Annotated in this window: 56 protein-coding genes (1 of these 56 running past the window's edge); 38 read left to right on the top strand and 18 right to left on the bottom strand. The window is 68.3% G+C overall.

Annotation, left to right across the window (positions count from 1 at the left end; genetic code table 11):
• Positions 1-480, bottom strand: a 480-nt coding sequence (locus tag ON40_RS11390) for a DEAD/DEAH box helicase (protein WP_040821573.1), incomplete at its 3' end; no start/stop codon positions are given.
• 119 nt (positions 481-599) lie between these two features.
• Positions 600-761: a hypothetical protein gene (locus ON40_RS51785; protein ID WP_157186268.1), complete on the bottom strand. Its 162-nt coding sequence runs from the start codon at positions 759-761 to the stop codon at positions 600-602.
• A 154-nt stretch (positions 762-915) separates the two neighbouring features.
• Between ON40_RS51785 and pheS the strand changes: the two genes are divergently transcribed.
• From pheS to ON40_RS11420, 6 genes are all read left to right on the top strand, one after another.
• Positions 916-2,064, top strand: a complete 1,149-nt coding sequence (gene pheS, locus ON40_RS11395; protein ID WP_040821575.1) for a phenylalanine--tRNA ligase subunit alpha — start codon at positions 916-918, stop codon at positions 2,062-2,064.
• 75 nt (positions 2,065-2,139) lie between these two features.
• Positions 2,140-4,641, top strand: coding sequence for a phenylalanine--tRNA ligase subunit beta (gene pheT, locus ON40_RS11400; protein WP_040821577.1), 2,502 nt, complete (start codon positions 2,140-2,142; stop codon positions 4,639-4,641).
• Positions 4,642-4,748: 107 nt separating this feature from the next.
• On the top strand, positions 4,749-5,537 hold the full coding sequence (locus ON40_RS11405; protein ID WP_218008772.1) for a L,D-transpeptidase family protein: 789 nt from the start codon (positions 4,749-4,751) through the stop codon (positions 5,535-5,537).
• Between the two features lie 211 nt (positions 5,538-5,748).
• Positions 5,749-6,537, top strand: coding sequence for an alpha/beta hydrolase (locus ON40_RS11410; protein ID WP_051192987.1), 789 nt, complete (start codon positions 5,749-5,751; stop codon positions 6,535-6,537).
• A gap of 80 nt (positions 6,538-6,617) precedes the next feature.
• Positions 6,618-7,112 carry a PspA/IM30 family protein gene (locus ON40_RS11415; protein WP_040821580.1) on the top strand — a complete coding sequence of 165 codons (495 nt, stop codon included), beginning with the start codon at positions 6,618-6,620 and terminating at the stop codon, positions 7,110-7,112.
• Positions 7,113-7,145: 33 nt separating this feature from the next.
• Positions 7,146-8,186, top strand: coding sequence for a hypothetical protein (locus ON40_RS11420; RefSeq protein ID WP_040821583.1), 1,041 nt, complete (start codon positions 7,146-7,148; stop codon positions 8,184-8,186).
• Positions 8,187-8,217: 31 nt separating this feature from the next.
• On the opposite strand, the gene ON40_RS11425 is transcribed toward ON40_RS11420, so the two are convergent.
• From ON40_RS11425 to ON40_RS11435, 3 genes are read right to left on the bottom strand one after another with little or no spacing between them, the layout of a single operon-like run.
• The gene (locus tag ON40_RS11425) at positions 8,218-8,622 is read right to left on the bottom strand and encodes a RidA family protein (RefSeq protein WP_040821585.1); all 405 of its coding nucleotides are present in this window, start codon (positions 8,620-8,622) and stop codon (positions 8,218-8,220) included.
• Positions 8,619-9,404: an IclR family transcriptional regulator gene (locus ON40_RS11430; protein WP_051192997.1), complete on the bottom strand. Its 786-nt coding sequence runs from the start codon at positions 9,402-9,404 to the stop codon at positions 8,619-8,621. The genes ON40_RS11425 and ON40_RS11430 overlap by 4 nt, the downstream gene beginning before the upstream one ends.
• Complete coding sequence (locus ON40_RS11435) at positions 9,401-10,468, bottom strand: sugar kinase (protein ID WP_245567761.1); 1,068 nt, start codon at positions 10,466-10,468, stop codon at positions 9,401-9,403. The genes ON40_RS11430 and ON40_RS11435 overlap by 4 nt, the downstream gene beginning before the upstream one ends.
• Positions 10,469-10,596: 128 nt before the next feature.
• On the opposite strand from ON40_RS11435, the gene ON40_RS11440 reads away from it, so the two are divergent.
• The 4 genes from ON40_RS11440 to ON40_RS11455 all read left to right on the top strand — a co-directional run bounded on the left by ON40_RS11440 (position 10,597) and on the right by ON40_RS11455 (position 15,666).
• Positions 10,597-11,874: a type III PLP-dependent enzyme domain-containing protein gene (locus tag ON40_RS11440; RefSeq protein WP_040821674.1), complete on the top strand. Its 1,278-nt coding sequence runs from the start codon at positions 10,597-10,599 to the stop codon at positions 11,872-11,874.
• A gap of 14 nt (positions 11,875-11,888) precedes the next feature.
• The gene (locus tag ON40_RS11445) at positions 11,889-13,508 is read left to right on the top strand and encodes an N-acyl-D-amino-acid deacylase family protein (RefSeq protein WP_040821676.1); all 1,620 of its coding nucleotides are present in this window, start codon (positions 11,889-11,891) and stop codon (positions 13,506-13,508) included.
• A 63-nt stretch (positions 13,509-13,571) separates the two neighbouring features.
• Positions 13,572-14,198, top strand: a complete 627-nt coding sequence (locus ON40_RS11450) for a bifunctional 4-hydroxy-2-oxoglutarate aldolase/2-dehydro-3-deoxy-phosphogluconate aldolase (protein ID WP_040821588.1) — start codon at positions 13,572-13,574, stop codon at positions 14,196-14,198.
• 7 nt (positions 14,199-14,205) lie between these two features.
• Positions 14,206-15,666, top strand: coding sequence for a GntP family permease (locus ON40_RS11455; protein WP_040821590.1), 1,461 nt, complete (start codon positions 14,206-14,208; stop codon positions 15,664-15,666).
• 12 nt (positions 15,667-15,678) lie between these two features.
• Here ON40_RS11455 and ON40_RS11460 read toward each other — a convergent pair whose 3' ends face one another.
• Entirely contained in the window at positions 15,679-17,022 is a 1,344-nt protein-coding gene (locus tag ON40_RS11460) for an FAD-dependent oxidoreductase (protein ID WP_051192988.1), read from the bottom strand.
• A gap of 56 nt (positions 17,023-17,078) precedes the next feature.
• Positions 17,079-17,561, bottom strand: a complete 483-nt coding sequence (locus tag ON40_RS48070) for a MarR family winged helix-turn-helix transcriptional regulator (protein WP_051192989.1) — start codon at positions 17,559-17,561, stop codon at positions 17,079-17,081.
• Between the two features lie 93 nt (positions 17,562-17,654).
• On the opposite strand from ON40_RS48070, the gene argC reads away from it, so the two are divergent.
• Genes argC through ON40_RS11495 form a run of 6 tightly spaced genes read left to right on the top strand, consistent with a single transcriptional unit; the run spans position 17,655 to position 23,600 of the window.
• Positions 17,655-18,749, top strand: coding sequence for an N-acetyl-gamma-glutamyl-phosphate reductase (gene argC / locus ON40_RS11470; RefSeq protein WP_040821683.1), 1,095 nt, complete (start codon positions 17,655-17,657; stop codon positions 18,747-18,749).
• Positions 18,746-19,951, top strand: coding sequence for a bifunctional glutamate N-acetyltransferase/amino-acid acetyltransferase ArgJ (gene argJ, locus ON40_RS11475; protein ID WP_040821593.1), 1,206 nt, complete (start codon positions 18,746-18,748; stop codon positions 19,949-19,951). The genes argC and argJ overlap by 4 nt, the downstream gene beginning before the upstream one ends.
• A complete protein-coding gene (argB, locus tag ON40_RS11480) occupies positions 19,948-20,913 on the top strand; it encodes an acetylglutamate kinase (RefSeq protein ID WP_040821596.1) in 966 nt (321 codons plus the stop codon). The genes argJ and argB overlap by 4 nt, the downstream gene beginning before the upstream one ends.
• Positions 20,910-22,118: an acetylornithine transaminase gene (locus ON40_RS11485; protein WP_040821604.1), complete on the top strand. Its 1,209-nt coding sequence runs from the start codon at positions 20,910-20,912 to the stop codon at positions 22,116-22,118. The genes argB and ON40_RS11485 overlap by 4 nt, the downstream gene beginning before the upstream one ends.
• Positions 22,115-23,062 carry an ornithine carbamoyltransferase gene (gene argF / locus ON40_RS11490; RefSeq protein WP_040821606.1) on the top strand — a complete coding sequence of 316 codons (948 nt, stop codon included), beginning with the start codon at positions 22,115-22,117 and terminating at the stop codon, positions 23,060-23,062. Before ON40_RS11485 ends, argF begins: the two co-directional genes overlap by 4 nt.
• Before the next feature lie 13 nt (positions 23,063-23,075).
• Positions 23,076-23,600 carry an arginine repressor gene (locus tag ON40_RS11495; RefSeq protein ID WP_040821608.1) on the top strand — a complete coding sequence of 175 codons (525 nt, stop codon included), beginning with the start codon at positions 23,076-23,078 and terminating at the stop codon, positions 23,598-23,600.
• 31 nt (positions 23,601-23,631) lie between these two features.
• Here the strand turns inward: ON40_RS11495 and ON40_RS11500 are convergent, their stop codons facing one another.
• Positions 23,632-24,945 carry an MFS transporter gene (locus ON40_RS11500; RefSeq protein ID WP_040821611.1) on the bottom strand — a complete coding sequence of 438 codons (1,314 nt, stop codon included), beginning with the start codon at positions 24,943-24,945 and terminating at the stop codon, positions 23,632-23,634.
• A gap of 266 nt (positions 24,946-25,211) precedes the next feature.
• On the opposite strand from ON40_RS11500, the gene ON40_RS11505 reads away from it, so the two are divergent.
• Both ON40_RS11505 and ON40_RS11510 read left to right on the top strand, forming a co-directional pair.
• A complete protein-coding gene (locus ON40_RS11505; protein WP_040821686.1) occupies positions 25,212-26,135 on the top strand; it encodes a ketopantoate reductase family protein in 924 nt (307 codons plus the stop codon).
• Between the two features lie 71 nt (positions 26,136-26,206).
• Complete coding sequence (locus tag ON40_RS11510) at positions 26,207-26,401, top strand: hypothetical protein (protein WP_040821688.1); 195 nt, start codon at positions 26,207-26,209, stop codon at positions 26,399-26,401.
• 57 nt (positions 26,402-26,458) lie between these two features.
• Here the strand turns inward: ON40_RS11510 and ON40_RS51790 are convergent, their stop codons facing one another.
• Positions 26,459-26,614, bottom strand: a complete 156-nt coding sequence (locus ON40_RS51790; protein WP_157186269.1) for a hypothetical protein — start codon at positions 26,612-26,614, stop codon at positions 26,459-26,461.
• Between the two features lie 296 nt (positions 26,615-26,910).
• Between ON40_RS51790 and ON40_RS11515 the strand changes: the two genes are divergently transcribed.
• The 9 genes from ON40_RS11515 to ON40_RS11555 all read left to right on the top strand — a co-directional run bounded on the left by ON40_RS11515 (position 26,911) and on the right by ON40_RS11555 (position 35,333).
• A complete protein-coding gene (locus ON40_RS11515) occupies positions 26,911-28,113 on the top strand; it encodes an argininosuccinate synthase (RefSeq protein ID WP_040821614.1) in 1,203 nt (400 codons plus the stop codon).
• Positions 28,114-28,303: 190 nt separating this feature from the next.
• Positions 28,304-29,194 (top strand): class I SAM-dependent methyltransferase, encoded by an 891-nt coding sequence (locus ON40_RS11520; RefSeq protein ID WP_040821616.1) that lies wholly within the window; start codon positions 28,304-28,306, stop codon positions 29,192-29,194.
• A 49-nt stretch (positions 29,195-29,243) separates the two neighbouring features.
• Positions 29,244-30,665, top strand: a complete 1,422-nt coding sequence (gene argH / locus ON40_RS11525; protein WP_040821619.1) for an argininosuccinate lyase — start codon at positions 29,244-29,246, stop codon at positions 30,663-30,665.
• Positions 30,666-30,823: 158 nt separating this feature from the next.
• Positions 30,824-31,426 (top strand): NUDIX hydrolase, encoded by a 603-nt coding sequence (locus ON40_RS11530; RefSeq protein ID WP_040821621.1) that lies wholly within the window; start codon positions 30,824-30,826, stop codon positions 31,424-31,426.
• A gap of 9 nt (positions 31,427-31,435) precedes the next feature.
• Complete coding sequence (locus tag ON40_RS11535; protein ID WP_040821624.1) at positions 31,436-31,966, top strand: hypothetical protein; 531 nt, start codon at positions 31,436-31,438, stop codon at positions 31,964-31,966.
• A gap of 58 nt (positions 31,967-32,024) precedes the next feature.
• On the top strand, positions 32,025-32,348 hold the full coding sequence (locus ON40_RS11540; protein WP_040821627.1) for a DMT family transporter: 324 nt from the start codon (positions 32,025-32,027) through the stop codon (positions 32,346-32,348).
• Between the two features lie 201 nt (positions 32,349-32,549).
• The gene (locus ON40_RS11545) at positions 32,550-33,311 is read left to right on the top strand and encodes an ATP-binding cassette domain-containing protein (RefSeq protein WP_040821691.1); all 762 of its coding nucleotides are present in this window, start codon (positions 32,550-32,552) and stop codon (positions 33,309-33,311) included.
• The gene (locus ON40_RS11550; protein WP_040821629.1) at positions 33,308-34,330 is read left to right on the top strand and encodes an ABC transporter permease; all 1,023 of its coding nucleotides are present in this window, start codon (positions 33,308-33,310) and stop codon (positions 34,328-34,330) included. The genes ON40_RS11545 and ON40_RS11550 overlap by 4 nt, the downstream gene beginning before the upstream one ends.
• A gap of 28 nt (positions 34,331-34,358) precedes the next feature.
• Complete coding sequence (locus ON40_RS11555) at positions 34,359-35,333, top strand: ABC transporter substrate-binding protein (RefSeq protein ID WP_051192998.1); 975 nt, start codon at positions 34,359-34,361, stop codon at positions 35,331-35,333.
• Positions 35,334-35,345: 12 nt separating this feature from the next.
• Here the strand turns inward: ON40_RS11555 and ilvA are convergent, their stop codons facing one another.
• The 5 genes from ilvA to ON40_RS11580 form a co-directional block, all read right to left on the bottom strand.
• Positions 35,346-36,575 (bottom strand): threonine ammonia-lyase, encoded by a 1,230-nt coding sequence (ilvA, locus tag ON40_RS11560; protein WP_051192991.1) that lies wholly within the window; start codon positions 36,573-36,575, stop codon positions 35,346-35,348.
• Positions 36,576-36,688: 113 nt separating this feature from the next.
• Positions 36,689-37,270 carry an isopentenyl-diphosphate Delta-isomerase gene (gene idi / locus ON40_RS11565; protein WP_245567763.1) on the bottom strand — a complete coding sequence of 194 codons (582 nt, stop codon included), beginning with the start codon at positions 37,268-37,270 and terminating at the stop codon, positions 36,689-36,691.
• Entirely contained in the window at positions 37,267-38,139 is an 873-nt protein-coding gene (locus ON40_RS11570) for a geranyl diphosphate 2-C-methyltransferase (protein WP_040821631.1), read from the bottom strand. Before ON40_RS11570 ends, idi begins: the two co-directional genes overlap by 4 nt.
• A 73-nt stretch (positions 38,140-38,212) precedes the next feature.
• On the bottom strand, positions 38,213-39,814 hold the full coding sequence (locus tag ON40_RS54490) for a family 2 encapsulin nanocompartment cargo protein terpene cyclase (protein ID WP_051192992.1): 1,602 nt from the start codon (positions 39,812-39,814) through the stop codon (positions 38,213-38,215).
• Positions 39,815-39,828: 14 nt separating this feature from the next.
• Complete coding sequence (locus ON40_RS11580; protein WP_040821634.1) at positions 39,829-41,235, bottom strand: family 2B encapsulin nanocompartment shell protein; 1,407 nt, start codon at positions 41,233-41,235, stop codon at positions 39,829-39,831.
• A gap of 291 nt (positions 41,236-41,526) precedes the next feature.
• On the opposite strand from ON40_RS11580, the gene ON40_RS48080 reads away from it, so the two are divergent.
• From ON40_RS48080 to ON40_RS11595, 3 genes are all read left to right on the top strand, one after another.
• Positions 41,527-42,180, top strand: coding sequence for a hypothetical protein (locus ON40_RS48080; protein ID WP_157186270.1), 654 nt, complete (start codon positions 41,527-41,529; stop codon positions 42,178-42,180).
• A 2-nt stretch (positions 42,181-42,182) separates the two neighbouring features.
• On the top strand, positions 42,183-45,140 hold the full coding sequence (locus ON40_RS11590; protein ID WP_040821636.1) for an AMP-binding protein: 2,958 nt from the start codon (positions 42,183-42,185) through the stop codon (positions 45,138-45,140).
• 81 nt (positions 45,141-45,221) lie between these two features.
• A complete protein-coding gene (locus ON40_RS11595; RefSeq protein WP_040821639.1) occupies positions 45,222-45,443 on the top strand; it encodes a Trm112 family protein in 222 nt (73 codons plus the stop codon).
• A gap of 9 nt (positions 45,444-45,452) precedes the next feature.
• Here the strand turns inward: ON40_RS11595 and ON40_RS11600 are convergent, their stop codons facing one another.
• From ON40_RS11600 to ON40_RS11610, 3 genes are read right to left on the bottom strand one after another with little or no spacing between them, the layout of a single operon-like run.
• The gene (locus ON40_RS11600) at positions 45,453-46,097 is read right to left on the bottom strand and encodes a TetR/AcrR family transcriptional regulator (RefSeq protein ID WP_040821641.1); all 645 of its coding nucleotides are present in this window, start codon (positions 46,095-46,097) and stop codon (positions 45,453-45,455) included.
• Between the two features lie 43 nt (positions 46,098-46,140).
• Entirely contained in the window at positions 46,141-46,902 is a 762-nt protein-coding gene (locus tag ON40_RS11605) for an ABC transporter permease (protein WP_040821644.1), read from the bottom strand.
• Complete coding sequence (locus ON40_RS11610) at positions 46,899-47,630, bottom strand: ABC transporter ATP-binding protein (RefSeq protein WP_040821646.1); 732 nt, start codon at positions 47,628-47,630, stop codon at positions 46,899-46,901. The genes ON40_RS11605 and ON40_RS11610 overlap by 4 nt, the downstream gene beginning before the upstream one ends.
• A gap of 121 nt (positions 47,631-47,751) precedes the next feature.
• On the opposite strand from ON40_RS11610, the gene ON40_RS11615 reads away from it, so the two are divergent.
• The 6 genes from ON40_RS11615 to ON40_RS11640 all read left to right on the top strand — a co-directional run bounded on the left by ON40_RS11615 (position 47,752) and on the right by ON40_RS11640 (position 54,620).
• The gene (locus tag ON40_RS11615; protein ID WP_040821649.1) at positions 47,752-48,954 is read left to right on the top strand and encodes a low temperature requirement protein A; all 1,203 of its coding nucleotides are present in this window, start codon (positions 47,752-47,754) and stop codon (positions 48,952-48,954) included.
• Between the two features lie 134 nt (positions 48,955-49,088).
• The gene (locus tag ON40_RS11620) at positions 49,089-51,023 is read left to right on the top strand and encodes an alkyl/aryl-sulfatase (protein ID WP_051192994.1); all 1,935 of its coding nucleotides are present in this window, start codon (positions 49,089-49,091) and stop codon (positions 51,021-51,023) included.
• 116 nt (positions 51,024-51,139) lie between these two features.
• Positions 51,140-52,357: an NAD(P)/FAD-dependent oxidoreductase gene (locus ON40_RS11625; protein WP_051192999.1), complete on the top strand. Its 1,218-nt coding sequence runs from the start codon at positions 51,140-51,142 to the stop codon at positions 52,355-52,357.
• 47 nt (positions 52,358-52,404) lie between these two features.
• Positions 52,405-53,307, top strand: a complete 903-nt coding sequence (locus tag ON40_RS11630; RefSeq protein ID WP_051193000.1) for an RNA polymerase sigma-70 factor — start codon at positions 52,405-52,407, stop codon at positions 53,305-53,307.
• A gap of 163 nt (positions 53,308-53,470) precedes the next feature.
• Complete coding sequence (locus ON40_RS11635) at positions 53,471-53,800, top strand: DUF3761 domain-containing protein (RefSeq protein WP_218008773.1); 330 nt, start codon at positions 53,471-53,473, stop codon at positions 53,798-53,800.
• Between the two features lie 196 nt (positions 53,801-53,996).
• Complete coding sequence (locus tag ON40_RS11640) at positions 53,997-54,620, top strand: DNA-3-methyladenine glycosylase (protein WP_040821652.1); 624 nt, start codon at positions 53,997-53,999, stop codon at positions 54,618-54,620.
• A 20-nt stretch (positions 54,621-54,640) separates the two neighbouring features.
• On the opposite strand, the gene ON40_RS11645 is transcribed toward ON40_RS11640, so the two are convergent.
• Positions 54,641-56,335: a 2-isopropylmalate synthase gene (locus tag ON40_RS11645; protein ID WP_040821654.1), complete on the bottom strand. Its 1,695-nt coding sequence runs from the start codon at positions 56,333-56,335 to the stop codon at positions 54,641-54,643.
• 205 nt (positions 56,336-56,540) lie between these two features.
• Here ON40_RS11645 and ON40_RS11650 point away from each other — a divergent pair, with 205 nt between their 5' ends.
• Together ON40_RS11650 and ON40_RS11655 are read left to right on the top strand one after the other, a co-directional pair.
• On the top strand, positions 56,541-57,212 hold the full coding sequence (locus ON40_RS11650) for a FadR/GntR family transcriptional regulator (RefSeq protein WP_040821657.1): 672 nt from the start codon (positions 56,541-56,543) through the stop codon (positions 57,210-57,212).
• 92 nt (positions 57,213-57,304) lie between these two features.
• Positions 57,305-57,353: the 5' portion of a DoxX family protein gene (locus tag ON40_RS11655; protein ID WP_040821659.1), read on the top strand. It continues 338 nt past the right edge of the window; the window shows 49 of its 387 coding nt (coding positions 1-49); its start codon is at positions 57,305-57,307; the stop codon falls past the right edge of the window.

A 57,353-nucleotide genomic window follows, 5' to 3' on the forward strand; every position in this document is an offset into this window, starting at 1 on the left:
GGCCGAGGTGGCCAGCACCCGCAGGTCCGGCAGCAGCCCGGCCCGCGCGTCGAGCAGCAGGGCCAGCAGCAGATCCGCGTCCAGATGACGTTCGTGACATTCGTCCATGACGACCACGTCCACCCCGGCGAGTTCGGGATCGCTCTGCAACCGTCGCACCAGCAACCCGGAGGTGACCACCTCGATGCGAGTGCCCGCACTCACTCGCCGATCACCACGCACCGAATATCCCACCGTCCGGCCTACCGGTTCGCCGAGCAGTTCGGCCATCCGAGCGGCCGCGGCCCGTGCGGCCAGACGCCGCGGCTCGGCCACCAGCACCCGCCCGGTGGTCCCGGCGGCCAGCGCGAGCGGGACCAGCGTCGTCTTTCCGGTGCCCGGTGGGGCGACCAGGACGGCGGTCTCGCGCTGCGCCAGCGTCTCGACGATGCGATCGAGGACCGCGCGGACCGGCAGATCGGGAAGTTCGGGCAATTCCATCGCCGACCAGTGTGCCGGGCCGACGGCAGCGCACGCCAACGCGGGATCACCCGGTGCCGGGGCCCGTCAGTACCGCGCTCGCCGCGAAACTGTGGGCGGTTACCAGGGGCGGCGATCGGTCAATAGAGCGCGGCTTCCCAGGACTCGATGTCCGGTTCACCGGGGGTAGTTCGCCGGTGCAGAAGCGGTACGGCCAGCGGGTGGCCGACCGAGCCGCGCGCCACCCATCCGGCGAACCGCCTGATCGCGCCGGACGCACCGTCGCCGATTCGGGAATTCATGGGCGGACCGTATCGCGGGTCGGCTGCGCACCTGATCGTCGCGGGAAAAGTCGGGTGAACCGGGCCGATCGCATCGCTTACGATTCGACCAGCAACAATGTCAGTGCAGACCCATGTGAGTACAGACCCGAACCAAGGGGAGAGACGAACCATCGTGGCCGAGGACAACGCACGAGCCGACCAGGATCCGGCACCGCAGGCGGGACTGAGCGAGGAATCGCTGAGCGCCGCGGCCGAGGCGGCGGAGAAGGCATTCGCCGCGGCCGCGGATCTGGACGCGCTCGCGGCCGCGAAGACCGAGCACATGAGCGGTAAGTCGCCGATCTCGCTGGCACAGCGATCGCTGGGTACGCTGCCCAAACAGGACAAGGCCGACGCCGGTAAGCGCGTCAACGTCGCGCGTACCCGGGTGAGCCAGGCGTTCGAGGCGCGCCGGGCCGAACTGCTCGCCGAGCGCGACGCCGCGGTCCTGGTCGCCGAGGCCATCGACGTGACGCTCCCGGCTCGTCGCGACCCGGTCGGCGCGCGCCATCCGATCACCGTCATCTCCGAGCAGGTCGCCGATGTCTTCGTCGGCATGGGCTGGGAGGTGGCCGAGGGGCCCGAGGTCGAGACCGAGCACTTCAATTTCGACGCGCTGAACTTCCTGCCCGACCACCCCGCCCGCACCATGCAGGACACCTTCCATGTCGCGCGCTTCACATGGGCGCCCGAGGCTGAGCCTGCGGGGTCACGCTCCGCTACCGCCTCCGGCCCTGACGCCTCGGACGCAGAGGGCTCGCGTCAGGTCCTGCGCACCCACACCTCGCCGGTGCAGGTGCGGTCGCTGCTCTCGCGTGAGCTGCCGATCTACGTGGTGTGTCCGGGCCGGACCTTCCGCACCGATGAGCTCGATGCCACGCATACTCCGGTCTTCTCCCAGGTCGAGGGCCTGGCCGTGGACAAGGGCCTGACCATGGCTCATCTGCGCGGCACGCTGGACGCGTTCGCGCGGGCCCTGTTCGGCCCCGAGACGCGAACTCGTATGCGGCCCAACTACTTCCCGTTCACCGAACCCTCGGCGGAGGTGGACGTGTGGTTCCCGGACAAGAAGGGCGGGGCCGGCTGGGTCGAGTGGGGCGGCTGCGGCATGGTCAATCCGAAGGTGCTGATCGCCAGCGGAATCGACCCCGAGGTGTACAGCGGCTTCGCCTTCGGCATGGGGCTCGAGCGAACCCTGCAGTTCCGCAACGGAATTCCCGATATGCGCGACATCGTCGAGGGTGATGTGCGGTTCACGCTGCCCTTCGGCATTCAGTCCTGACCGTCGAGGTCCGCAACACCCCGCACACCATACGAACCCGCGAGAGGGCGGGCACACGAGAAAGCGAAAAGTCCAGTGCGAGTAGCGCAGTCCTGGCTGACGGAAATCCTGCAGCGCACCACCCCCGACTGGTCGGTGACGCCGGAGGAGCTCGATGCGGGCTTCGTCCGGGTCGGTCTGGAGGTCGAGGAGCTCGACGAACTCGAGCCGGTCACCGGTGATATCGACCATCCGCTGGTGGTCGGCCGCGTCGCCGAGATCACCGAGCTGACCGAGTTCAAGAAGCCGATCCGGTTCTGCAAGGTCGAGGTGGGCAAGCCGGAGCTGCAGGAGATCGTCTGCGGTGCACGGAATTTCGCGGTCGGCGATCTGGTCGTCGTGGTGTTGCCCGGCGGTGTGCTGCCCGGTGGATTCACGATCAGCTCGCGCAAGACCTACGGGCATGTGTCCAACGGCATGATCTGTTCGGTCGCCGAACTCGGTATCGGCAAGGATCATTCGGGCATCCTGGTGCTCGAGCCGGGTACCGCCGAGCCCGGCGCCGACGCGAACGAGCTGCTGGGCCTGGACGATACGGTGATCGAACTCAACATCACCCCCGACCGCGGCTACTGCTTCTCGGTGCGCGGCCTGGCCCGCGAACTCGCCTGCGGCTTCGATCTGGAGTACGCCGACCCGGCGGTGCGCACCCTGCCCGACGACGAGGCCGAGGCGTGGACGATTCGGGTCGAACCCGATTCCGGCTGTACGCGTTTCGCGGCGCGGCGGGTCACCGGCATCGATCCGTCCGCGGTGAGCCCGTGGTGGTTGCAGCGGCGGCTGCTGCTGGCCGGAGTACGCCCCATCTCGCCCGCGGTCGACGTCACCAACTACGTGATGCTCGAACTCGGCCAGCCGCTGCACGCCTTCGACGCCGCGAAAGTCACCGGGTCGCTGGTGGTCCGGCGCGCCAACAAGGGTGAGACGCTGCGCACCCTGGACGAGACCGAGCGGGTCCTGGACGGTGCGGACACCGTCATCGCCGACGATTCGGGTGTGGTGTCGCTGGCCGGGATCATGGGCGGCGCGTCGACCGAGGTGAGTTCGGCCTCGACCGACATCCTGCTCGAGGCCGCCACCTGGAATCCGCTCGCGGTCTACCGCACCGCGCGGCGGCACAAGCTGGTGTCCGAGGCGGGCCGCCGCTACGAGCGGGTGGTCGATCCCGAGGTGAACGTCGCCGCGCTCGACCGCGCGGCCGCGCTGCTGGCCGAGATCGCCGGTGGCACAGTCGAATCCGCACTGACCGACGTACGGCTGCCGGTGCCGGACACCGCGCCGATCCGGATGGATCTGGACCTGCCCGACCGCACCGCCGGGGTGAGCTACCCGACCGGAACCGCCGCGCGCCGGCTGGCGCAGATCGGGTGCGCGGTCGATGTCGACGTCAGCGAGAGCGGGCACGGTCAGCTCGTCGTGACGCCGCCGAGCTGGCGGCCGGACCTCGTGCAGCCCGCCGATCTGGTCGAGGAGGTGCTGCGGCTCGAGGGGCTCGAGCAGATTCCGTCGGTGCTGCCGACCGCGCCCGCGGGCCGGGGGTTCACGCCCGCGCAGCGTCGTCGTCGCGCGGTCAGCCGCGCCCTGGCCTTCTCCGGCTGTGTCGAGGTGCCCGTATCGATCTTCCTGCAGGCCGGGACGTTCGACGTCTGGGGTCTGGACACCGAGGACGTTCGCCGCGCGACCATGCGGGTGCTCAATCCGCTCGACGTCGAGCGGGCCGAGCTCACCACGACCCTGCTGCCCGGACTGCTGGAGGTGGCCGCGCGCAACATCTCCCGCGGCGAGCGTGATCTGTCGATCTACGGCATCGAGCAGGTGGTGTTGCCCGGACCGAAGACCGGTCCGGTGGGCGAGCTGCCGGTGGATCGGCGGCCGACCGACGAGCAGATCACGGAGCTGATCGAATCGCTGCCCGCGCAGCCGGTGCATGTCGCCGCGGTGCTCACCGGACGTCGGGAACCGCGCGGTCCGTGGGGTGCGGGCCGGGCCGTCGAGGCCGCCGACGCATTCGCCCTGGCCGATGCGGTCGCCGATGCCGCCGGCGTGCGGATCGAGCGCCGGGCGGCGGCCTATCTGCCGTTCCATCCGGGGCGGTGCGCGGAGCTGGTCGTGGACGGTGCGGTCGTCGGCCACGCGGGCGAACTGCATCCCGCGGTGCTCGAACGCGCCGGCCTGCCGCCGCGCACCTGTGCGCTGGAGTTGGACCTCGATGCCCTGCCGCTGCGCGAATCCCGTCCCGCGCCGAGGATTTCGCCGTTCCCGGCGGTGCTGCAGGACGTGTCGGTGAGCGTCGAACGTTCGATCCCCGCCGACGCTCTCGAATCGGCTCTGCGCTCCGGTGCGGGCGATCTGCTCGAGGACATCGCCCTGTTCGACGTGTACGAGGGCGCGCAGGCCGGTGAGGGCCGCAAATCACTCACCTACGCGCTGCGTTTCCGCGCCCCCGACCGCACGCTCACCGAGGACGAGGCCAGCGCGGCCCGCGATGCGGCGGTCGAGGCGGCCGCGGAGTCCGTCGGAGCCGTGCTGCGCGCCTGATCGGGCCGCGGACACGGTCCCGGCTCGGGCGTTCCGAGGTTCGCGCCGGACACGGGCAATTCCGTCGTGACATGGGGCCGGTGGTTCTCGGTGGTTAAGCTCGGCCGATGAGTGTGTCCCGGAATCTCGTGCGTCGTGGCGTGCTGGCCGCCGCGCTTGTACTGGTGGCGGCCGGTTGCGGGCAGCAGGTGCAGTCGGCGGGTCCGGCTCCGTCGGCGTCGAGTGTGGCGCCGGTGTCGAGTGCGGTGTCGCCGGCGCGGGCCGTCGAGCAGCCGGTGAACTACGACGGCGGGAATGCCGGACTTCCGGCCGGGGTTCCCGCGCCGCCCGCCGGGACCGACCAGTTGGTGACGGTGCTGGTGGCCGGGCCGGGCAGTACGTCGGGGACGTTGCAGGCGTGGCAGCGGTCGGGCGCCGGGTGGACAAGTGCGCTCGCGCCGGTGACGGTTCGGGTCGGCACACAGGGCGTCGGACAGACGCACGAGGGGATGAACCGCACGCCGGTGGGCACGTTCGGGCTGCCGTCGGCATTCGGACGGCAGGCGAATCCCGGGACGCGGATGCCCTATCGGCAGATCGGCACCAGCGACTGGTGGGTCAGTGACCCGAGCAGTCCGCAGTACAACACCTACCAGCACTGTGCGCCCGGGACCTGCCCGTTCGACGAGAAGGCCGGGGAGAACCTGGGACGGGTCGGTACGAGCTACGACTACGCGATCGTCATCGGGTACAACACCACACCGGTGCGGTCGGGCGCGGGGTCGGCCTTCTTCGTGCACGTGGACGCCGGAATCCCGTCGCAGGGTTGTGTGGAGACGCCGCGCAACGCGGTGGTGGCCCTGCTGAAATGGCTCGATCCGAGCCGTCGCCCGGACATCACCATCGGCTACCGTTAGCAGACCGAATCAGTTGATGCACCAAACGTAGCGACATACCATTCAGCGCACCCGAGTTCCGCCAACCCCCTGAAACGCCAACTCCTGGCCGGGGCCCGCCCCGGGCCTGGACTGAGTGGAGCGGAGGAGCGAAGCGGGGGAGCGGAGGGAGGGAAGGACCGGGGTCAATAGGGCCCCGGCCCGCCGGAGCGAAGCGGAGGCCAAAAATACAGTGCGACATCCGGCGACGCCCATCCTCAACGCCCTGACCTTCCTGCCGGAGCGGGAGATCACGGTGACGCCCGAGCGGTTCGGGCTCGACTACGAGGATCTGTACTTCACCGCCGCGGACGGCACACTCGTCAACGGGTGGTTCGTGCGTGCGACGAATCCGTTGGGGCACATACTGTTCGCGCACGGCAATGCGGGCAATATCGGCGATCGGTCACCGGTGCTGGCGCTGCTGGCGGCCGCGGGATTCGATGTGCTGGTGTTCGACTATCGCGGATTCGGCCGCAGCGCAGGGCATCCCGGTGAGCACGGGATGTATCTGGACGCCCGAGCCGCGCGGGACGCGCTGCTCGCCCGGCCCGGGGTGGATCCGGATCGTGTTGTGTATCTGGGTAAGTCGCTCGGCGGCGGGGTGATGACCGAACTGGCGACCCACTATCCGCCCGCCGCGCTGGTACTGATGTCGACCTTCACCAGCCTGCGCGACGCGGCGGCCGCGGTCTATCCGTACATCCCGAGGCTCATCGTCCCGAATGCTTTTCCGAGTCTGCGGCGGATCCGGTCGTTGCGTGCGCCGGTGCTGATCATGCACGGCGATCAGGACGAGCTGCTGCCGGTGCGGATGGGCCACGAGCTCTACGACGCCGCCCCCGAGCCCAAGCGGCTGCACATCTATCCCGGGGCCGGGCACAACGACCTGATCGTGATCCCCGGTTGGGCGCGCACGGTGGCCGATTGGGTGCGTGCGGCCCTTGCCGAGTCGGGCGTGGCCGATCCGCCGTCGGTCTGATCGTTCCGTCGGGTGGCATATCGGTCGGAAGTACGTAACCTGGGGTTATGTCGTGACCGAGCGGGTGTGAGGTGGTTGTCGTGACCGATCCGGTGGAGGATCTGGCGGTGCTGCTCGCGGCGTTGCCGGACGAGGACATGCTGAGTGTGGTGCTCGCCGCGACCGCTGGGCGGCCCGGCCTGCAGCCGCTGCATCTGGTGGCGGCGGCGCTGTCCGCGGAGGGCGGTCATATGACCTGGGATCCGGATGTGAGTTCGCCCACCGATCCCGTCGTGGCGCCGGGTGTGTCCGGTACACCGACCTCGTACGACCAGCGGGGTTCGGGGTCCGCTGTGCCGATGATGCCGACGGCCGTGCCCGATATCGGCGGGTACTCCGAATCCGGTGTCCCTACTTTCGAGTCAGTTCGCGATAAGGTCGAGCGACGCTTCGGCAACGCGCAGGGCATGGGCGAACTCGATCGGCAGACCTCGGCGGGCCGCAGCGTGCAGGAACAGTGGCAGGCGCGGTCGAAATCCGCGCGAGAGCGCCTGGACGAGATCCGGAAGTCGTTGCACCGCAACGACCCCGGCTGATCGGGCGGGCCAGCGAACGAACTAGGGGTGCCGATGGCCCAGCCGCGCGAGATCGCCGAGCGACTGCTCGACGCGCAAGTCGATTTCATTCTCGCGGAGGTGACCGGCGACCGGTTCACCGAGGTGGTCGGCCGCGACGTGGCGGCGGTGCTCGAGGTTGCCGACACCATCGTCTTCCGCGATGTGGTCACCGTCGAGGATGCGAAGCAGACCCTGCGCGTGGTCGTGGACCGGATCGGCGCGGGCCCGGCGATCGGGGATTCGGTGGGCGTGTTCGCCGACGCGATCTACGACAACATCGCCCGCAACGAGGAGTACACCCTCGGCGATGTGGTCGATCGTGAACCGGTGGAGGCGTTGCTGGAGAAGATCTTCGGCATGCATCAGGCGCAGGAGCGCCTGCTCGAGCGGCTCACCGAGAGCCCGCTGATCGCCACCGTCGCTTCCAAGTTCGTGGACCGGCTGATCGATGACTTCATGGAGTCCAATCGGCAGATGGCCTCGAAGATTCCGGGTGTGGGATCGCTGGTCTCGTTCGGCACCTCGGCCGCCAAATCGGCGCGCAAGGCCGCCGAGAAGGCCGCGGACGGCACGTTCATCGGTGAAATGGCCGGTAAGGGAGCGCTTTTCGCGCTCAAGCGCACCAACAACGCGATTCGCGAGATGTTGCGCGATGCGCCGGTGCACAGTGCGGCCATGGAGTTCTGGGATCTGCACGCGGGTGAATCGGTGAGCGGCCTGCGCGACTATCTGACTCAGCAGGACGTGCGCGAACTCGCGCAGATCGTGCACCAGATCGCGCTGACCACCCGGGAGAAGGAGTATTTCGGTCTGCTCCTGGACGAATGCGTCGAGGTGTTCTTCACCAAGTACGGCGATCACACCCTGGCGGGGCTGCTCCCGGAACTGGGGCTGTCCGACCAGGACATCCGCACCGAGATCCTGCGCTACGGCCCGGCGGTGGTCGAGGCCGCCAAACGGAACGGCGTACTGGCCGGGCTGATCCGCGAACGTCTCGAGCCGTTCTACACCTCCGACGCGGTCCTGCAGATTCTCGGCGAACTGACCGCCTGAGTCGCGACGCCCGTCGGCGCGAGGCACTTCGCTATTCGGTGACGATCGCGAGCGCGTCGATCTCCACCAGCATCTCCGCCCGGGGCAGACCGGTGAAAACCGTTGTGCGGCAGGGCAGAATACCGGAGGTGTGCTCCTGCACGAAAGCGCCGTACGCGTCGTTCATGGCGGCGAAGTTCTCCCGCTCGGTGAGGTAGACCCGGAGCATCACCACGTCGTCGAAACTCGCGCCGGACGCCGCCACGATCGCCGCGACGTTCTGCAGGGTGCGGGTCGTCTGGGCGGCCACATCACCGGGGTACAGATACTCCCCGGTGGCCGGGTCGACCGGCCCCTGACCCGACAGCTGGACGAACGGGCCCTTGCGCACACCCTGGGAGAAGGTGTGCGCCGGTGCGGGAGCCTCGGTGGTGCGAACGGCTGTTTTCTCGCTCACGGTGTGCCTTTCGGTCGGTCGGCTCGACGGGGTTCGGTTCGCGGACTCCACCCGAGTTCGGCGGAGATGGCCTCGGCCGTGGCCCGCACCTGCGGCAGTAGGCCGAGCACCTGTTCGTGGTCCAGGAGTACGTCCGGTACCGACACCGAGAGCGCCGCGACGACCGCGCCTGTCCCGTCGTGCACGGGTACCGCGACGCAGTTGACGAAACTCTCGTGTTCCTCGTGGTCCTCGGCGAAGCCCTGGGCCGCAACGCGATCCAGCTCCGCCAGATACTGCTCGGGGGTGCGGACGGTGCGTTCGGTGAACGGGTGGTAGTCCAGTCGTTCGGCGATGGTTCGCCATTGTGCCCGTGGATGCGCGGCGACCAGCACCTTGCCGACGGCGGTGCAGTGCAGCGGCGCCGGGCGGCCGACCCGCGAGTACATCCGCACGCTCCGGGTGGCGTCGAGTTTGTCGATGTAGATCGCCTCGCCGGACTCGTACGTCGCCAGATGCACCGTCTGCCCGGTGGCGGCATTGAGTGCTTCCAGGTGGGGGCGGCCCAGCGTCCGGACATCACGGCGTTCGAGTGCGTGATTGGCCAGTTCGAACAGTCGCGATCCGAGCGTGTACCGGTGGCCGGTGTCGTGTGTGACGAAGCGGTCGGCCTCCATGGTCTGCAGCAGCCGCAGCACCGTGGATTTGTGCACCTCCAGCCGGGCGGCGAGCTGGTCCAGCGTCTTGGGATCCTCACCGAGTTCGACCAGGATGGTCAGGGCGCGTTGCAGGCTCTGACTCATGACACCTCCGCCGACTCGGGGGTGTACCGCAGTGCGGACCAGGCGGAAGGTGTTGCGGCGGCCCATGATTCGAGGGTGGTCGCGGGCGGGAGTTCGGCGACGTCGCCCGTGCCGGTGAGTGCGGCGGCCGCGCACAGGTGGCCGTAGCGCAGCAACTGTTCGTGTGGCCGACCCTGGAGCAGGGCGGCCAGATAGCCACCGGCGAACGCGTCGCCCGCGCCGATCGCCTCGGTCACCCGCAGGCGCAGCGCCGGGGTTTCGCACCGGTCCTCGCCGAGGAATCCGGTGACCGAATGCCCGCTGTTCTTGATCACCAGATGCCGCGGTTGCGGGAACATCTCGCGCAGCCCGGCGGGGTCGCCGGTGCCGAACACCTCCTGTGCCTCGTCGGCCCCGAGGAAGGCCACATCGGCCGCGCGCACCTGCCGGGCCAGAATGTCCGCGGCGTCGTCGCTGCGCCGGATCCACAGCGCCGGACGGTAATTCAGGTCGAAGCTGATCAACCGGCCAGGTCTGGGCAGGGCGAGGATCGCATCGGTGAGTTCGGTCGCCGACGGAGACAGTGCGGTGGTGACGCCGGTGAAATGGATCAGCTCGCAGTGCTCGAGCACTCCGGCGGCGGCGGTCAGGTCCGCGGGAGACAGGGCACTGGCGGCGGATCCGGTGCGGTAGTACAGCATTCGGCTCGAACCGGCGGCCAGATCGGTGGGCAGTGCCGAACCGCCGCCGCGCTCCTTGACGTACAGACCGGTCGGGCGGGCGGGATCGGTGTGGATCGCGGAGGTGTCGACTCCGCGTTCGCTCAGATGACGAATCAGGTAGCGGCCGAATCCGTCCCGGCCGACCCGGGATATCCACGCCGTGCCGATGCCCAGTTGGGTCAGGACGGTCGCGACGTTCACCTCGGCCCCGCCCGCGGTGCGCTCGAAGGCGGGGGAGTCCTCGAGCGGGCCGGGACGGGCGACGAGTACGGCGAGCCCCTCGCCCACGGTGACCGCCCGTATTCGACGCGGCGTCGGCCAGATCACACTCATCTCCTTCGAACGCTTGCGGCTGTCGGGCATCCTGTGCAGAATAACCAGTGATAACACAATGTGCAATTAGCGTTGCAAAATACGCAATAGCCATTGGAGATGAACCTGATGAGAGGAGTGTCGTGGCGAACGTCGGCGCACCGCCCATCGATGCCGCGATGGTCGCGGCCCTGCACGAGCGGGTCCTGGGCCCCCAGCACAAATCGTTGCCGCCGTCGGCATGGGGTCGTAGCGTGCGTGAATTCCTCGCCACCGCACCACATCTCGATGATCTGCAGACGCCGGTGCTCACCATGGACCGCGCCGCGCTGGATGCGAACACCCGACTGATGGCCGACTGGGCCGCCGCGGCCGGGGTGCGGTTGGCCCCGCACGGCAAGACGACGATGTCCCCGCAGCTGTGGGGTGAGCAGCTCGCGGCCGGAGCTTGGGGGATCACGTTGGCCACCGGCTGGCAGGTGCAGGTGGCGCGCTCGTTCGGCGTGGCGCGGATACTGCTGGCCAACGCACTGGTCGATCCCGTCGGATTACGTTGGCTCGCCACCGAACTCGCGCGCGACCCGGATTTCGAGTTCCGCAGCTGGGTGGACAGTGCGGCAACGGTCGAGACGATGGACCGGCATCTGGCCGACGCTCCCGAGGGGGTGCGCGTGGCGGTGCTGGTCGAGCTCGGCGGGCCCGGCGGGCGAACCGGGGCCCGCGGCGTCGAGCAGGCGTTGGCCGTCGCCGCCGCGGTGCGACGCTCCGCGCGGCTCGAGCTGGCGGGTGTCGGCGGATACGAGGGGGCGTTCGCGCACGATCGCGAGGCCGAAGCTGTCGCGGTGGTGCGCGGTTATCTCGACGATCTGGTCCGTCTGCATCGTGAACTCGCCGAGATCTACGAGCGTCCGGCGATCCTCACCGCCGGCGGCAGTGCCTATCAGGATCTGGTGGTGGACCGCCTCGCCGGATCGGCCGACGAGCCCGGCGCGCAGGGGCCGGCGACCACCGTCGTGCTGCGGTCCGGCGCGTACATCATTCACGACGACGGCTTCTATTCCGGCATCTCGCCGTTGGCCGCCGCGCGCACCGAGCGCCCACTGCGTTCGGCCATGCACGGCTGGGCGCGCACGGTGTCGCGGCCGGAGCCGGGGCTGGCACTGCTGGACGCCGGTAAGCGGGATCTGCCGTTCGATGAGGGATTACCGGTACCGCAACGGTTTTCGCGGGGACAGGGCCCGGAGCAGATGCCGCACGGAGCGCACGTGTCGGCGCTCAACGACCAGCACGCCTTCCTGCGCCTGCCCGCCGACGGCGCGGCGCCGATCGGCAGTGTCGTGCGCCTGGGCCTGTCCCATCCGTGCACGGCCTTCGACAAGTGGCGGCTGATTCCGGTGATCGATGACGCCGCCGCGGATCGGCCGCGCGTGCTCGACCTGCTGCACACCTTCTTCTGAGGTCGCGAAAGATGATGGGCAGCCTGCTGATTCGCGGAGTCGACATCGTCGACGGGACGGGGAGTCCCCGGTTCCGCGGCGATGTCACCGTGTCGGGCGGGCGCATCACCGAACTGGCCGGACCGGGCACGATCGGCGGCGGCGAGCGCGTCATCGATGGTGAGAAGCTGGTGCTGGCACCGGGTTTCATCGATATGCACGCGCATTCGGATCTGCATCTGCTCACCGAGCCGGGGCATCTCCCGAAGATCAGCCAGGGCATCACCACCGAGGTGATCGGGCAGGACGGGTTGTCCTACGCGCCGATCGACGCGGCCACCCTCGCGGTGCTGCGCCGCCAGATCGCCGGGTGGAACGGCAATCCCGCCGATCTGGACTTCTCCTGGGGCACCGTCGGGGAATATCTGGACCGGCTCGATGCGGGGATCACGCCCAATGCGGCCTATCTGGTGCCGCAGGGCACGCTGCGGCTGCTCGTCGTCGGTCCCGAGCGACGTCCGGCGACCGCGCGGGAGGTCGAGCGCATGCGCGAGTTGCTGGCCGAAGGGCTCGCGCAGGGTGCGGTGGGGATGTCCAGCGGCCTGACCTATACGCCCGGAATGTACGCCGACACAGCGGAACTGGCGGCACTGTGCGAGGTGGTCGCGGCGGCGGGTGGCTTCTACGCCCCGCACACCCGCTCCTACGGTGCGGGCGCGCTCGATGCCTATGCCGAGATGATCGGGCTGGCCCGCGAGACGGGGTGCGCGGTACATCTGACCCACGCCACCATGAATTTCGGCGTGAATCGCGGGCGCGCACCGGAATTGCTCGCCATGATCGATGACGCACTGGCCCGCGGCTGCGATATCAGCCTGGACACCTACCCGTACCTGCCCGGGTCGACCACCCTGTCGGCACTGCTGCCGAGCTGGGCCTCCTCGGGCGGGCCGGATGCGACGCTGGCTCGCCTGACCGATCCGCAGGACCGGGTGCGGATCGCCGAAGATCTCACCGTGCACGGTTCGGACGGCTGCCACGGAGTCACGGTCGACTGGGAGACCATCCAGATCAGCGGCGTCGCGAATCCGGAGCTGGGCGGGTACGTCGGGCGAACGGTCGCCGATATCGGTGCGGCACAGCATATTTCACCGGTGGAGATCTTCTTCGACCTGCTGCGCCGCGACGAGCTGGCCACCACGATCCTGCAACACGTCGGGCACGAGGAGAACGTGCGCGCCATCATGCGCCATGCCCGGCACATGGGCGGCAGTGATGCGCTGCTCGTCGGGGACCGGCCGCATCCACGGGCCTGGGGTGCATTCCCGCGCTACCTCGGCCGCTACGTGCGCGAACTCGGCGTGCTCGGACTCGAGGAATGCGTGCACCATCTGACCGGACGTCCCGCGCAGCGGCTGCGTCTGCGCGAACGCGGACTGATCCGGCCCGGATACGCCGCGGACCTCGTGCTGTTCGATCCCGAGACGATCACCGACACAGCGACATTCGAGCAGCCGAGACAGCAGGCGCGCGGGATCGGTCATGTCCTGGTGAACGGCGAATTCGCGATCGACGGCGGCGTACCCACCGGGGCTCTCGCCGGGCACGCGCTACGCATGACGCCGGGTGGCACCGATGCAGGAGGCAATCGGTGAAATTTCATCAGCCCGAAGGCCCCCGGCCCGGGGCGTTTGCGGACCTAGCGGAGGAGCGAAGCGGTGCAATCGAATACAGCCATTGAGGTGATCCGAGCCGACCGTGTGCTCACCGTCGTGCGTGCCCCGGAGATTCCCGATCCGGTGGCTCTGGCCGCGGCGCTCTCGGGCGCCGGAATCCGCGCGGTGGAACTGACTTTCACGACGCCGGGCGTCCTCGACGCGCTGACCGCCGCCTCGGCCGTGCCGGATGCGGTGGTGGGTGCGGGGACGGTGTTGACCGGCGAACAGGCCGAGCAGGCCATCGGCAGTGGTGCACAGTTCTTGGTGACCCCGGGACTGCGCCCGGCCGTGGCGGAAATGGCCGCACGACACGATGTTCCGGTCGTGATGGGCGCTTTCACGCCCAGTGAGGTGATGGCCGCCCTGGACCTGGGTGCGGCGGCGGTGAAGATCTTCCCCGCTCGCGCGCTCGGCCCCGGCTATCTGAAGGATCTGCGGGGGCCTTTCCCCGATGCGGCGCTCATTCCCTCCGGCGGTGTCAACGCCGGTAACGCCGCCGAATTCCTGGCGCATGGCGCGGTGGCGGTCACGGCCGGCACCGACGTCGTCGCACCGGGCGATGTCGCCGCGGGCCGATGGTCCGAAATCGCCTCGCGGGCGGCATCTTTCGTTTCATCCATGAAGTGAGGTAAGTATGGCCGCCACCGTCGACTGGCTGCGGACCACCACACCGGGACTGCTGATTCTGTGCGGTCTCGCGATCGTCGTGCTGCTCGTGGCGATCATCCGGTTCAAACTCGAGCCCTTCATCGCGCTGCTACTGACCGGCCTGCTGCTGGCACTGGCCGCCGGACTACCGGTGTCCAAGATCGTGGGCACACCGCTGAAATCCTCGGATTCCCTGCTGGAGACGGGATTCGGTGGGATTCTGGGGCATATCTCGGTGATCATCGGCCTGGGCACGGTGCTCGGCGCGATCCTGGAACGCTCCGGCGGCGCCGACGTGCTGGCGGAGAAGCTACAGAATCTGTTCGGGCCCAAGGGCGCTCCCGTCGCCATGGGGCTGGTCGGCCTCATCTTCGGTATTCCGGTGTTCTTTGACATCGGCATCTTCGTCCTCGCGCCGCTGATCTACGTGGCCGCCAAGCGGGGCGGCGGATCGCTGGTGCTGTACGCGATGCCGATGGTGGCGGGTCTGTCCATGACGCACGCGTTCCTTCCCCCGCATCCGGGTCCGGTGGCATTGGGCGGGCTGATGGGGGTGAGCCTGGGCTGGCTGATCATCATGGGCCTGGTGTGCGGCCTGCCGGGATTCGTTGCGGCGGGCCTGGTCTGGGGCAGTTTCATCGGCAAGCGGATCACGGTGGATGTTCCGGCGGAATTCCTGGTGCGGCCCTCGGGCGATGCGGCCGAGCCGGAGCGAGTCGCGCATGCCGATGGGACACAAGGGGATACACCGCCCGGAGCCGAACCGACCCGGCGGCCGTCGGTCGCCCTGATCGGTGCGATCATCGCGATTCCGCTGGTGCTGATCCTGGGCGCGACCTTCGGCAGCCAGTTGCTGAAGACGAAGTCCGCGTTGCTCGAGGTGCTGACCTTCCTCGGTAACCCGGCCGTCGCGCTGCTGATCGCGGTCCTGGTCGCCTTCTACATCCTGGGTCTGCGCCGCGGTTCGACGGTGCAGCAGCTCGGCGTGCTGACCGCGGAATCGCTGCGGCCCGTGGGCATGCTGCTGCTCGTCATCGGTGCGGGCGCGTTCTTCGGTGCGGTCATCTCGGCCACCGGCATCGGAAAGGTGCTCGCGCACACCATGTCCGAGGCCGGGCTGCCGGTGATCGTGCTCGCCTACATCATCAGCTGCGGCCTGCGCATCGCCCAGGGCTCGGCCACCGTGGCGATCGTCACCACCGGCGGCATCGTCGGCCCGCTGGTCGTCGGACACGGCTACTCGCAGATGTCGCTGGCGTTGATCGCCATGGCGGTCGCGGCCGGTTCGATCATTCTGAGCCACGTCAACGACGGGGGCTTCTGGATGATCTCGAAATTCTTCAATCTGTCTGTGAAACAGACCCTGCAGACCTGGAGTGTGCTCGAGACCGTGCTGTCGGTGGTGAGTTTCGCGGTGGCGGCGATACTGTTCGCCCTGGTGAGCTGACCTGCGCCGGGGTTAGACCCGCGTCGGTTCCGGTTCGCTGCCCAAGCCGCCGAACATCTTTCGCTTCAGCGGGGGCAGCGCACCGGCCAGCCGGAAGACCGTGCGGGCCATGGTGCGGGATACGCGGCTGTCCGAGACGGACTGCTCGGCGGCCTGCAGGGAGGCGCGCACGGCGGCGAAACCGTAGCCGATCATCTGCGCCTCGTAATCGTGCAGGGCGTCGAGCAGCGGCCGCTCACCGCGCGCTGCGGCGGTGAGCGCGGCGGTCAGCACATGGGCGTCGCGCAGGGCGGTGTTGGCCCCGATACCGCGGAACGGGGTCATGCTGTGGATCGCATCGCCCAGCAGCGTGACATTCGTTGTCTCCCAGGGCTCGACCGGCACCGAGGTGCGGATCGGCAGCAGGGTGACGGTATCGGTGTCGCATCCGGTGATCAGCTCGCGCAGCTGCGGTGACCAGTCGGCGGTGAGCCGATCGGCGAGATCCTGAAGTTCTCCGGACCCCATGGTTTCCAGATTCGCCGGATAGTCGCCGCGTTTGGCGGCGTAGCTCCACAACACATAGGGCCGGGTGTTGTCGAACAGCGCGCCCGGATACAGCTGTGCGGCACCGTCGTTGCCGCCGATCGTCCCGGAATCGGCCCCGGCGGCCGAGAATTCGTGCGGTGCGACGAACATGCCGCAGCTCCTGGGCGGAATGACGCTGACCGGAGCGAGCTGTAGCCGGGGTGCGAGGCGGCGGCGGCTCTGCTCGGTCAGCATGTACTTGCCGCCGATGGCGACGATTCCGGTGTCGACGCGCTCGGCGTGCGGGAGCAGTTGCGCGCGTACCCGCGAGGTGCCGCCGTCCGCGCCGACCAGCACATCCCCGATCGCCGACGTGCCGTCGGCGAATAGGGCCTCGACGCGACCGTCGGGCAGTTGGGTGTATCCGGTGATCGCCTTGTCGTAGTGCACCACGTCGTCCAGTTCGGACAGCAGGATCTGGCGCAGGGTGATTCGGCTGACGCCGAAGTTGCGGTCGACGTCGTCGGAGGGATTGCCCTCGATGGTCTCGCGGTCGAGTTCGAGCAGGGTGTTCATCTGCTCGGTGACGAATCCGAATCCGATTCCGGACTCGACCGGATTGGAGTGGCCGACGAACGCGCGGTACAGATGTTCGGGCAGCAATTCGTGCAGGGCCCGGCTGCCGCGCGGGCTGATGTGGATGCGAAAGCCCTGCAACCGATCGGTGCGGTGCCGATCGCGTTCGTATACCGCGACGTCGACTCCGGCCTTGCGGAGCCCGTGCGCCAGGGCGAGGCCGCCGATCCCGCCACCGGCGATGATCACGCGCACAGATGTATCAGCGGACATGGTATCCACTTCCAATCCTGATCGATTATCAATAGCGAGAAGGGTTTTCGGGCGGATCAGCCCTGGCTCCAGCCGAACGGCCGGTTCCGCTTGCGGGCGGCCTGCTGCTGCTCGGCCCCGTAGCGCGCCCAGTCCTCGGTCAGCCGGGTGAGCAGCCGGGTCAGGGTGACCACGTCGTCGGCGGACCACTCGGCGATCACCGCGCCGAAGACCTGCTCCCCGACGTCGAGGAACTGCCGCAATTCGGCGCGTCCGGTATCGGTGGCCACCAGCAGGACCGCGCGACGATCCGCGGGGTCGGGCTCGGTGCTCACCAGTTCGGCCTCGGCCAGCGCCCGGATGTGCCGGGTGATGGAGGAGGGGAGGGCGTCGAGCCGCTCGGCGACCTCGCCCGCGCGCAGCGGGCCGTGTTCGACGGCCAGTTGCAAGACGCCCAGCCGGACCGCGTCGAACATCCGCGCCTGCCCCTGCCGGTTGGCCTCGGCGAAGTGGGAGACGGTGCGAACCAGGTCGGCGATCTGGGATTTATTTGCTTGCATGAAACAAGAGTAAATTACTTGATCCTGTGAAACAAGTATTATTTCCGGCAACCCCGCTATGAATGGGATTGCATGATCGTGCATAATCATCACATGGCGGATACCTCGAGTGGGCCCGTACTGCGGGTCGCGGTGGCTGGTGCGAGCGGATACGCGGGCGGTGAGGTCCTGCGATTGCTGCTGGGACATCCGGCGTACCGAAGTGGGCGCCTCGAGATCGGGGCGCTGACCGCCGGGTCGAATGCGGGTACGCCGCTGGGGGAGTCGCAGCCGCATCTGCTGCCCTTGGCCGATCGGGTGCTGGCCGAGACGACGCCGGAGATCCTGGCCGGACACGACATCGTCTTCCTCGGCCTGCCGCACGGCCAGTCGGCGGCGATCGCCACCGCACTGCCCGAATCCACGGTCATCATCGACTGCGGCGCGGATTTCCGGCTCACCGACGCCCAGGCATGGGAGCGGTACTACAAGACCCCGCATGCGGGCAGTTGGCCCTACGGCCTGCCCGAGCTGCCGGGTGCGCGCGAGCGGTTGCGCGGCGCGACCCGCATCGCGGTGCCGGGCTGCTATCCCACCGTGTCCAGTCTGGCGCTGGCGCCGGCGGTGGCCGCCGGGATCGTCGAGCCGAGCGTGCATATCGTCGCGGTGAGCGGAACCTCCGGGGCGGGTCGTAAACCCGATGTGGGACTGTTGGGTTCGGAGGTGATGGGCTCCGTGCGCGCCTACGGCATCGCCGGTGCGCACCGGCACACCCCGGAGATCGCCCAGAATCTGAAGGCGGCGGCCGCGAGTGCCGTGGCCGGCCGCGAATTCGATTGCGCCGGTGCCGATGTCACGGTCTCGTTCACCCCGGTGCTCGCGCCGATGCCGCGCGGCATCCTGGCCACCTGCACCGCGCCCACGCGAGTGGATCTCGCACAGGCCCGCGCGGTCTACGAGAAGGCCTACGCCGACGAGCCCTTCGTGCATCTGCTGCCCGAAGGGCAACTGCCGCAGACCGGTTCGGTGCTCGGCTCCAACGCGGTGACCCTCCAGGTCGCCGTGGACGCCGACGCCGGACAGCTGGTCGTGATCGGCGCGATCGACAACCTGACCAAGGGCACCGCGGGGGCCGCGGTGCAATCGATGAATCTGGCGGTCGGCTACGACGAGACCGCCGGACTTCCCACCGTAGGAGTGGCACCGTGACATCCAGCGACAAATTGGTCCGGACCCAGGGTGTGACCGCACCGCTGGGATTCCGCGCGGCCGGGATCGCCGCCGGGATCAAGGCGACCGGCAAACCGGATCTGGCACTGGTGGTCAACGAGGGCCCGGAATGCGGTGCGGCCGGGGTGTTCACCCGCAACAAGGTCAAGGCCGCTCCTGTGCTGTGGTCGCAGCAGGTGCTGACCGGCGGCCGGTTGCGCGCGGTCATCCTGAACTCCGGCGGTGCGAACGCCTGCACCGGTCCGGGCGGATTCCAGGACACCCACGCCACCGCCGAGGAATTGGCGAAAGCGTTGAGCAACTGGGGAACCGAGACCGGCGCGGGCGAGATCGCGGTCTGCTCGACCGGTCTGATCGGGGACCGGCTGCCGATGGACAAGGTGATTCCGGGCGTCACCGAGATCGTGCACGAGATGGCCGGCGGCATATCCGGCGGGACCGATGCCGCGCACGCCATCATGACCACCGACACCGTCCCGAAGGAGGCGGCGTACCACCATCACGACAAGTGGAACGTCGGCGGGATGGCCAAGGGCGCGGGCATGCTGGCCCCGTCGCTGGCGACCATGCTCGTGGTGCTGACCACCGATGCCGTGGCCACTCCCGAGCAGCTGGATTCCGCACTGCGCAAGGCGACTTCGCGCACCTTCGATCGCCTCGACGTCGACGGCTCGTGCTCCACCAACGACACCGTGCTGCTGCTGGCCAGCGGTGCGAGTGAGGTCACCCCCGCGCAGGAGGATCTGGACGCGGCGGTCCTGGCCGTCTGTGATGAACTGGCCGGGCAGTTGATGGCCGACGCGGAGGGCGTCACCAAGCGGGTGCTGGTCACCGTGCGCGGTGCGGTGGACGAGGATCAGGCGCTGATCGGGGCTCGGGCGGTCGCCCGCGACTCGCTGGTCAAGACCGCGATCTTCGGATCGGATCCGAACTGGGGCCGGGTGCTGGCCGCGATCGGCATCGCGCCGATCGATCTCGAGCCCGATCGAATCTCGGTGTCGTTCAACGGGAATCCGGTGTGTGTCGGCGGGATGGGCGCACCGGGCGCACGGGAGGTCGATCTGTCCGGCGCGGACATCCACATCGTGATCGATCTGGATCTGGGCCAGGGCGAGGCCACCATCCGCACCACGGACCTCTCGCACGGGTACGTCGAAGAGAATTCGGCGTACAGCTCATGAGCGAGACCGATTCCACTGTGCCCCAGTCGGTCACCGATACCGTGGCCGGGCTGTCCGCACTGGACAAGGCACACGTGCTGGCCGATGCGCTGCCCTGGCTGCAGAAGTTCCGCGACACCGTCGTGGTGGTGAAGTACGGCGGCAACGCCATGATCGACGAGGACCTCAAGCGCGCCTTCGCCGCCGATATGGTCTTCCTGCGCACGGTGGGCGTCCACCCGATCGTGGTGCACGGCGGCGGACCGCAGATCAGTGCGATGCTCGAACGACTCGGTCTGCAAGGGGAATTCCGCGGCGGGCTGCGGGTCACCACACCCGAGGTGCTGGACGTCGCGCGGATGGTGCTGTTCGGTCAGGTCGGCCGGGAGCTGGTCGGCCTGATCAACGCGCACGGACCGTACGGCGTGGGCATCTCCGGCGAGGACGCGCGGCTGTTCACCGCGACCCGCCGCACCCTCGAGATCGACGGTGCGACAACCGATATCGGCCTGGTCGGCGATGTAACCTCGGTGAATCCGGAGGCGGTGCTGGACATCGTGCGGGCGGGTCGCATTCCGGTCGTGTCGACCCTGGCCCCCGATGTGGACGGTGTGGTGCACAACGTCAACGCCGACACCGCCGCGGGCGCGCTGGCCGCCGCGGTGGGTGCGGAGAAACTGGTCGTGCTGACCGATGTCGAAGGGCTGTACACGAATTGGCCCGACCGGTCCTCGCTGACCACCCATATCGACGCCGACGCGCTGGCGAAGCTGCTGCCCTCGCTGGACTCGGGGATGGTGCCCAAGATGGAGGCCTGCCTGCGCGCGGTGCTCGGCGGCGTGCCGACCGCACACGTCATCGACGGGCGGGTGCCGCACGCGGTCTTGTTGGAACTGTTCACCGGGGAGGGGATCGGCACGATGATCTCCCCCTCGACCCCACCGCGGACCTCTGCGCCGCAGGAGGGCACGGAAAACCCATGAGTACTCAGGACATTCAGCAGCGGTGGTCCACCTCGCTGATGAACAACTACGGCACCCCCGCGATCGCGCTGGTGCGCGGTTCGGGCGCGGAACTGCACGACGCCGACGGGAAGCGCTACCTCGATTTCCTCGGCGGTATCGCGGTGAACAGCCTCGGGCACGCCCACCCGGCGATCATCGAGGCGGTGACCGCGCAGCTGAACACGCTCGGGCACATCTCGAATCTGTATGCCAGCGAACCGGTGATCGAACTCGCCGAACGTCTGCTGGCGCATTTCGGTGACGGTGCGGGCCGGGCGTTCTTCTGCAATTCGGGCACCGAGGCGAACGAGGCGGCGTTCAAGATCGCACGGCTGACCGGGCGCACCAAGATCGTCGCCTGCGAGGAGGCGTTCCACGGCCGCACCATGGGCGCGCTCGCGCTGACCGGCCAGCCGTCCAAGCGCGCGCCGTTCGAGCCGATGCCGCCCGGCGTCGTGCACGTACCCTACGGTGACGCCGAAGCCCTTGCCGCCGTGGTCGATTCGGATACCGCCGCGGTATTCCTGGAACCGATCATGGGGGAGAGCGGGGTCGTGGTGCCGCCGCCGGACTATCTGGCCACCGCCCGCGCGATCACCGCCGAACACGGCGCACTGCTGATCCTGGACGAGGTGCAGACCGGTATCGGCCGCACCGGCCACTTCTACGCCCATCAGGCCGCGGGGCTGGTGCCCGACGTGATCACCCTGGCCAAGGGCCTGGGCGGCGGACTGCCGATCGGCGCGGTGCTCGCGCAGGGCCGTGCGGCGGACCTGCTCACCCCCGGCCTGCACGGGACCACCTTCGGCGGCAATCCGGTCTGCGCCGCCGCGGCGCTGGCGGTGCTGCGCACCATCGACCGGGACGACCTGCTGCACAACGTGGAGACGGTCGGCAAGAAACTCACCGACGGCATCGCCGAACTCGGACATCCGCTGGTCGACCACGTGCGCGGCGCGGGCCTGCTGATCGGCATCCAGCTGAATCGGCCGGCGGCCCCGCAGGTGGAACTGGCCGCCCGCGAACGTGGTTATCTGGTGAATCCGGCCAAGCCCGACGTCATCCGGCTGGCGCCGCCGCTGATCTTGACCGAGACTCAAGCCTCGAGCCTGCTGTCGGATCTGCCCGGCATCCTGGACACCGCCCTGGAGAAGCACACCACCCTGGAGAAGGGGGACAAGTGAGTATCCGTCACTTCCTACGCGACGACGACGTCAGCCCGGCCGAACAGGCCGAAATCCTCGCGCTGGCAGCGGAACTGAAGGCAGCGCCGTTCTCGCGGCGACCGCTGGAGGGGCCGCGCGGGGTCGGCGTGATCTTCGAGAAGAACTCCACCCGCACCCGGTTCTCCTTCGAGATGGGGATCGCCCAGATCGGCGGGCACGCGGTGGTGGTCGACGGCCGCACCACTCAGCTGGGCCGCGAGGAGACCCTCGCGGACACCGGCCGGGTGCTCTCGCGCTACGTCGACGCGATCGTGTGGCGCACCTTCGAACAGGACCGGCTCGACGAGATGGCCGCCACGGCAACGGTTCCCGTGGTGAACGCGCTGTCCAACGAATTCCACCCCTGTCAGGTGCTGGCCGACCTGCTGACCCTGACCGAGCGCAAGGGTGATCTGACCGGCCGCACCCTGGCCTACTTCGGCGACGGCGCGAACAACATGGCGCATTCGCTGCTGGTGGGCGGCGTCACCGCGGGCCTGAACGTGATCATCGCCGCGCCTTCGGGTTTCGAGCCCGCGGACTGGGTGCTCGACGCCGCTCGCAAGCGCGCCGCGGAGACCGGGGCGAGCGTCACGGTCACCGGCGATCCGGTCGCCGCGGCCACCGGCGCGGACGCACTGGTCACCGACGCCTGGACCTCCATGGGCCAGGAGAACGACGGCCTGGACCGGGTCGGCCCGTTCCGGCCGTTCCAGGTCAACGCCGAACTGCTTGCCCATGCGGCCGCGGATGCGGTTGTGCTGCACTGTCTTCCGGCGCACCGCGGGGAGGAGATCACCGACGAGGTGATCGACGGCCCGCACAGCGTCGTCTGGGACGAGGCGGAGAACCGCCTGCACGCCCAGAAGGCGCTGCTGGTGTGGCTGTTGGGCAAGAACGGCGGGCAGGAGCGACGATCGTGATCGGAAGACGTTCGTGAGTACCACCGATCGAGCGAGCGCCGAGTCGAGTAGATCCGGCCCGGCGACCGCTCGCACGCGTGCCGGTCGCCAGCAGCGCATCGTGGAGATCCTGTCCGGGCATGCGGTGCGCAGCCAGACCGAACTGGCCGCGCTGCTGGCCGAGGCCGGTATCGAGACCACCCAGGCGACGTTGTCGCGGGATCTGGACGAGCTCGGCGCGGTGAAGCTGCGGGCCGCGGACGGCGGCGCGGGCGTCTACGTCGTCCCCGAGGACGGCAGTCCGGTGCGTGGGGTCACCGGCGGCACCGACCGGCTGTCCAAACTGCTCGGCGATCTGCTCGTGTCCACCGACCACAGCGGCAATATCGCGGTCCTGCGCACGCCGCCGGGCGCTGCGCACTTCCTGGCCAGCGCGCTCGATCGTGCCTCGCTGCCGGAGATCGTCGGCACCATCGCCGGGGACGACACCATCGCCGTGATCGCCCGCGAACCGCTCACCGGCGCGGAACTGGCGGCCAAGATCGAACAGTGGGCCTGAACCGGTTGCGCCGGTGCGATATTCGCACTGGTCAGTCCGGCATTACCTGTCCGCGGGTCTCCGGGGCCAGCCCGACCAGGCCGATGCCGATCAGGAAGACGATCGCGGTCGCGCTCAGCGGGATGGCCAGGGACCCGCTCGCGTGGATGCCGTAGCCGATGAGAAATGTTCCCGCGGCGGCGAACCAGCGCGACAGCGTCGTGGTGAACGCGAATGCGGTGGCGCGCATCCGGGTCGGATACTGTTCGGGCAGCCAGATGGTGAAGATCGCGAAATTGGCCCCGCCGAGCCCGAGCACCGGCAGGAAGACGAAGGTCAGCACGATCGAATGCGCCGGATAGGCGATTCCGTAGACCCCGACCGCGCCGATGGCCATCAGTACGAACAGTCCGGCCAGGGTGGCGCGTCGCCCGAATCGGTCCGCCAGACGCGGAATCACCACACAGCCCACGATCGTGAACGCGGCCACCGTCATCGAGGAGATCCCGGCCAGCCGCACCGTCGCGGAGGATCCGTATCCCGCGTGGTGCGCCAGATCGGTGACGGTGGTGGGCACGTAGGTCGATCCGGCCCACAGCCCGATCACGCAGACCACCAGCAGGGCCAGATTGCCCAGGGTGCGGGCCCGATAGGGCGGGGTCAGCACGTCGATGACCGGCTGCCAGAAGGATTTTCGCTCCTGTTCGGCCGAATTCTGTTGCCAGCGTTCCGGTTCGGGCGTGGTGCGACGAATGATGAAGACCGCCAGCGCCGGAATTCCGCCGATCAGGAACATCCCTCGCCAGCCCAGTTGCGGCCCGGCCGCGAGATACAGCGCCGAGACGATCAGCACGCCGACATACGCGGCCGAATGCATCAGGCCGCCGAATCGCGCACGCACGCGTTCGGGTAGTACTTCGGCCAGAAGCGTTCCCGCCATGGCCCATTCGCCGCCGACGCCGACCGCGGCGAGGAATCGGAAGGCGTTCCACTCCCACAGTTCGGTGGCCAGCCCCGCCAGTGCGGTGAACACGCCGTACATCGCGATGGACGCCGTCATCGCGGGCATCCGGCCGAAGCGGTCGGCGATCGGCCCCCAGATCACCGAACAACCCCAGCCGAGCAGGAACAGCGCTGCGCTGATCTGGCCGTACCAGCCGATATTCGCGGAGGTCGCGGCGACGCCGGCGCGCGGTAGCAGTTCGGTCATCGTGGGTGCGAGTACCAAACCGAATACGGTCCAGTTGAAACCGTCCATCGCCCAACCGCCGAACGAGCCCCAGAACGCGCGGCGTTGTGTCGAGGTCAGCGGGGGTGCCGAGGCGTTGCGGGAGGCGGCCTGTGCGGGATCGTCGTCGATCGTCACGGTGTAACTCGTTTCCAGGTGCTGCCGTACCGCGGTCCGCCGCGGTGATGTGATCGTTCACACACTAACCGGAGGCATCCGGGTTCCGCAGGACTCCGGACGAGCGGATACCGGCCGGACTCGCCGCGTGCCCGCTGCGGCGGTCTCTCGAACGTGAAATCCGTTACCTGCGGTACCAATTGAATGCTTGGCCGGTCGGCGATAGTGTATGCGGACGCATGAATCACGTGCGGTTGTCGACGATGTGGAGGCCCTGACTCGTGCGCATTACGGTATTCGGGGCGGGTGGAATCGGACTGTACTTCGCCGGGATGCTGGCGCGCGCCGGTCATCAGGTGACAGTGGTCGGGCGGCAGGAGACCGTCGAGGCCGCGGCGGCCGGTCCGCTGCTGGTTTCGCGTGCGGGAGAAGAGAGTTCGATACCCGACGTCCAGGTGGTCACCGAGTTGCGGCCCGGTGGTGATCCGGCGGACCTGGTGATCGTCGCGGTGAAGGCGTGGCAGGTTCGCGACGTCGCCGAGGCGCTGGAACCAGTCGTCGGCCCGGAGACCACGATCCTGCCGTTGCAGAACGGGGTCGAGGCGGCGAGTGATCTGGCCGCGGTGCTGGGCGTCGAGCGCGTCCTGGGTTGTACCTGCGTGGTGATCGCCGAACGTGTCGAACCCTGGTCGGTGCGTTGCCTGGGCGCGCATGCCGCGGTGGAAATCGGTGCGCTGACACCGGATTCGGCCGAACGTGTCGAAGCGGTGGTCGAGGCGCTGACCCCGGCCGGTATCGCGGTCACCCGCACGAACGACATCGAAGCCACGCTGTGGCGCAAGCTGATGCTGATCTCCTCCTACGGCGGGGTCGGTGCGCTGGCGCGCCAGCCGGTCGGAGTCGTGTCCACCGAACCCGAGACCGTCGCGCTGGTGCGTGCGGCGATGGTCGAGGTGCTCGAGGTGGCCCGTGCCCGGGGGATCGCGCTGGATCGGGACGACGTCGATCGGATGATGAAGGTCTACGCGGGTTTCGGTCCGGAGACCACCGCATCGATGCAGCGTGATCTGGCCGCCGGCCGCCCGTCGGAACTGCACTACCAGAGTGGCGCTGTCGTCCGGTTCGGCCGGGCCGCGGGTGTCGCCACGCCCATCCACCAGACCATCTACGCCTCGCAACTGCCCTCGGAGACATCCGTTCGGGAGCACTAGCCGGGGTCTGTCGATCGGGCGCATCCGGGACCACACTGGACATGGTCGCCCGATACGAGGAGGAACATAGCGTGCGCCGTGTGATCAGTGTGGTGGTTGGTGTCGTGCTGTGCCTGCTCGGGGCGCTGTGGATCGGGCAGGGCACCGGTAACGTCCAGGGCTCGCCGATGACCGGCCACTCCCAGTGGACGTACCTGGGTGCGGTTCTCATCGTGGTCGGAGTCGTGGCGATCGTCTCGGCGGCTTATCGACGCCGAAAGCGCTGACCCGCGCGGAGGCGCAGTGGCCCGGCGGCCGGTTCGGCTGCCGGACCACGGTGAGTGCTAGGCGAGCGGGTACTGCCCCGGCGGAACCCCGCCGCCACCGCCGCCGTTCATGCCCGAATTCAACAGGTCCCCGATGATCTGTATGACGGCCTGTCCCAGGGACAGCACGTCCCCGCCGATCAACTCGAAGAAACTCCCGATTCCCGAAAACATCTGGACCGCCCTTCTGCCGCCCGGACTGCTGGTCCCTCCAGGCTCGCACACGCGTCCGGTCGACGCGGCAATCTCGTTGGGACGCATCGGGGTTTGCGGCAAATTGTCCGGATCAGCCGGAGTGTCGCCGACCGTGTCGGCATCCTGTCGCCCGTTTCACTCCCCCCCGGGTATGAATGGGCTTGCATCGTCATGCATAATCATTTGTGCGTGGTGCGGGCCGCCTGGGGAGTGGGGTGGGAGCGCCGCGGGCGCACAGACTTGGATACGCACGAATTACTCGAGGAGTTACAGACATGGCCGATCGCGTCGTACTCGCCTACTCCGGCGGGCTGGACACCTCCGTCGCCATCAGCTGGATCGGCAAGGAGACCGGGGCCGAGGTCGTCGCGGTCGCGATCGACCTGGGGCAGGGCGGCGAGGATATGAACGTCGTGCGCCAGCGCGCGCTGGACTGCGGCGCCGTCGAAGCGGTCGTGGTGGACGCGCGCGACGAGTTCGCCGACGACTACTGCCTGCCCACCGTGCAGGCCAACGCCCTCTACCAGGGCCAGTATCCGCTCGTCTCGGCGATCAGCCGCCCGCTGATCGTCAAGCACCTGGTGGAGGCCGCGAAGTTCCACGGTGCCAGCACCGTCGCGCACGGCTGCACCGGTAAGGGCAACGACCAGGTCCGCTTCGAGGTCGGCATCGGCGCCCTGGCCCCCGATCTGAACGTCATCGCCCCGGTCCGCGACTACGCCTGGACCCGGGAGAAGGCCATCGCCTTCGCCGAGGAGAACAAGCTCCCGATCAACGTCACCAAGAAGTCGCCGTTCTCCATCGACCAGAACGTCTGGGGTCGTGCGGTCGAGACCGGCTTCCTCGAGGATCTGTGGAACGCCCCGACCAAGGACGTCTACGACTACACCGTCGATCCGACCATCAACTTCGAGGCCCCCGACGAGCTGGTCGTCAGCTTCGACAAGGGTGTGCCCGTGGCCATCGACGGCCGCCAGGTCACCGTGCTCGAGGCGATCGTGGAGCTGAACCGGCGCGCGGGCCGCCAGGGCGTGGGCCGCCTCGACATGGTCGAGGACCGGCTGGTCGGCATCAAGAGCCGCGAGATCTACGAGGCTCCGGGCGCGATCGCGCTGATCACCGCGCATCAGGCGCTGGAGAACGTCACCCTGGAGCGCGAGCTGGGCCGGTACAAGCGGCAGGTCGAGCAGCGCTGGGGCGAGCTGGCCTACGACGGCCTGTGGTACTCCCCGCTCAAGCGGGCCCTGGACGCGTTCGTGCGGGACACCCAGGAGCATGTCACCGGCGATATCCGCATGGTGCTGCACGGCGGCAACGTCGTGGTGAACGGCCGCCGCAGCGAGGAGTCGCTGTACGACTTCAACCTGGCCACCTACGACGAGGGCGATTCCTTCGACCAGTCGCTGGCCAAGGGGTTCGTGCAGATCCACGGCCTGTCCTCCAAGGTCGCCGCGCGCCGGGATCTGTTCAAGAAGTAACGGCTCGGCCCCGGCGGCGTCCCCAGGAAGCAGGAGTAGCCTGCGATCGGCCGGGTGATCTCGCCCGGCCGTCGCGCGAGGCGGAATTCGTGTGTCGCGACGGTGACCGGCCGCGGACGCGTGTTCGCTGCCGGGTGTCGCGCTCGCGAGGCGGTTTTCGCGCGAAAGGGTTGGCCGACAGGAGGATCCGATGCGTACCGACGACGACAGCTGGGACATCACCGAGAGCGTGGGCGCGACGGCCGTGGGCGTCGCGGCGATGCGTGCCAGGGAGACCGCGCGTGCCGACGCGCTGTTCCGGGACCCCTATGCCGCCCGGCTGGTCGAGGCGGTCGGGTCCGGGTGGGACAAGATCATCCGCGCGCAGGTGGACACCGATCCCGAACACAGCCGGTTGTACGGTCCGCTGAACGCCATGATGACCGCCCGCACGGTGTATATCGACGAGTACTTCGGCGCGGCGGGCGCGGCCGGGATCCGGCAGATCGTCATCCTGGCGGCGGGTCTGGACGCACGCGCCTATCGACTCGAATGGGCTTCGGGCACAGTGCTTTTCGAGTTGGATCAACCGAAGGTTCTGGAGTTCAAGGCAACCGCGCTCGCGGCGGAGCAGCCTGCCGCGGATCGTCGCGCGGTGGCGATCGACCTGCGTCAGGACTGGCCGAAAGCGTTGCGCGACAGCGGCTTCGATCCGGCGCGGCCCACTGCCTGGCTGGCCGAGGGGTTGCTGCGCTACCTGCCCGGGGAGGCGCAGGACCGGCTGTTCGACAACATCGCCGAACTCAGTGCTCCGGGCAGCACGATCGCCCTGAACATGGGACAGGGGCAGCGGACGCTGAACCCCGAGATCCGCGCCGCGCGAGAGAAGATGATGGCGCAGGTCGGGATTCGGCTCGACGTGGAGAACCTCTGGTATTCCTCGGACGACCGCACCGACCCTCGCGACTGGTTCGCCGAGCACGGCTGGACGGTCAGCGCCTCCGATCCGGTCGCGGTACTGACCGAGCGTGGTCGCAAGGTACCCGACGAAGTGCGCGAGATCTTGCACAACCACATCCTGATGACGGCCGTGCGCCCCTGAGCGCCACGGCACCGACGACCGCGATGCGCGGGTGAGGAGAGCACGACCGATGACCGATGGCGGCAGCACCAACGAAGGGGCGCTGTGGGGTGGGCGGTTCGCGTCCGGCCCCGCCGCGGCGATGGCGGCGCTGAGCAAGTCGACCCAATTCGACTGGGTGCTGGCACCTTACGACGTGCGCGCGTCGAAAGCGCATGCGCGCGTGCTGCACAAGGCCGGTCTGCTGTCCGCCGACGATCTGACCGCGATGCTGGCAGGGCTGGATCGCCTTGCCGCGGACGTGGATTCGGGCGCGTTCACCCCCGCCGAGGCCGACGAGGACGTGCACGGCGCGCTCGAACGCGGGCTCATCGAACGGGTCGGCGCCGAACTCGGCGGACGCCTGCGCGCGGGACGCTCCCGCAACGACCAGGTGGCCACGCTGTTCCGGATGTGGTTGCGCGATGCGGTACGTCGCGTCGCGGCCGGGGTGGTGGACGTGGTGGACGCGCTGGTCGCGCAGGCCGCCGCGCATCCGGAGGCGGTCATGCCCGGTAAGACCCACCTGCAGGCCGCGCAGCCGGTGCTGCTGGCGCATCACCTGCTCGCGCACGCTCATCCGCTGCTGCGCGATATCGATCGGCTGCGCGATTTCGACAAGCGCGCCGCGATCTCCCCGTACGGTTCGGGCGCGCTGGCGGGTTCCTCGCTGGGACTGGATCCCGAGGCGATCGCCGCCGATCTGGATTTCGATGCGGCCGCGGCCAATTCGATCGATGCCACCTCCTCGCGTGATTTCGCCGCCGAGGCCGCCTTCGTCCTGGCCATGACCGCGGTGGATCTGTCCCGGATGGCCGAGGAGATCATCCTGTGGAGCACACCGGAATTCGGCTACATCACCCTGGCCGACGCCTGGTCCACCGGATCGTCGATCATGCCGCAGAAGAAGAATCCGGACGTCTCCGAGCTGACCAGGGGTAAGGCGGGCCGGCTGATCGGCAATCTGACCGGTCTGCTGGCCACGCTCAAGGCGCAACCGCTGGCGTACAACCGGGATCTGCAGGAGGACAAGGAACCCCTGTTCGATTCGGTGGCCCAGCTGGAGCTGCTGCTGCCGGCCATCGCCGGTCTGGTGTCCACGTTGACCTTCCACACCGACCGGATGGCCGAATTGGCTCCCGCCGGTTACACCCTCGCCACCGACATCGCCGAATGGCTTGTCCGCCAGGGCGTTCCGTTCCGTGTCGCGCACGAGGCGGCCGGCGCCTGCGTCCGGGCCGCGGAGTCCCGCGCCGTGGGCCTGGACGAGCTCACCGACGCCGAATTCGCCGCCGTGGACCCGGCGCTGACGCCGCAGGTTCGCGAGGTGCTCACCGTCGAGGGTTCGATCGCCTCCCGCAACGCCCGCGGCGGCACCGCCGGGATCCGGGTCGCCGAGCAGCTCGACGAGGTCCGCCGCTCCGCCACCGAGGCCCGTACCTGGTTGGGCTGAGGCTCGGGTGTCGTCGGGTCCACCCAGTGGAAGGTTCCGCGCCGCAGACTCGATGAGTGAGGCTCGCGGGGCGCGGCCGGCAGCGGTCGACGTACTGTGGCTGTGACGAAGGGAGCAGCCGTGGTTGTCGAGCTGTGTGTCGGCCGGGGCGCCGGGGTATGACGAATTCTGCTGTCGCCGATCGGATTCGCGGCAACATGGCCGGATTCACCCGGATCGCCGCCACGGGTGGGCGCGCCGCGGCCGTGGTGATCTGCGTCGTGGACGATCCCGACGAGCCGCACGCACTGCTGATCCGGCGGGCGTATCGCGGGATGAACAGTGGTCAGTGGGCATTTCCCGGCGGCAAGATCGAGCCCGGTGAGCGTGCGGTGGCGGCCGGGCTGCGGGAGGTTCGGGAGGAGATCGGCCTGGACCTGGCCGAGTCCGATGTGGTCGGTGTGCTGGATGATTTCGTCACCGACTCCGGATTCGTGATGACCCCGTTCATCGCGGTGACTGCCGCACCCGCGCGGCTGGATCCCAACCCCGACGAGGTCGATTCGGTTCATGATGTCACCCTGGAACGCCTGGTCGGCGACGATCTGCCGGGCTGGACGACGACCCCGGCCGGGGTGCGGCTGCTGAATATGCCGCTGCGCGAGCGGATGCGGATCCACGCTCCCACCGGTGCGATCCTCTACCAGTTCCGCGAGGTGGCCCTGCTGGGTCGGCACACCCGCGTCCGTGATCTGCAGCAGCCCGAATTCACCCGCGAATGAGGGCTTTTCGTGCCTGACTACCGCGGTCCCTGCCGGATCACCGTCACCTCGGTCGAGGCCCTGTGGCCGCAGCGCGTGGCGGTCCGGGTCGGCGACCAGAGCCACACCTATGCGGCCGTGCTCCCGGGTACGCCGGGTGCGTCCTGCGGGATCGACGAGGAGAGTTGGGAGTTACTGCTACAGCATTGGGTCGACGGCTCGTGGCGGTCGAATATTCGCCTCATCATCGATGATTGGATCACCGACGGCAATGTCGAGCGTCAGGTGATTCACAGCAAGGATCACGACTGGCCGGAGGATCGCGCCGAACGCAATCTCGTGGTCACCCTGGAACGCGATATCGAGGTGGACCGGAGCCGCGACCGGGACCGCCCGACGGCCGCCCCCCGCGCCTCGGTCACCGCGTCCGATCAGCAATCGCCGCAACAGTATTCGTCCCCCCTGCGCGCGGCGTCGGCCGCCCACCGCGCCACCCCGCGGCACACCGGCCCCGTCGTGCGCCCGACCCGCTCCGACCCGGCCGCCGGAACCGGCAGGTGAGGCGCGGATCCGAGGCGGTCGAAATTCACTCGCCGATGATCCCGGATATCCTCCGCCAATGACGTTTCTGCTGCTCGCGCTCGCGATCGTGTCCGAGGTCTCGGCGACGGTATCGCTCAAACTGTCCGAGGGCTTCACCCGCCTGGCGCCCTCGATCGTCGTCGTCATCGGATACCTGGCCGCCTTCTTCTTCCTCTCCCAGGCCCTGAAACGCGGCATGTCCATCGCCGTCGCCTACGGCATCTGGTCCGCCATAGGCGTCGCAGCAGTAGCCGCCATCGGCGCAATGTTCCTCCGCGAAACCCTGAGCCTGATCCAACTGGGCGGAATAGCCCTGGTAATCCTCGGCGTCCTGGCCCTGGAGCTGGGCCGCGCCAACTGACCCGCCCTGTGCTGGAACGGATTGCGGAGGCGTTGGGGATTCGGTTGAGTGTCGAGTTTCGGCCGTTGCGGGAGGTCGGGTAGGTTCCGGTCGGTTACGCGATGCAATCTTCGTGATTCGGGCGTGGGTGGGGGTGGTGAGCGTTAACATCGGGCGGACGGGCCGGGTGGCCGGTCGGTCGATGTCGACGAGGTGATCGCCATGCCTTCCGTGGTGCTGGAGGCCGAGGGGCTGGTCAAACGCTATGGCGGCGTGGAGGCGTTGCGCGGGGCCAACTTTCAGGTGCGGGCGGGGGAGGTCGTCGCACTGATCGGGGACAACGGGGCGGGGAAATCCACGCTGGTGAAATGCCTTTCGGGTGCGGAGCAGCCCGACGGCGGGCGCATTCTGCTCGACGGTGAGCCGGTGCGGATGGGATCGCCGGTCGCGGCCCGCCGGTTGGGGGTGGAGACCGTCTATCAGGATCTCGCCGTCGCTCCCGATCTGGATCCGGCGGCGAATCTGTTCCTGGGACGCGAGCTGTTCCGGCGCGGGATTCGCGGGCGGATCGGGATGCTCGATCGCAAGACCATGAAAACGCAGGCAGCCGAACACTTTCGGCGTCTCGGAGTGACCCTGCCCCGGGACGACGTGCCGATCGGGGCGCTCTCGGGAGGTCAGCGGCAGACCGTCGCGGTGGCGCGGGCGGTGATGTGGGCCAGCAAGGTGGTGTTCATGGACGAGCCGACCGCCGCACTGGGCGTGGTGCAGCGCGAACGCGTGCTCGAGGTCATCGGCCGGGTGCGTGATCAGGGCATCGCGGTCGTGCTGATCAGTCACAACATGCCCGAGGTGCTGTCGGTCGCCGACCGGATCGAGGTGCTGCGGCTGGGCCGCCGCGTGGCGCGGTTCGACTCCGAGGCCACCCTCGGACAACTGGTCGGCGCGATGACCGGGGCATTGAACACCGAGGACGCGGCATGACAGTGGAGACCGCGGAGCTTCCCGAACGCAGGCTGTGGCAGCGCATTTCGGGTGTCAGCACGGTGTGGATCGGCCTGGTGCTGATCGTGCTGTACGTGGCGTTCAGCATCGCCCGGCCCGATGCGTTCCCCACCCGGTTCACCCTGCAGACCCTGCTGATCGAGACCTCGGTGCTGCTGGTGCTCTCGATCGGGATGACCTTCGTGATCATCACCGCGGGCATCGACCTGTCGGTCGGCATGGTGCTGATCTTCTCCGGAGTCCTGGGTTCGAAGACCATGGAGTGGCTCAGTCCGGGGCAGGACGCGAGCCATGCCGGCTGGGGGATCATCGCGGCCGGATTCGTGATCTCCCTTGCCGGGGGCGCACTCTGGGGTCTGATCAACGGGGTTCTGGTGGCGCGGGCCAAGATTCCGCCGCTGATCGTCACCCTTGGTTCCTTCGGTGCGGCCCTCGGCGCGGCCCAGCTCATCACCGGCGGCGTGGACACCCGCACCGTGCCCGAGAATCTGCGCGACTCACTGGGTTTCGGCACCCTGCTCGGCGGCGTGCCGGATCTGGTGCTGGTCGCGCTGGTGGTCACGCTGTTCGGCGCGTGGCTGCTGCACACCACCCGGTTCGGCCGCTACACCTACGCGATCGGCTCCAATGCCGAGGCCGCGCGACGTTCGGGCATCGGCGTCACGCGGCATCTGATCCTGGTGTACCTGATGACCGGATTGCTCTCCGGGCTGGCCGGATTCATGAACCTCGCCTACTTCGGCACCACCACCATCGCCGGGCACGGCACCGACAATCTGGACGCCATCGCCGGTGTCGTCATCGGCGGCACCAGCCTGTTCGGCGGAACCGGAACGATAGTCGGCACCGTGATCGGCGTATTCATTCCGTCGGTGCTGCGCAAGGGATTCGTCATCGCCGGAGTGCCGGTGTTCTGGCAGCCGATCGCCGTGAGCATCGTCCTGGTGGCCGCCGTCTGGTTCGACCAGTTGCGTCGAAAGGCGCGGGATCGCAAGTAACACAGGATGAATGAAGGTGAGGGCGGAGATGAGAACCGTGCGACGGGCCGCCGTACTGGCAGGCGTGATGGTGACGGCTGCGGCAGTGCTGGCCGGATGTGGCGGCAAGGTCGGTGATTCCGGTGGCGCCGACGCCAAGAAACTCGTGCTCATCCCGGGCGTGGCCAACGAGCCGTTCTACATCTCGATGCAGTGCGGCGCGCAGACCGAGGCGAAGAAGCTGGGATATTCACTGAACACCCAGGCCCCCACCCAATTCGACGCCTCGCTGCAGACGCCGATCGTCACCGGCGTCATCGCCACCAAACCCGGCGCGATCCTGATCGCCCCGACCCATGCCACGGCGATGGCCGCGCCGATCAAGCAGGCCGAGAATGCCGGAATCAAGATCGTCGAGGTGGACACCGCCCTGGACGACACCTCGATCGCGGTCTCCTCGATCTCCTCGGACAACGTCAAGGGCGGTCAGCTGGCCGCGCAGACGCTCGCGAAACTGGTGGGGGACAAGGGATCCATGTTGGTGATCAACACCAAGGCGGGCACCTCCACGACCGATCAACGCGCGCAGGGCTTCGCCGACGAGCTGAAGAACCATCCCGGGATGAGTTCACTGGGCGTGCAGTACAACAACAACGACGCCGCCCAGGCCGCCTCGATCGTGACCGCCACCTTGGCCGCGCATCCGGATCTGGCCGGAATCTTCGCCACCAACCTGAGTTCGGCCGAGGGCGCCGCGACCGGCCTGCGCAATGCGGGCAAACTCGGGCAGGTGAAGATCGTCGGCTTCGATGCCAGCCCGCAGCAGGTGGAGGATCTGCGCAACGGCACGATCCAGGCGCTGATCGCCCAGGATCCGGCCACGATCGGCGTCGACGGCGTGGATCAGGCCGCCGCCGCCCTCGAGGGCAAACCGGTGACCCGGCACGTCCAGACCGACATGGTGTCCATCACCCAGGCCGATATGGATGCGAACTCGAAGTATTTCTACAAGAGCAGGTGCTGATTCGAGCGGATCTCAATCCTGCACGCGCACAGCGTATCCGGTGCCGGTCAGCGCATCGATCACCTCGTCGCGATGGGTGGGGCCGCGGGTCTCCAGGGTGAGTGAGACCTCGGCCTCGTCCACCGCCAGCCAGGCCCCGGCCCGCGAGTGGGTGATCTCGAAGACGCTCGCGCCTGTCCCGCCGATCTCGGCCAGCAGTCGTCCCAGGCTGCCCGGCCGATCCGAAATCGTCACGCGCAGAACGAGGTAGCGCCCCGCCGCACCGAGGCCGTGGCCGATCAATCGGGTCAACAGCAACGGGTCGACATTGCCGCCGGACAGGATCGCGCAGACCGGGCCGGTGATGTCGAGCTCGGCCGGGGGATAGGTCATCATCGCCGCGACCGCTGCCGCGCCCGCGGGTTCGACGATCAGTTTGGCGCGCTCCATACACAGCAGCATCGCCCGGGAGATCGCGTCCTCGTCCACCGTGACGATCCGCGAAACACGGTCGGCCACGTGGGCGAAGGGCACATCACCGGGCCGCCCGACCGCGATGCCGTCGGCCATGGTCGACATCCCGTCCAGCGCCACCGGCGCTCCGGCCGCGAGTGAGGCGGGCCAGGCCGCGGCTCGCGCCGCCTGCACGCCCACCACCCGCACGTGCGGAGCCAGGTGCTCGAGCGCGACGGCCACGCCCGCGAGCAGTCCGCCTCCACCGGTGGGCACGATGACCGTCTGCACGTCGGGCATCTGCTCGAGCAGTTCGAGTCCGACGGTCGCCTGTCCGGCCACGATATCGGGATGATCGAACGGGTGGATCAGCGTCGCACCGGTTTGCTCGGCGAATTCCTCTGCCGCCACAAGGGATTGGTCGACCGTCTCGCCCGCCTGATGAACGGTCGCGCCATAGGCGCGGGTGGCGGCCAGCTTCGGCAGCGAGGCGCCGATCGGCATGAAGACCGTCGAGTCGATGCCCAGGGTCGACGCCGCCCACGCCACCCCTTGCGCATGATTACCCGCACTGGCCGCGACGACTCCGCGTCCGCGTTCGGTCTCGGGCAGATTCGCGATCCGGTTGTACGCGCCGCGCGGTTTGAACGATCCGGTGCGCTGCAGATTCTCACATTTGAGCCGAACCTCGACGCCGGTGCGTTCGGCCAGCACCCGCGCGGCGATCAACGGTGTCCGCCGCACCGCGGGGCCCACCAGCTTCGCCGCCGCCTCGATTCGATCCAGCCCGATCCGGTCCATGGCGGCCATGCTGCCAGACGACGCACCCGTGGGCGTGCGCATCGACCGGGGAAGAATGGGTTCGCGGGAGCCGCCCCTCCCGCGTTCCGACGTAGTTCGTCCCTCGGAAAATCCGTCCGATATCAGTCGCGCAGACTGCCGACGGGCGGATGGGTGATCGCCAGGACGCCCGGCAGCCACGGGGTGTAGCGAGCAGGTTCGGATTCGAGTGCGGTACGCAGATCGGCCGGATACAACCAGGCGTGATCGGCGATCTCCGCGGGATCGGGATCCGGCGGAACACCGTCGAATCGGCCCACCACGACGTGATCCCATTCGTGTTCGACCCGGCCGGTCGCCGGATCGTCCGCCTGATACCGGAACACCCCGACCTCGGTCAGCTCGGCCGCGATCCCGAACTCCTCGCCCAGCCGCACCGCCGCGGCCCGGGTGACCGACTCACCGGGCGCGGGATGCCCGCAGCAGGTGTTCGACCACAGCAGCGGGAAGCGGGTCTTGACCGCGGCCCGCTGCTGCAACAGCATCCGGCCCGCCGCGTCGAACAGCAGTACCGAGAACGCCCGGTGCAGCCGTCCGGGCGCGGTATGCGCCTGCCCCACCGGGCACGAGCCGGTCGCCCGGCCCTGCTCGTCCACGAGCTCGACGAGCAGGGCCTCACGGTCGATCGGCGGTGCTCCGGCGCTGTCTTCTGGTGCGGCGGTCACCGCCCCACCTTATCGGCGGCAATCAACAGGTACTGGAAGCTGCCCTCCTTGTACGAGGTCAGGAACGGCTTCTCCACGCCGGTGGCCAGCTCGGAATGGGTGCGCAACTCCCAGTACGGAATGGTGGCCGCGGTGAGGTCGGTCACGGCGATCGGCACCAGATTGTTCGCCGCCATCGCCCGGAAGTACTCGCTGCGCGGGTGGATCATGCATCCGTAATGAGCGTCGATCCAGCTCACCGCCGCCGACCGGCCGCCGGTCACATCGTTGGAGCAGCCGGTGATGCACACATAGCGCCCGCCCGGTTCGAGCAGCCGCGCGAATTCGCTGAACAGATCCGGCAGCTCGACGTACATATCGGTTTCGTTGGTCCAGATGCCGCGCATGGACCGCGCGTCGAAACCGGTGTCGAGCATGTTGCGGAAGTGGAACTGCACCCGGTCCGCCACCCCGCGCTGCTGGGCCTGCTCATTGGCGAAGCCCACCTGGTATTCGGAGATCGTCACCCCGTCCACCCGGCAGCCGAACCGCTGATTGGCCATGATGCTGGTGCCGCCGCGGCCCGATCCGCCATCCATCAGCCGGTCACCGGGACGCACATCGCCGAGATTGTCCAGCAGCAGATCCGCCTGGGCGGTTTCGAGCCGATGCAGTTCCCGCACGATCCGGTCCTGGCGGGTGTCCTCGGGGCCCTCCAGGACGGACAGATCCGGTTCGCCGATGCCGTAGTGGTGGTGATAGAGACCGTCGACCTCGCCCAATTTGAGGTTCACGCGATCATCGTTGGGATTGTCGTTCCAATATGCCGCCACCGAACGCTGGTAGCTGGTCTGCAGTACGCCATCGGTCTGGGGGTCGAGCGTGGTCATGACGAATCAGTCCTCTCGATCGTTGGTGCTGCGGGCAGTACTCATCGCGCCGGATACGCGGCGTCGGGGTGGATCAGGAGATGTCGTTGTACCGGCGGCTGGCGGCATGCCAGGCACGGCTACCGCCCATCCATGCCCACAGTCCGCTCAGGAAGCGGTGCAGAGCCGGTGAGCCGTTCGCCGCGAGGATCCCGGCCTCGCGTTCGAAACGATGCATCAGCTCGTCGTGCACCTCGGCGGTCTGCAGGATCGCCTCGTGGCGCGTGCAGTGCTGTTCGGCGGCCAGCACGGTCGGCAGATTGAACTCCCGGCCGTCGGACAGATCCTCGCGGGCCATCGAATACAGATCGTTGACCATCTGAGCGGCCAGTGCGGCGGTGGTCACCACCCGCCGCACCCGGGGATCGGCGTATTCGGCGGCTCCGAGTTCGTAGCCGCCGACCGCGTCGATGGGTGCCATACAGGGCAGGAAACTGTGCGGCTGCCGGTTGGCCAGGTACTCCCACACCGGTGGCATCCGGTGTGCGGCACGCCATCCGGCCTCGGCGGTCAGTGCGATGAACCAGCCGGCGACCTCGGTGCGCAGCCGCGCCACCTGAGCCGGCGTGGCGAATTGCGCGAGATGGTCGAACGAGGTGCGGAAGGCCCGCAGGATCGGATCGGCCTCCAGTGCCCGTTCGAGCTGCATCTGATATTCGGCCGGTAGATGTACCGGATCCATCACCGCGGCAGCCATTTCCAGCCTCGGGCCGAGTTCGGCCTCCGCGCTGGAGGGAGTGCCGTCGGGTGCCTGGTCGTCGGCGTCCTCCTCGCAGTAGTAGTCGTCGACGGACCACTCCGACACCGCGCATTTCGCCACCGCGAGCAGACGATCCGGATCGTCGCAATCCGGATGCGCCAGCATGATGAGCCTTCCGAAATCGGCCTTGCGGAGGTCGTCCAGGCGTCCCTCGTAGAGCCCGATCGTTCGGGCCCACAACAGGATTCCCTCGTTGACGGCCTCGGCGAGGGCCGGATCGTCGCGGACCGGGGGCGGACAGTACAGCGCCGGGATCGGCGCTCGTGCCTGCGGTCCGGATTCGGTCGGGGCGCCGGGTGCCGCGTCGTGACGCTCCGGCGAGACGCTGGTCGCATCCGTTCCCGGGATTCGCGACAAGCCCGAATCGGTGGTGCTACCGGGCAATCCGGATAGCGGGTCGTCGCGGATCGGCAGAATCGGCGATCCCGGTGCGCCGGCCCGGAAAGGGGGGATGCGGGTCGATGCCGTACCGATTCCGGTAGGCCCGAGGGGGATTCGTGGCCGCGACCTCGCGGGGGTCCGGTACTCCGGGACCGCTCGCCCATCGGGACGAGCTGGGGATTTCTCTCTGGCAGCGGTCGATTCGGCACCGAGGCCGGAGGCCGAGGTGTCGGAGATGAATTCATCCGCGGACGGCGGGGTGAGCAGCAGGCCCGCCGCGCCGAGCCCGGCCGGACCGAGCAGGCGTACCGGTGTGGTCCCCGTGGTAATCGCGGTCAGTGGATTCGAATCGGGCTGGGGGAGTGCGGTTTCGGGCTTCTCCGACCACGTCGGTGTGGCCGGGGGAGCGTTGTCCAGATTACCGAGCAGAGTCGCGATCACCGCGGCCACCTCGGAGGTGGCCGCAGGAGCCGCGGCGCGTGAGAGCACCGACATGGCAGGACCTTTCGTCAGTCGCTCTGCCGGGCGACCAGGACGTTGTCCAGGATGCCCAGCGCGTCCGGCACCAGGACCGCCGTGGAGTAATAGCAGCTGATCAGGTAGGAGATGATCGACTGATCATCGATGCCCTTGAAGCGGACGTTCAGGCTCGGCTCGTACTCGTCGGGAATTCCGGTCTGGTGCAGGCCGATGACGCCCTGCTCCTGCTCGCCGGTGCGCATGGCCAGGATCGAGGTGGTCTGGTTCTCGCTCACCGGAATCTTGCCGCACGGGTAGATCGGCACGCCGCGCCAGGACGGAACGCGGTGCCCGTTGATCTCCACCGGGTCCGGGTACAGCCCGCGCTTGTTGCACTCGCGGCCGAACGCGGCGATCGCCTTCGGATGTGCCAGAAAGAGTTTCGTGCTCCGGCGCATGCTCAGCAGCTCGTCCATGTCGTCCGGGGTGGGTGCGCCGTGCTCGGTGTAGATGCGTTGTTTGAGGTCACAGTTGTTGAGCAGACCGAAATCCGGGTTGTTGACCAGATCGTTCTCGCGCCGTTCGTACAGCGCCTCGATGGTCAGCCGCAGCTGCTGCTCGATCTGGTTGTGCGGCTCGTTGAACAGATCCGCGACGCGACTGTGCACGCGCAGAACGCTTTGGGCCAAACTCAATTCGTATTCCCGCGGCGACGCGTCGTAGTCCACGAACGTACCCTGCAGCAGCGGCTCGCCCGCGTGCCCCGAGGAGATCTCGATCTCGGCCTCGCCGTGTTTGTTCTGCGCCTTGGCCGGTGTCGCGGCGATCCGGTCGAGCTGTTCACGCAGCGCGGGGATCTCCTCGCTGATCTGGTCCAATGCGGCGCGCGGCAGGGACAGCAGGGTGGTGTGCGTCGCGGTCCGGACGGTCACCGGCCAGATCGCATTGGGGTCGGTGAGCATGGCGTCACCGAAGTAGTCGCCGTCGGCGAGCATGCCGAGCTTGGTCGTCTCGCCATAGTCGCCGGTGCCGATCTTGCTGAGTTTGCCGTGCACGACCAGCAGCACCTGGTCCATCGGATTGCCGAATTCGGCCAGGACAGTACCGGGTTCGAGATCTCGCTGCTCGAAACGCTGGGCCAGCGCGCGCAGGACCTCCTCGTCCTCGAAGCCGCGCAACGGCGGCAGTTCCTGCAGCTCCAGCGGGATGACGCGGGCCTGCCCGCCGTCGATGGCGAACTCCACCTCGCCGTTGCCGAGGGTGTGGGTCAGACGTCGGTTGACCCGGTAGATGCCACCGTGCACCTGCACCCACGGCAGTGCCCGAGTCAGCCAGCGCGAGCTGATGCCCTGCATCTGCGGTTCGGATTTGGTGGTGTGCGCGAGTTGGTGAGCGGCGGTGGTGGACAGGGTTTTACGGACGTGGTTGTCGGTACTTACCGGCAGTTCAATGGTCATGCTGCGGTCCTCACCTCGAGATTGCCACACGACATCGGGGGGCGTTTTGGGTACGGGAGATGCGGCAGGCGACAGATGCCTGCAGAAACCGGACACTCGAGCGAATTGATTAGCGCGACAGTGCGATCCAGCACTTCGATGATAGGCACGCCGCGAACGCGATGGTGGCGGAATCGCGGAAGACGACGTGGCAGCAAACAGCCCGTAACGATGCGGCAACGGAGCGCCGAGCGGACCAATCCGCACCGGAATCCATCCGACACGCGGAGTACGGACCGCAACGCCGCTGCCGTGCATCGTGCCACTCGCCGCATCTCCCCGCTGGTCCGTATCACCGTGCACGCCTTGGGAGTTCGCATGTCGGCCTGGCTCGACGGCTCGCCCGTCCGGATCGGATTCCTGATCGTCACCGGCATGGTGGTGACGATCACCTGTGCAGGCATCACGCTGCTGCGGCCCCTCGTACTGAAGGTGTTCGGTCCGGAACCGGGCCGCAACGAACAGGCCACCATGGCACCGACCGACGGCGTCTTCCACGGTCTGCTGCTCGCGCTGGTCGCTGCGGCGTTCTGTCAGGCGTACGACGCGGCACAGGATCCGGTCGCTGGCGATGCCGTCGCCGTCGGCTTGCCGTACCGGGAAGTCTCGGCCGATCCGGAGCCCGAGCGTGCCGTGCTCCGACGGCCGCGTGGTGAGACGGGCCGCGAACCTCTTGTGCCGATGTCGGGGTGTCGGAACCAGGTGTCCGAGGCCGGGTTCTCGGTCTCGGCTCCGCAGCGACCGCTCGAGTTTCGAGCTGGATCTCGGCGCTCTCCGGTATCGGTGGAACGAGGTCTGCGGGCGGGAGCGAAAACACAGCTAAGCTCGAGGTGGACAGATAGACAGATGAAGGGGGCCGTGGTGGAGCGCCGCGCGCCGTGCACAAGGGTCAGGGCTGGGAGCTAGCGGTGAAGTTGACAGGGCGGTCGGTCATCGGATCGGTGCGGCGGCTGGTTGCCACCGCACAGAACGGGCTGGAGGTGATCCGGTTCGGCGGGCTGACCCAGGACGTGGAGGCTTCGCCGTACGAGGTCGCCGAACGCAAGCGGATGTACCGGCTGCGCCACTACTTCCCCGACGAGGTCCCCGCCGACGACACGGTCCGTCCTGTAGCCCTGCTCGTCCCGCCCCTGATGGTCAGCGCCGACATCTACGACGTGAACGCCGAGGGCGGCGCGGTCGGCATTCTCAATCGCGCCGGAATCGACTGCTGGGTCCTGGATTTCGGTTCCCCGGCCACCGAGGAGGGTGGCTGGCAGCGCGATCTGGCCGATCACGTCGTCGCACTGAACAGCGCCATCGACACGGTGAACGAGATGACCGGGCGCGGCGTTCATCTGATGGGCTACTCGCAGGGCGGTATGTTCGCCTACCAGACCGCCGCCTACCGCTACGGCAAGGGCGTGGACAGCATCGTCACCTTCGGCAGCCCGGTCGACATCGTCGCCGGACTGCCCTTCGGACTCCCGCAGGGGCTGGTGTCCGAGGTCGCGGATTTCGTCGCCGATCACGTGCTGACCAGGCTGCCGATCACCGATTCGATGGTCCGGCTGGGTTTCCAGATGCTCGATCCGGTCAAGACCGCCAAATCCCGGCTGGACTTCCTGCGTCAGCTGCACGATCGGGAGGCGTTGCTGCCCAAGGAGCGTCAGCGCCGCTTCCTCGAACACGACGGCTGGGTGGGCTATTCCGGGCCCGCCGCCGCCGACCTGCTCAAACAGTTCGTCGCGCACAACCGGATGATGGTGGGCGGCTTCGTGATTCGCGACCGTCCGGTATCGCTGGCCGAACTGGAATGCCCGATCCTGGCCTTCGTCGGCGAGGTGGACGACATCGGTCAGCCCGCGGCCGTACGCGGCATCGTGCGCGCCGCGCCGAACGCGGAGGTCTACGAGGCGTCGGTGGTCGCGGGACATTTCGGGCTCGTCGCGGGCAGTACGGCCACCACCCGGACCTGGCCGCTGGTGCGGGACTGGGTGCACTGGCTCGCCGGGCAGGGCGAACTGCCCGAGGCGATCGCCCCGATGGCCCAACACGTCGAGGTGAATCCGCAGCGTTCGGCCGCGACCCGGGTGGTGCACGCCGCGGGCATGCTGGCCGAGGCGGGCGCCGGACTGGGCAGTGCGCTGGGCTCGATCGCGAACAGCACGTTGCGCGGTTCGGTGGAGTTGACCGGTGAGGCCACCCGCGCGCTGCCGCGGCTGACCCGGCTGGGCATGATCCAGCCGCACACCCGGATCTCCTTGGGCCGCTTGCTGACCGAGCAGGAGCGTCGCGCGCCGCTGCGGGATCTGTTCCTGTTCGACGATCGGGTGCACACCAACCAGGCGGTCAGTACCCGAATCGACAGCGTGGTGCGCGGCCTGATCTCGGCGGGTGTGCGCCCGGCGAGCCGGGTCGGGGTGCTGATGGAGACCCGGCCCAGCGCCCTGGCCGCGGTGGCCGCGCTCTCGCGCCTGGGTGCCGTCGGGGTGCTACTGGCGCCGGGTAGTGAGATCGCGCGTGCGGTGGAACTGACCGGCGCGAGCACGATCATCGCCGATCCGGAGAATCTGCGCGACGCCGCCGCGGCGGCCCGGCGGGTCCTCGTACTCGGCGGTGGCGACGCCCGCGGGCTGACGATCCCGCCGGGTGCGGACGTCGTCGACCTCGAGCAGATCGATCCGGCCCAGGTGAGTCTGCCCGGCTGGTATCGCCCGGATCCCGGGCTCGCACGCGAGCTGGCCTTCGTCCTGGTCACCGGCACCGGCGCGAAGCTGGATCTGAAGTACATCACCAATCATCGCTGGGCGCTGTCCGCGTTCGGCACCGCGACGGCGGCGGATCTGGACCGCCGCGACACCGTGTACTGCCTTGCGCCGCTGCACCATTCGTCCGGCCTGCTGGTCAGCCTGGGCGGTGCGGTGGCGGGCGGCAGCCGGATCGCGCTGGCCCGGTCGCTGGATCCGGCCCGATTCGCCGAGGAGGTGCACCGCTACGGGGTCACCGTCGTCACCTACACCTGGACGATGTTGCGCGACATTCTCGATGCGGACACCTTCCCCAACGGTCATTCGCATCCGATCCGGCTGTTCATCGGATCGGGTATGCCCGCGGGCCTGTGGCGGCGGACCGTCGAGAGGTTCGCGCCCGCACGGGTTCTGGAGTTCTACGCCTCGATCGAGGGCGATGTGGTGCTGGCCAACGTGGCCGGGACCAAGCTGGGCTGCAAGGGTCGCCCGGTGCCGGGCACCGCGCGGGTCGAGCTGATCTCCTACGATTCGGCGACCGGCCGGATACTCACCGACGCACAGGGTTTCGCGCGTCGCACGGCGGACAACGAGGTGGGTCTGCTGATCGGCAAGGCATCCGAGGCCGTGGACATCTCCCAGGGCGGCCTGCGCGGAGTGTTCACGCCGGGCGATGCGTGGATGCCGACGGAGAATCTGTTCCGTCGCGACAGCGACGGCGACTACTGGCTGATGGATCGCCGCGACACCGTCATCCAGACTCCGCGCGGCCCGGTCTACGCCCAGCCGATCGTGGATGCGCTCAACGACATCAGCGCCGTGGACATGGAGGTGGCGTTCGGATACCCGGCTGCGCCGGGGCGCACACTGGCCGTGGCCGGGGTGAGCGTGCGCGAGGGGCATCGCCTCGAAGCCAAGGACGTCACCGAGGCGCTGCGTGCGCTGGATCCGGCCCGTCGCCCCGATCTGGTCTATCTGGTGGACGAGATTCCCCGCAGTTCGACCTATCGGCCCTCGACCCGCGCCGTGCAGGCGGCATTCGAACTGCGATCCGGCCCCACCGTCTGGTACCGCTCCCCCGACGCCGAAACCTACGAACCGCTCAGCGACGCCGTCCTGTCGACCCTCACCTCCTGAGCTGCCCCGCAAGCAGATCCCGGCACGGCCGCCGCCCAGGCCGTCATCGGGGCCTGCGGGCCGCCCGGTAGGTTGTCGGTCATGCCGGAGGAAACCTTGGACCCCACTCTGCTGAGCCTGCTGGCCTGCCCGCAGGACAAGGGCCCGCTGTCGCTGGTCCGCACCGAGGACGGCGCGAGTGTGCTCTACAACCCGCGGCTGCGCCGGGCCTACCCGATCGATGACGGGATTCCGGTGCTGCTGGTGGACGAGGCACGCGAGGTGGGCGAGGCCGAGCACGAGGCGTTCATCGCCCAGGGCTGAATGCCACTGTCAGGCGTCCGCCGGCGGCAGGTCCAGGTCGCCGGTGAGGTAGCGCTGCAGCGACGGCCCGACCAGGCGCGCGAGTTCGTCGGCGCTCATCGAGACGATCGGCTCGATGCCGATGATCTTGCGGGCCATGAGCACCCCGCCCATCTGCGCCACCGCCAATGCCACCCGCGCATACCCGGAACCGGGTGGCGAATCCACCCGGTCGCGAACGTCCCGCAGAATGACCTCGAGGACGAAGCTGCGAACCAGCGCCGCGTCACCGCCGCCGAGGATGGCGCGGAACGCGGCGATCGCGGAGGCGCCGATGGGTGAGTCCCACACGCCGATCACCGTGCGCACGATCGTTTCCCCGAGCCCGTCGACCGGCGCGGCCGCGATGCGTGCCCGGATGACGTCGGTATCGACCGGCAGATTCACCACGGCCGAGAGCAATTCCTGCTTGGTGCCGAAATAGTGATGCACCAGTGCGGGATCGACTCCCGCGGTGCTCGCGATGGAGCGGATGGACGCCTTGTCGAATCCGACCTCCGCGAACCGCGTGCGGGCGGCGTCGAGGATGGCCTCGCGAGTTCCGGACTGTCCGGGACGTCGCCCGCTGCGGCCGGATGCGGCGGTGTCGTCGGGATCGTGCGCGGATACGCTCACCCAGCATCCTCTCCGGCCCGAGCGGGCCCCCGCGTGGCTGCGCTCATGCCGTGCGCCTGCGTAGCGTCGCAGCCCCCAAAGTCAGTGCGACAAGGGCGAATACGGCCACGATACCCAGGTCGCGCCACATCACCGCGGTCGCCCCGGTATACCGGGACACCTGCTGCAGCGCGTCGACCGCGTAGCTCAGCGGCAGCACGTCGCTGATCACCTCGAGCCAGCGCGGCAGCTGACCGCGCGGCACCAGCAATCCGCACAGGAAGAACTGCGGTCCCACGATGAGCGGCATGAACTGCACGGCCTGAAATTCGGTGCGCGCGAACGCACTCGCCAGCAGTCCGAGCGCCACACCCAGTACGGCGTCGAGCACCGCGATCAGCAGTACCAGCCAGACACTGCCCGCCGCATGCATGCCCAGCAGCCAGAACGCCACCAGGCAGGCGACCGCGGCCTGCACCGTGGCCGCCAGGGAGAACGCCGACCCGTAGCCCGCCAGCAGATCCAGTTTCGACAGGGGTGTGGTCATCAGGCGTTCGAGTGTGCCGGAGGTTCTTTCGCGCTGCATGGCGATCGCGGTGATCAGGAACATCACGATGAACGGCAGGATGCCGAGCATGCTGATCCCGACCCGATCGAACAACGTGGGCATGCCCGGCATCGACGGCATGTCGCGGTACACGAAATACAGCAGCGCCAGCAACAGTGTCGGCACCAGGACCAGCATGGCCACCGTGCGCCGATCCGCGCGCAACTGCCGCAGGATTCGCCCGGTCGTGGCGGTGTAGCAGGTCAAAGGCGTTGTCATGAGGGCTCTCCCATTCTGATCAGGGTGAGAAATGCGCTCTCCAAGCTGGTTTCGCCGGTTTCCGCGCGCAGCTCGGCCGGGCTGAGCTGGGCCAGCAGATGCCCCTCGCGCATCAGCAGCAGGCGATCGCAGTGTTCGGCCTCGTCCATCACATGACTGGACACCAGGAGCGTGCGGCCCTGATCGGCGAGGGCGTGGAACTGCTGCCACAGGTCCACGCGCAGTACCGGATCCAGGCCGACGGTCGGCTCGTCCAGCACCAGCAGTTCCGGATCGGCGACCAGCGCGCAGGCCAGCGAGGCGCGGGTGCGCTGGCCGCCGGAGAGCTGACTGCCGCGTTGGCGGGCGTTTTCGGCGAGCCCGACCGCGGCGATGGCTTCGGTGACGTCGTTGCGGGAACGGCCGTACAGCGCGGCGAAGTATCCGACGTTGTCCAGGACGGTCAGATCGTCGTAGATGCTCGGAGCCTGCGTCACATATCCCACGCGCGCTCGCAGCCCCGGCGTCCCGGCCGGTTCGCCGAGCACGCGCACGCTACCCGCCTCGACCAGTTGGGTGCCGACGACGCTGCGCATGAGCGTGGTCTTCCCGCAGCCGGACGGTCCGAGCAGGCCGGTGATGCAGCCGCGCGGCACGGCCAGCGAAATATCGTGCAGCACTTCGCGATCTCCGCGACGCACCCGCAGGTGCTCCACCTCGATCGCGGGGGACGGATCAGATGCCGTCATGGGTCATCCTCTTATTTCACCGAGTGTTGAATTCATTGTGTGTTGAATTCTGCGCCCGTTCCGGGCGTGACGCAACCCCCACAGCGCCGCGTTCCGGCGTGTCGCCGCATACCCTCTGGACGTGACCAGCGAAACCCCCGACGTGACGGCGCAGGACGAGGTGCAGGGCGGTCAGGTGCGCGCCTCGACCCTGGAACTGTTCTTCGACCTCGTCTTCGTCTTCACGATCACCCAGCTGACCCACGTGTTCGGTGAACACCCGGGCTTGCCCGCGCTGGGCCGGGTGGCGTTGATGTTCGGCGTGATCTGGTGGATGTACAGCGGATACGTCTTCCTGACCAACGAGGTCGCGCCGAGCAGCACCATGCGACGCACCTGGCTGCTGGTCGGAATGTTCGGCTTCTTCGTCGTGGCGCTGGCGGTTCCGTCCGCGTTCGGCGGCACCGGCGTCGCCTTCGGCGCCGGATACTTCCTGGTGAACTCGGTGCACACCGCGCTGTTCTACGCCAACGGCGGCAGCACCGTGACGCGTGCGGTCATCCACCTGGCCCCGTTGAATCTGACCTCCGCCGGACTGGTCCTGGCCGGCGGTTTCGTACACGGCTGGCCGCGATACCTGCTGTGGTGCGCGGCGCTGGCCGTGCAGATCGTGACGCCGTATCTGAGCGACACCGGGGGATTCGTGGTGCGTTCGGCGCATTTCGCGGAACGGCACGGGCTGGTGGTCATCGTCGCGATCGGCGAATCGATCGTTGCGATCGGGGCGGCGCTGGCCGGTGAGGACATCACCGTCGGGCTGATCCTGACGGTCGCACTCGGGCTGGCCCTGGCCTACGTGCTGTGGTGGGCGTACTTCGGCCTGGACGACGAGCGCGGCGAGGCGGCGCTGAGTGCGGTGCCGGGCCCGCGACGGGCCCGATACGCCCTATTGGCCTACGGCTACTCGCTGTTCCCGCTGCTGATCGGCATCATCGTGGCCGCGGCGGGCATCCGGCTGTGCATCGTGCACGGCGACCGGGCGGTGTCCTGGTCGGCGGCGCTGGCGTTGTCCGGTGGGGTGGCCCTGTATTTCTTCGGCCAGTTCTGTTTCCGTCTGGTGCTCGGCCTGCCGTGGCCGTGGAGCCGGTTGATCGCCGCGCCCGTGGTGCTCGCGACCGCGCCACTCGGCGTCGTGTGGGTGGCGTGGGGGCAACTGGCGATCCTGCTCGTCGTGGCGTTCGGATTCGTGATCGCCGACGACTACCTCAGCCTGCGCAGCGGCGCGACCAGCGCATATCTCACTCCGGCCGGGGCTGTACTGCGCGTCACCCGCAGGCGACCGTGACCTTCGCGAGCTTCCCCGGATATCCCCGGTTGGTTAGGCTCCCTGGCGAGGGATTTTCTGCCTGATGGCGGTTCGACTACCCGAGCGGTGATCTGTTCGGTCGAAACCTTCTGTGGCAGAAAGGTAGTCCCAACATGACCCAGGTACGCCCCGAGCCCGCCCTCGCCGTCAAACAACCCACCGACGCGACCCGCGCCGCGCAACTCGACTTCATTGCCGGGCTGCCGTTCGACGACGTCCGCGACCTCGACGATTCTTCACACGGATTCGTCGGGACGCTCGATCCGCCGGTGATCACGCACCCCGACGGCAGCACGCTGTTCGATCTGAACGGCTACGGGTTCGTCACCGACGCCGCCGCGCCACCGAGTGTGAACCCCAGCCTGTGGCGGCACGCGCTGGCCAACAAGCCGCACGGGCTGTTCGAGGTGATGGACGGGGTGTACCAGCTGCGTGGCCTGGACATCTCCAATATGACGATCATCGAGGGCGACACCGGAATCATCGTGATCGATCCGCTGACGTACATGGAGACCGCGAAGGCCGCGCTCGAACTCTACTTCCGGCATCGGCCGTCGAGACCGGTCAAGGCGGTCATCTACACGCACAGCCATGCCGACCACTACGGCGGCGTCAAATCCGTGGTCGACGAGGCCGACGTGCGGGCGGGGCGGACGCAGGTGATCGCACCGGAAGGATTCCTGAAGGAAGCGGTCGCCGAGAACGTGTATGCCGGTAACGCGATGGGCCGCCGGAGTATCTACATGTACGGTTCGGTGCTGGCCCGCGGTCCGCAGGGCCAGGTCAACGCGGGTCTGGGCAACGGCCTCCCGCACGGCGGCACGTCCTCGCTGATCGCCCCGACCGACACGATCTCCACCACCGGCGACAGCCGCACCGTCGACGGCGTCGAGATGGTCTTCCAGATGGCACCGGGCACCGAGGCGCCCGCGGAGTTCCTCATCCACTTCCCCGCCAAACGCCTGATGTGCGCGGCCGAGGATGCCACCCACACGATGCACAACCTCTACACCCTGCGTGGCGCGCAGGTCCGCGATGCGGCGACCTGGTGGAAGGTGCTCGACGAGACGATCGAGATGTTCGGCGCGGACACCGATGTGGTGATCGCCCAGCACCAGTGGCCGCGCTGGGGCAACGCCGACGTCCTGGAATTCCTCGAACAGCAGCGTGACCTGTACAAATACCTGCACGACCAGTCGCTGCGACTGGCCAATCAGGGCTTCACCATGTCCGAGATCGCCGAGCGGATCGAACTGCCGCCGGGACTGGCCGGGCAGTGGCACTGCCGCGGTTACTACGGCTCGGCAAAGCACAATTCCAAGGCCGTCTACCAGCGGTATCTGGGTTGGTACGACAGCCATCCCGCGCATCTGGATCCGCTGCCGCCCGATGCCTCGGCGCCGAAGTACGTCGAGTACATGGGTGGTGCGCAGGCGGTCCTGGAGCGGGCGCGCGCCGCCTACGAGGCGGGTGAATATCGTTGGGTGGCAGAGGTTCTCACGCACGTGGTATTCGCCGATCCGCGCAACACCAAGGCCCGCGACCTCCAGGCCGACGCGCTCGAGCAGCTCGGCTATCAGGCCGAGAACGGCACGTGGCGCAACGAATACCTCATGGGCGCAAAGGAATTGCGCGAAGGTGTGCACGATCTGGGCTCGATTCAGCTGGCCGGGCCCGATGTGCTCGCGGCGATGACCCTGGACATGCTGCTGGACTATCTGGGCATCCGACTCGACGGTCCCGCCGCCTGGCTGCGCCACGCCGCGTTCAACTGGACGTTCGCCGATTTCGACGACGTGGACAAGCATTTCGCGGTCCGGCTCAGCAACGGCACCCTGATCTACACCGCCGAGAAGACCCTGCCCGATCCGGACGCCACCGTGTACTGGGACCGAGAGGCGTTCCAGAACGTCATCCTGGGCACGACGACGCTCGATCAGGCCATCGCCTCGGGCTCGGTGCGGGTGGACGGCGATACCGCCGCACTGTCCGGTCTGTTCGGACTGTTCGATACCTTCCCGTTCTGGTTCCCGATCGTCACGCCGTGAGTTCGGCCCTGCGCCGTACGCCCGTCGAGTGCCGCGCAGGGCGTTCGGTGGATTTCCGGTGAGTGTGACGGGCGTCACCATTGGTGGTGTCACGAGTGGGTGCGCTGATCTGTCCCATGGACGACAGCGAATCGCACCCCTCGGAGGACATCATGAACGCCACCGCGAATCACGAGATCGTCGTGCTGGGCGCCGGCTACACCGGCCTGCTGGCAACCGTCCGCCTCGCCCACCGGACTCGCCGCGCGAAGGTGCGGATCACCCTGGTCAACCCCTCGGGCCGATTCGTCGAACGGCTCCGCATGCATCAGGTCGCCGCCGGTCAGCAGCTGGCCGATCGACGCATCACCGAGCTGCTCGACGGCACCGGCGCGCATTTCCACCGTGCGGCAGCGACCGGTATCGATCCCGCCGCCCGGCAGGTCACCCTGTCCGACGGGGCGACCCTGCACTACGACACCCTGGTCTACGCACTCGGCAGCGCCACTGACACCACACAGGTGCCGGGCGTCGCGGACCACGCCTGGACCTTGAACGACCCGGTGCGGGCACACCATTTCGCGGACCGTCTCACCGCACTGGCCCAGGCTCGCGGCTCGGTCACGGTCGTCGGCGGCGGGCTCACCGGAGTCGAGGCCGCGACCGAGATCGCCGAGAGCCACCCGGAGCTGACCGTCACACTGATCGCCGCCGCCGAACCCGGCTCGATGATGGGTCCGCGCGCCCGCGCACATCTCGACCGCGCGTTCGAACGCCTGGGCATCATCCGGCGGACCGGAGTGCAGGTGGACAAGGTGCTGCCCGAGGCGATCCGGTTGAGCACCGGCGAGATGATCGGCTCCGACCTGACCCTGTGGACCGCGGGCGTGCGGGTGCCGGGCCTGGCCACCGAAGCCGGAATCGCCACGGAAGCAACAGGTTCGGTGATCACCGATGCGACATTGCGTTCGGTGTCGCATCCGGAGGTCTATGCGGTCGGCGATGCCGCGAGCGTGCGGCAGCCGTTCGGGCGGCTGCACGGCACCTGCCAGAGCGGGATGCCGACCGCCGCCTATGTCGCCGACACGATCGCGCGCCGGCTGCGCGGTCGCGAGGTCCGGCCGTTCCGGTTCGGGTACGTGCATCAGCCGGTGAGTCTGGGGCGGCGCGATGCGGTCATCCAGTTCACCAATGCCGATGACACCCCCAAGCGCTGGTATCTGACCGGCCGGATCGCGGTGCGCTACAAGGAATCCGTCAGCGCCAGCCCGTGGCCGGTGTTCGGCATGAGTCGGCGGATGACCGTGCCCGTGCAGTTCTCCCGCGGCGGTCGCCGCACCCGGGAACAGGTATGACCACGCGCCCCGGAAATCCGTCGTTCGCCGCGCGCGATCCGGTAGGCATGACTCCCATGCGGGATCACACACCCCCGGAATCCGAATCCGACCCGTTCGCCGAACATCGACGGCTGCTGTTCGCCACCGCCTATCGGATGCTCGGCACCGTCACCGACGCCGAGGACGTCCTGCAGGACACCTGGATCACCTGGCACGGCGCGGACCGCTCGTCGGTCCGCAACCCCAGGGCATATCTCGTGCGAACGGTGGTCAACCTGGCGCTCAATCGCCTCACCTCCGCACGCGCGACCCGCGAAACCTACGTGGGCCCTTGGCTTCCCGAGCCCGTGCTCACCGAACCGAGTGCCGCCGAGGAGGCCGAGTTGGCCGACAACGTCTCGACCGCGATGCTGGTCGTGCTGGAAACGCTGACTCCGGTCGAACGCGCGGTCTTCGTCCTGCGCGAGGTGTTCGGCTTCTCCCACGCCGAGATCGCCGGATTCATCGAACGGCCGGAGGCGACCGTCCGGCAGATCGCGCATCGCGCCCGTGCACATGTGCAGGCCCGTCGTCCGCGCTGTGACAGCGATGCCGCGCAGCGCCGGGAGATCACCGAGAAGTTCCTGGCCGCCTCCCACGGCGGCGACGTCAACGCGCTGATGGAACTGCTCGCGCCCGAGGTCACACTCTGGAACGACGGCGGCGGCAAGATCACCGCGGCGCGTCGCCCGCTGTACGGACCCGACCATGTCGCGCGCTGGCTGCTGGGTGTGATGGCCAAACCGGCAGCCGCGGCTACGCATCTGGCACCGGCGACGATCAACGGCGAACTCGGGCTGCTCGTCCTGTTCGGCGAGATCCCGGTGGGCGCGCTCACCTACGACATTCTCGACGGCCGAATCCTCAACGTGCGTTTCCAGGTGAACCCGGACAAGCTGATCGGCCTGCTCCCCGGGACGGGACAGTAGCGGCCGCAACGGATTTCGCGACCTGTTACCACTGTCACCGATCCGGGGACGAAAGTCCTCGATCGGTGTCGGAGACTGATGTTTCGGGTGCGTCGACAGTTAATTTCGATCTCCTCCGTCCGGAGGACGGGTCGGGAATCGCATTGTCGTAGGGAGTACACGAATGAACGCCGAATCGAGCCGCGTGACGCATCGCACCGGAGTACGCCGATCGCTCGCGCTCCGAATCGCCTTGGTGTCCTGGGGATTCGCCGTCATCATCGGCGGCGGCTCCCTGGTGAGCCTGCCCGTTGCCGCGGCCGCCCCCGCCTTCGTCTCCTGCCCCGCCCAGGACTACCAGAACTCCAGCGGCAACTGCGTCCCCCGCCCCGAGACCGACTCCAGCGGCGTCCCCGACGGCGCGACCGCGCAGTGCCGCGACGGCGAATACAGCTTCAGCCAACATCGCCGCGGCACCTGCTCCGGTCACGGCGGAGTATCGCGCTGGTTGTGAACCGACGGCCCTGATCGACCGGGCGCGCCCGGTTCGGGCATTCGCCGTGCATCGCGGAACAGCGCCTCGAGTTCGGTCGGCAGATTCGCCCGCGGACCGAGATCGGTGCCCGGCGGTGTGCTGCGCCTGACGATTCTGTGCAGGCAGGTCGGGGGCGCGTACCCGCCGGTGACGGTGATCTGGACAATCGGGTGTTGTGTGTGCGGAAGAACTTGCCGTCCATCCGGTGGCGGCTGCGCGAAGGCTGCTGGGCTCGACGCTGTGGTCCGGCACGGTCGGCGTGCGGATCGTGGAGGTGGAGGCGTACGGCGGTGATCCGGCCGGACCCTGGCCGGATCCGGCGGCGCATTCCGGGCGCGGGCGGACCCCGCGCAGTTCGGTCATGTTCGGTCCGCCCGGGGTGCTGTACGTCTACTTCAGTTACGGCATGCACACCTGCGTGAACGTGACCTGCGGGCCCGACGGCGCCGCCAGCGCTGTGCTGCTGCGTGCGGGTGAGGTGATCGCCGGGCACGAGACCGCGCGTGCCCGGCGACCCGCCGCCCGCACCGACGTCGGTCTGGCAAGGGGGCCGGGCAATTTCGGCAGCGCCCTCGGAATCACCCTGGACGACTACGGAACTCCGCTGTTCACGCCGGACTCGCACATTCGGCTGGACCTGATCGCGCCGCCGGTCGAACCGGTCGCGATCAGCGCCGGCCCGCGGGTCGGCGTGCGCCTGGAGGCCGACCGGCCGTGGCGGTTCTGGCTGACCGACTCACCCGCCGTATCCGTCTACCGCCGCAGCCCCCGCGCGCCCCAGGAGGAGACCTCCGCCTGAGGCGGTGGTCGAGATCGTGCCTATGCGGTCGGCATCCGGTCGACGGCACGGGTTTCACCAGCAGAGATGCGCTGGGCTGCCGCGAGTGCCGCGCGGCAGGAAGCCTCGACGGGAGAGTCGCCGATGCCGATGGACCACTGGGTGATTCCCCCGGATCGATATTCGAGATAGGCGATGCGCGCATCCCGCCCGATTCGGTCGGCAGTCTGATGTGCCAGCGAGAGCACCTCCATCGGCAGACCCGCCTGCGTGGCCACCCTCGCCAGTAGATCGGCCGGGTCGTCGGCCGTGCGCTCGACGACCCGGCCGTCCACCTCGATCTTCAGGCGTACGGCGCTGTTCTCGATTACGGACTCCGACAACCGAATTCGCTCGGGTTCCGGTGCGTATACGGCGGTCAGCAACTCGCGCAGCATCGTCGCGGTCACCTCGTCCCCGGTCTCGTCGGTGAGCCGTTGGACGTGCTTGGCGAAGTCGATCTGCAGTCGGCGAGGCAACTCGATGCCGTATCCGGTGTCCAGCAGATAGGCGATACCACCCTTGCCGGACTGGGAATTCACCCGGATCACCGCATCGTAGGAGCGGCCGACATCGGCCGGATCGATCGGCAGATACGGTACCTCCCAAGGGATCTCGCGCTCGGAACGGCCCGCCTGCGCGGCCCGCTCGCGATGCGCGGCGAAACCCTTCTTGATGGCGTCCTGATGGGTTCCCGAGAACGCGGTGTACACCAGATCGCCGACGTAGGGATGCCGTTCGGGCACGGGCATCCGGGTGCAGTACTCCACCGTGCGCCGAACCCGGTCGATATCGGAGAAGTCGATCATCGGATCGATACCCTGCGCGTGCAGATTCAGTGCGAGCGTGGCGATGTCGACGTTGCCGGTGCGCTCGCCGTTGCCGAAGATGCAGCCCTCGACCCGTTGCGCCCCCGCCAGCACGGCCAGTTCCGCGCAGGCGATTCCGGTTCCCCGATCGTTGTGCGGATGCACCGACAGGATCACCCCGTCCCGCCGGGCCAGATTGCGGTGCATGTACTCGATCTGATCCGCGTACACGTTCGGCGTGGCGACCTCCACGGTGGCGGGCAGATTCAGGATCACCGGCCGCTGCGGCGTGGCATCCCACAGCGTCGTCATCGAATCGCACACCTGCAGAACGAAATCCGGCTCGGTGAGGATGAAGACCTCGGGGGAGAACTCGAATCGGATGTTCTCCCGATCCCCGGCCAGCTCGAGAATGTCCCGTCCGCCCGCGGTGATCAGCTCCGCCACCTCGGCGCGAGTTCGGCCCAGTACCTGTTCCCGCCAGATCGGCGCGGTCGCGGTGTACATGTGGATCACCACGTCGTTGGCGATGCCCTCGACCGACTCGACGGTGCGTTCGATGAGATCGCGGCGAGCGGGGGTGAATACGACGATGGTGACGTCCTCGGGCGCGAGATCCGCATCACGGATCAGGCGCACGAAATCGAAATCGGTCTGCGAGGCGCTCGGATAGCCGACCTCGATCTCCTTGTACCCCATGACGACCATGAGTTCGAAGAGTGCGCGTTTGCGTTCGGGATCCATCGGCTCGGCGAGGGCCTGGTTGCCGTCGCGCAGGTCGACCGGCACCCACAGCGGGGCCTCGGTGATCCGTGCGGACGGCCACCGCCGATCGGTGAGCGGGACCGAAACCCGTTCGTACACATCATGATAGCGATGCGAGGGCATGACGGAGGAGCACTGGCGATTCCAGTGGGAAGACATGAGTTCGGAGCTTTCGCGTCGGAGGACGACCGGCGCAGCCCAACAACCCGCGGGCAGGGTGCCGGTCGATCAGACCCCGCCGCGGCGAAGGAGGAGAAGCAGGCTCCGGTATCCCATGTGGCCTACACTAGAGGGGAATTACTCCTCAGACAAGTAGAGAGGTGAACGGATCTTGGCGCACGTGCAGCGGCATCCGCTGGCCGCGCAGGCGGCGGACCTACTCCTGGACCGGATCCGTGCCGGTGAATGGCGCCTGGGCCACAAACTTCCGGGGGAGACGACCCTGGCCGCCCAGTTGGGCGTCGGCCGCTCGACCTTGCGCGAGGCGATCCGCGAGCTGGCGGGCAAGGGTGTGCTCGAAAGTCGGCAGGGTGCGGGCGTTTTCGTCACGGCGCTGGACGTCACCGAGGAGTGGGACACCGTTCTGCGGCGGACCGACATCGTCACCGTCATCGAGGCGCGCATCGCCATCGAGGCCGAGGGAGCTGCCCTGGCCGCGCGCCGTCGCACCCCCGCCGACCTGCGCGCCATGTGGCGGGCCCTGGCCGCGCGGGCCGAGCGGCACGAGTCGGTTCCGGATCTGGTCGACGCCGATACGGCCTTCCACCGCACCGTCGTGCTGGCCGCGCACAACGACGTGCTCACCGGAATGTTCGACGCCTTCGTCCCGCGACTGCGGCACGCCATGATCGATATGTTGCGCATCCGCCCACTGGAAGACGAGCAGGCCGATCACCACGCGCACGAGATCCTGCTGGAGGCCATCCGCTCGCGGGACACCGCCGCTGCGGCCACCGCGAGCCGGGTCCACCTGACCTCCCTGAAGGATGCCTTCGCATAAGGAATTCCGGCGGCCGATGAATTTCCCGGGAACGCCCCGTCCTATCGAGCAAGCGCGCTCGACAGCACACCCGGCAACCCGAAGGACATCGCATGACCGCCATCTCGCACCCCGCCCCGACCGCCGCCACCCCCGGCAAGG

It is taken from the genome of Nocardia jiangxiensis NBRC 101359, assembly GCF_000308615.1.
In the GTDB taxonomy this organism is placed as follows: Bacteria; Actinomycetota; Actinomycetes; order Mycobacteriales; family Mycobacteriaceae; genus Nocardia; species Nocardia jiangxiensis.

Excerpts from the sequence above, each read along its gene's own strand:
- ON40_RS51785 (WP_157186268.1), bottom strand. The coding sequence starts at position 761 with ATGAATTCCCGAATCGGCGACGGTGCGTCCGGCGCGATCAGGCGGTTC.
- ON40_RS11405 (WP_218008772.1), top strand. The coding sequence starts at position 4,749 with ATGAGTGTGTCCCGGAATCTCGTGCGTCGTGGCGTGCTGGCCGCCGCG.
- ON40_RS11420 (WP_040821583.1), top strand. The coding sequence starts at position 7,146 with ATGGCCCAGCCGCGCGAGATCGCCGAGCGACTGCTCGACGCGCAAGTC.
- ON40_RS11430 (WP_051192997.1), bottom strand. The coding sequence starts at position 9,404 with ATGAGTCAGAGCCTGCAACGCGCCCTGACCATCCTGGTCGAACTCGGT.
- ON40_RS11435 (WP_245567761.1), bottom strand. The coding sequence starts at position 10,468 with ATGCCCGACAGCCGCAAGCGTTCGAAGGAGATGAGTGTGATCTGGCCG.
- ON40_RS11440 (WP_040821674.1), top strand. The coding sequence starts at position 10,597 with ATGGTCGCGGCCCTGCACGAGCGGGTCCTGGGCCCCCAGCACAAATCG.
- ON40_RS11445 (WP_040821676.1), top strand. The coding sequence starts at position 11,889 with ATGGGCAGCCTGCTGATTCGCGGAGTCGACATCGTCGACGGGACGGGG.
- ON40_RS11455 (WP_040821590.1), top strand. The coding sequence starts at position 14,206 with ATGGCCGCCACCGTCGACTGGCTGCGGACCACCACACCGGGACTGCTG.
- ON40_RS11460 (WP_051192988.1), bottom strand. The coding sequence starts at position 17,022 with ATGTCCGCTGATACATCTGTGCGCGTGATCATCGCCGGTGGCGGGATC.
- ON40_RS48070 (WP_051192989.1), bottom strand. The coding sequence starts at position 17,561 with ATGCAAGCAAATAAATCCCAGATCGCCGACCTGGTTCGCACCGTCTCC.
- argC (WP_040821683.1), top strand. The coding sequence starts at position 17,655 with ATGGCGGATACCTCGAGTGGGCCCGTACTGCGGGTCGCGGTGGCTGGT.
- argB (WP_040821596.1), top strand. The coding sequence starts at position 19,948 with ATGAGCGAGACCGATTCCACTGTGCCCCAGTCGGTCACCGATACCGTG.
- ON40_RS11485 (WP_040821604.1), top strand. The coding sequence starts at position 20,910 with ATGAGTACTCAGGACATTCAGCAGCGGTGGTCCACCTCGCTGATGAAC.
- ON40_RS51790 (WP_157186269.1), bottom strand. The coding sequence starts at position 26,614 with ATGTTTTCGGGAATCGGGAGTTTCTTCGAGTTGATCGGCGGGGACGTG.
- ON40_RS11515 (WP_040821614.1), top strand. The coding sequence starts at position 26,911 with ATGGCCGATCGCGTCGTACTCGCCTACTCCGGCGGGCTGGACACCTCC.
- ON40_RS11520 (WP_040821616.1), top strand. The coding sequence starts at position 28,304 with ATGCGTACCGACGACGACAGCTGGGACATCACCGAGAGCGTGGGCGCG.
- argH (WP_040821619.1), top strand. The coding sequence starts at position 29,244 with ATGACCGATGGCGGCAGCACCAACGAAGGGGCGCTGTGGGGTGGGCGG.
- ON40_RS11530 (WP_040821621.1), top strand. The coding sequence starts at position 30,824 with ATGACGAATTCTGCTGTCGCCGATCGGATTCGCGGCAACATGGCCGGA.
- ON40_RS11540 (WP_040821627.1), top strand. The coding sequence starts at position 32,025 with ATGACGTTTCTGCTGCTCGCGCTCGCGATCGTGTCCGAGGTCTCGGCG.
- ON40_RS11545 (WP_040821691.1), top strand. The coding sequence starts at position 32,550 with ATGCCTTCCGTGGTGCTGGAGGCCGAGGGGCTGGTCAAACGCTATGGC.
- ON40_RS11550 (WP_040821629.1), top strand. The coding sequence starts at position 33,308 with ATGACAGTGGAGACCGCGGAGCTTCCCGAACGCAGGCTGTGGCAGCGC.
- ON40_RS11555 (WP_051192998.1), top strand. The coding sequence starts at position 34,359 with ATGAGAACCGTGCGACGGGCCGCCGTACTGGCAGGCGTGATGGTGACG.
- ilvA (WP_051192991.1), bottom strand. The coding sequence starts at position 36,575 with ATGGCCGCCATGGACCGGATCGGGCTGGATCGAATCGAGGCGGCGGCG.
- ON40_RS11570 (WP_040821631.1), bottom strand. The coding sequence starts at position 38,139 with ATGACCACGCTCGACCCCCAGACCGATGGCGTACTGCAGACCAGCTAC.
- ON40_RS54490 (WP_051192992.1), bottom strand. The coding sequence starts at position 39,814 with ATGTCGGTGCTCTCACGCGCCGCGGCTCCTGCGGCCACCTCCGAGGTG.
- ON40_RS11580 (WP_040821634.1), bottom strand. The coding sequence starts at position 41,235 with ATGACCATTGAACTGCCGGTAAGTACCGACAACCACGTCCGTAAAACC.
- ON40_RS11595 (WP_040821639.1), top strand. The coding sequence starts at position 45,222 with ATGCCGGAGGAAACCTTGGACCCCACTCTGCTGAGCCTGCTGGCCTGC.
- ON40_RS11605 (WP_040821644.1), bottom strand. The coding sequence starts at position 46,902 with ATGACAACGCCTTTGACCTGCTACACCGCCACGACCGGGCGAATCCTG.
- ON40_RS11610 (WP_040821646.1), bottom strand. The coding sequence starts at position 47,630 with ATGACGGCATCTGATCCGTCCCCCGCGATCGAGGTGGAGCACCTGCGG.
- ON40_RS11620 (WP_051192994.1), top strand. The coding sequence starts at position 49,089 with ATGACCCAGGTACGCCCCGAGCCCGCCCTCGCCGTCAAACAACCCACC.
- ON40_RS11625 (WP_051192999.1), top strand. The coding sequence starts at position 51,140 with ATGGACGACAGCGAATCGCACCCCTCGGAGGACATCATGAACGCCACC.
- ON40_RS11630 (WP_051193000.1), top strand. The coding sequence starts at position 52,405 with ATGACTCCCATGCGGGATCACACACCCCCGGAATCCGAATCCGACCCG.
- ON40_RS11635 (WP_218008773.1), top strand. The coding sequence starts at position 53,471 with ATGAACGCCGAATCGAGCCGCGTGACGCATCGCACCGGAGTACGCCGA.
- ON40_RS11645 (WP_040821654.1), bottom strand. The coding sequence starts at position 56,335 with ATGCCCTCGCATCGCTATCATGATGTGTACGAACGGGTTTCGGTCCCG.